At 63.6% G+C, this 57,671-nt stretch carries 42 protein-coding genes and 1 pseudogene (1 of these 43 running past the window's edge); 20 read left to right on the top strand and 23 right to left on the bottom strand.

Annotated features, from left to right (window positions below; all coding sequences use genetic code 11):
- The 13 genes from EC912_RS18450 to rapA all read left to right on the top strand — a co-directional run.
- Positions 1-1,303, top strand: partial view of a M14 family metallopeptidase gene (locus EC912_RS18450; RefSeq protein ID WP_132147266.1) — the 3' portion only. 464 nt of this gene lie to the left of the window's left edge; 1,303 of the gene's 1,767 nt are visible here — the last part of the coding sequence; its start codon lies beyond the left edge, outside the window; it ends in the stop codon at positions 1,301-1,303.
- 269 nt (positions 1,304-1,572) lie between these two features.
- Positions 1,573-3,711 carry a M13 family metallopeptidase gene (locus tag EC912_RS18445; RefSeq protein ID WP_132147263.1) on the top strand — a complete coding sequence of 713 codons (2,139 nt, stop codon included), beginning with the start codon at positions 1,573-1,575 and terminating at the stop codon, positions 3,709-3,711.
- Positions 3,712-3,990: 279 nt separating this feature from the next.
- Positions 3,991-6,273: a TonB-dependent receptor gene (locus EC912_RS18440; RefSeq protein ID WP_132147260.1), complete on the top strand. Its 2,283-nt coding sequence runs from the start codon at positions 3,991-3,993 to the stop codon at positions 6,271-6,273.
- 52 nt (positions 6,274-6,325) lie between these two features.
- Positions 6,326-7,012 (top strand): Fe2+-dependent dioxygenase, encoded by a 687-nt coding sequence (locus tag EC912_RS18435; RefSeq protein ID WP_132147257.1) that lies wholly within the window; start codon positions 6,326-6,328, stop codon positions 7,010-7,012.
- A complete protein-coding gene (locus tag EC912_RS18430; protein WP_132147254.1) occupies positions 7,012-7,719 on the top strand; it encodes a tetratricopeptide repeat protein in 708 nt (235 codons plus the stop codon). Before EC912_RS18435 ends, EC912_RS18430 begins: the two co-directional genes overlap by 1 nt.
- Positions 7,720-7,845: 126 nt before the next feature.
- A complete protein-coding gene (locus tag EC912_RS18425) occupies positions 7,846-8,511 on the top strand; it encodes a response regulator (RefSeq protein WP_132147342.1) in 666 nt (221 codons plus the stop codon).
- A gap of 269 nt (positions 8,512-8,780) precedes the next feature.
- Positions 8,781-10,142, top strand: a complete 1,362-nt coding sequence (locus EC912_RS18420) for a TolC family protein (RefSeq protein WP_132147251.1) — start codon at positions 8,781-8,783, stop codon at positions 10,140-10,142.
- A complete protein-coding gene (locus EC912_RS18415; RefSeq protein WP_132147248.1) occupies positions 10,139-11,191 on the top strand; it encodes an efflux RND transporter periplasmic adaptor subunit in 1,053 nt (350 codons plus the stop codon). Before EC912_RS18420 ends, EC912_RS18415 begins: the two co-directional genes overlap by 4 nt.
- Complete coding sequence (locus tag EC912_RS18410) at positions 11,188-14,241, top strand: efflux RND transporter permease subunit (protein ID WP_132147245.1); 3,054 nt, start codon at positions 11,188-11,190, stop codon at positions 14,239-14,241. Before EC912_RS18415 ends, EC912_RS18410 begins: the two co-directional genes overlap by 4 nt.
- Positions 14,242-14,824: 583 nt before the next feature.
- On the top strand, positions 14,825-16,813 hold the full coding sequence (locus EC912_RS18405; RefSeq protein ID WP_243649348.1) for an LTA synthase family protein: 1,989 nt from the start codon (positions 14,825-14,827) through the stop codon (positions 16,811-16,813).
- 6 nt (positions 16,814-16,819) lie between these two features.
- The gene (locus tag EC912_RS18400) at positions 16,820-17,419 is read left to right on the top strand and encodes an ABC transporter ATP-binding protein (protein ID WP_132147238.1); all 600 of its coding nucleotides are present in this window, start codon (positions 16,820-16,822) and stop codon (positions 17,417-17,419) included.
- Positions 17,416-18,213: an ABC transporter permease gene (locus EC912_RS18395; protein WP_132147235.1), complete on the top strand. Its 798-nt coding sequence runs from the start codon at positions 17,416-17,418 to the stop codon at positions 18,211-18,213. Before EC912_RS18400 ends, EC912_RS18395 begins: the two co-directional genes overlap by 4 nt.
- A gap of 71 nt (positions 18,214-18,284) precedes the next feature.
- Positions 18,285-21,125 carry an RNA polymerase-associated protein RapA gene (gene rapA / locus EC912_RS18390; protein ID WP_132147232.1) on the top strand — a complete coding sequence of 947 codons (2,841 nt, stop codon included), beginning with the start codon at positions 18,285-18,287 and terminating at the stop codon, positions 21,123-21,125.
- A gap of 539 nt (positions 21,126-21,664) precedes the next feature.
- Here rapA and EC912_RS18385 read toward each other — a convergent pair.
- The 4 genes from EC912_RS18385 to EC912_RS18370 all read right to left on the bottom strand — a co-directional run bounded on the left by EC912_RS18385 (position 21,665) and on the right by EC912_RS18370 (position 25,003).
- Entirely contained in the window at positions 21,665-22,315 is a 651-nt protein-coding gene (locus EC912_RS18385; RefSeq protein ID WP_132147229.1) for a rhomboid family intramembrane serine protease, read from the bottom strand.
- A gap of 71 nt (positions 22,316-22,386) precedes the next feature.
- Complete coding sequence (gene gloA, locus EC912_RS18380) at positions 22,387-22,917, bottom strand: lactoylglutathione lyase (RefSeq protein WP_132147226.1); 531 nt, start codon at positions 22,915-22,917, stop codon at positions 22,387-22,389.
- A 50-nt stretch (positions 22,918-22,967) separates the two neighbouring features.
- Positions 22,968-24,551 carry a hypothetical protein gene (locus EC912_RS18375; protein WP_132147223.1) on the bottom strand — a complete coding sequence of 528 codons (1,584 nt, stop codon included), beginning with the start codon at positions 24,549-24,551 and terminating at the stop codon, positions 22,968-22,970.
- On the bottom strand, positions 24,551-25,003 hold the full coding sequence (locus tag EC912_RS18370; protein WP_132147220.1) for a DUF3574 domain-containing protein: 453 nt from the start codon (positions 25,001-25,003) through the stop codon (positions 24,551-24,553). The genes EC912_RS18375 and EC912_RS18370 overlap by 1 nt, the downstream gene beginning before the upstream one ends.
- A gap of 300 nt (positions 25,004-25,303) precedes the next feature.
- Here EC912_RS18370 and EC912_RS18365 point away from each other — a divergent pair, with 300 nt between their 5' ends.
- Complete coding sequence (locus EC912_RS18365) at positions 25,304-27,760, top strand: TonB-dependent receptor plug domain-containing protein (RefSeq protein ID WP_428993113.1); 2,457 nt, start codon at positions 25,304-25,306, stop codon at positions 27,758-27,760.
- A gap of 140 nt (positions 27,761-27,900) precedes the next feature.
- On the opposite strand, the gene EC912_RS18360 is transcribed toward EC912_RS18365, so the two are convergent.
- Together EC912_RS18360 and EC912_RS18355 are read right to left on the bottom strand one after the other, a co-directional pair.
- Positions 27,901-29,010 carry an OmpA family protein gene (locus EC912_RS18360; RefSeq protein WP_132147217.1) on the bottom strand — a complete coding sequence of 370 codons (1,110 nt, stop codon included), beginning with the start codon at positions 29,008-29,010 and terminating at the stop codon, positions 27,901-27,903.
- A gap of 197 nt (positions 29,011-29,207) precedes the next feature.
- A complete protein-coding gene (locus EC912_RS18355) occupies positions 29,208-30,659 on the bottom strand; it encodes a bifunctional 2-methylcitrate dehydratase/aconitate hydratase (RefSeq protein ID WP_132147214.1) in 1,452 nt (483 codons plus the stop codon).
- Positions 30,660-30,942: 283 nt separating this feature from the next.
- Between EC912_RS18355 and EC912_RS18350 the strand changes: the two genes are divergently transcribed.
- Positions 30,943-31,626, top strand: coding sequence for a TerC family protein (locus EC912_RS18350; protein ID WP_132147211.1), 684 nt, complete (start codon positions 30,943-30,945; stop codon positions 31,624-31,626).
- 40 nt (positions 31,627-31,666) lie between these two features.
- On the opposite strand, the gene EC912_RS18345 is transcribed toward EC912_RS18350, so the two are convergent.
- From EC912_RS18345 to EC912_RS18320, 6 genes are all read right to left on the bottom strand, one after another.
- Positions 31,667-32,530 (bottom strand): hypothetical protein, encoded by an 864-nt coding sequence (locus tag EC912_RS18345; RefSeq protein ID WP_132147208.1) that lies wholly within the window; start codon positions 32,528-32,530, stop codon positions 31,667-31,669.
- A gap of 166 nt (positions 32,531-32,696) precedes the next feature.
- A complete protein-coding gene (locus tag EC912_RS18340) occupies positions 32,697-34,058 on the bottom strand; it encodes an acetate kinase (protein ID WP_132147205.1) in 1,362 nt (453 codons plus the stop codon).
- 3 nt (positions 34,059-34,061) lie between these two features.
- The gene (locus tag EC912_RS18335) at positions 34,062-34,745 is read right to left on the bottom strand and encodes a hypothetical protein (protein ID WP_132147202.1); all 684 of its coding nucleotides are present in this window, start codon (positions 34,743-34,745) and stop codon (positions 34,062-34,064) included.
- Positions 34,742-35,422: a C39 family peptidase gene (locus tag EC912_RS18330; protein ID WP_132147199.1), complete on the bottom strand. Its 681-nt coding sequence runs from the start codon at positions 35,420-35,422 to the stop codon at positions 34,742-34,744. The genes EC912_RS18335 and EC912_RS18330 overlap by 4 nt, the downstream gene beginning before the upstream one ends.
- Entirely contained in the window at positions 35,422-35,784 is a 363-nt protein-coding gene (locus EC912_RS18325; RefSeq protein ID WP_165973666.1) for a hypothetical protein, read from the bottom strand. Before EC912_RS18325 ends, EC912_RS18330 begins: the two co-directional genes overlap by 1 nt.
- A 68-nt stretch (positions 35,785-35,852) precedes the next feature.
- Positions 35,853-36,806, bottom strand: a complete 954-nt coding sequence (locus EC912_RS18320) for a hypothetical protein (protein ID WP_132147196.1) — start codon at positions 36,804-36,806, stop codon at positions 35,853-35,855.
- Between the two features lie 367 nt (positions 36,807-37,173).
- Between EC912_RS18320 and EC912_RS18315 the strand changes: the two genes are divergently transcribed.
- Positions 37,174-39,186, top strand: a complete 2,013-nt coding sequence (locus EC912_RS18315; RefSeq protein ID WP_132147193.1) for an NADPH-dependent 2,4-dienoyl-CoA reductase — start codon at positions 37,174-37,176, stop codon at positions 39,184-39,186.
- 240 nt (positions 39,187-39,426) lie between these two features.
- On the opposite strand, the gene prpC is transcribed toward EC912_RS18315, so the two are convergent.
- Entirely contained in the window at positions 39,427-40,575 is a 1,149-nt protein-coding gene (gene prpC, locus EC912_RS18310) for a bifunctional 2-methylcitrate synthase/citrate synthase (RefSeq protein WP_132147190.1), read from the bottom strand.
- Between the two features lie 44 nt (positions 40,576-40,619).
- Positions 40,620-41,507, bottom strand: coding sequence for a methylisocitrate lyase (prpB, locus tag EC912_RS18305; protein WP_132147187.1), 888 nt, complete (start codon positions 41,505-41,507; stop codon positions 40,620-40,622).
- A 135-nt stretch (positions 41,508-41,642) separates the two neighbouring features.
- Here prpB and EC912_RS18300 point away from each other — a divergent pair, with 135 nt between their 5' ends.
- Positions 41,643-42,926 carry a dicarboxylate/amino acid:cation symporter gene (locus EC912_RS18300; protein WP_243649347.1) on the top strand — a complete coding sequence of 428 codons (1,284 nt, stop codon included), beginning with the start codon at positions 41,643-41,645 and terminating at the stop codon, positions 42,924-42,926.
- A gap of 157 nt (positions 42,927-43,083) precedes the next feature.
- On the opposite strand, the gene prpE is transcribed toward EC912_RS18300, so the two are convergent.
- Entirely contained in the window at positions 43,084-44,988 is a 1,905-nt protein-coding gene (gene prpE, locus EC912_RS18295; protein WP_132147181.1) for a propionate--CoA ligase, read from the bottom strand.
- 182 nt (positions 44,989-45,170) lie between these two features.
- Here prpE and EC912_RS18290 point away from each other — a divergent pair, with 182 nt between their 5' ends.
- Complete coding sequence (locus EC912_RS18290) at positions 45,171-45,959, top strand: phosphatase PAP2 family protein (protein ID WP_132147178.1); 789 nt, start codon at positions 45,171-45,173, stop codon at positions 45,957-45,959.
- Here the strand turns inward: EC912_RS18290 and EC912_RS18285 are convergent.
- Positions 45,944-47,491, bottom strand: coding sequence for an oligopeptide:H+ symporter (locus EC912_RS18285; protein ID WP_132147333.1), 1,548 nt, complete (start codon positions 47,489-47,491; stop codon positions 45,944-45,946). The genes EC912_RS18290 and EC912_RS18285 overlap by 16 nt on opposite strands.
- A 108-nt stretch (positions 47,492-47,599) precedes the next feature.
- On the opposite strand from EC912_RS18285, the gene EC912_RS18280 reads away from it, so the two are divergent.
- The gene (locus EC912_RS18280; RefSeq protein ID WP_132147175.1) at positions 47,600-48,634 is read left to right on the top strand and encodes an oxidoreductase; all 1,035 of its coding nucleotides are present in this window, start codon (positions 47,600-47,602) and stop codon (positions 48,632-48,634) included.
- 4 nt (positions 48,635-48,638) lie between these two features.
- Here the strand turns inward: EC912_RS18280 and EC912_RS18275 are convergent, their stop codons facing one another.
- From EC912_RS18275 to EC912_RS18260, 4 genes and pseudogenes are all read right to left on the bottom strand, one after another.
- Positions 48,639-48,968 (bottom strand): hypothetical protein, encoded by a 330-nt coding sequence (locus tag EC912_RS18275; RefSeq protein WP_132147172.1) that lies wholly within the window; start codon positions 48,966-48,968, stop codon positions 48,639-48,641.
- Between the two features lie 201 nt (positions 48,969-49,169).
- The gene (locus tag EC912_RS18270) at positions 49,170-50,030 is read right to left on the bottom strand and encodes a sulfurtransferase (protein WP_132147169.1); all 861 of its coding nucleotides are present in this window, start codon (positions 50,028-50,030) and stop codon (positions 49,170-49,172) included.
- Positions 50,027-50,826, bottom strand: a pseudogene (locus EC912_RS18265) (CoA pyrophosphatase). Before EC912_RS18265 ends, EC912_RS18270 begins: the two are co-directional and overlap by 4 nt.
- Before the next feature lie 33 nt (positions 50,827-50,859).
- Positions 50,860-51,567: an FKBP-type peptidyl-prolyl cis-trans isomerase gene (locus EC912_RS18260; protein WP_428993112.1), complete on the bottom strand. Its 708-nt coding sequence runs from the start codon at positions 51,565-51,567 to the stop codon at positions 50,860-50,862.
- Between the two features lie 147 nt (positions 51,568-51,714).
- Here EC912_RS18260 and EC912_RS18255 point away from each other — a divergent pair, with 147 nt between their 5' ends.
- Entirely contained in the window at positions 51,715-52,497 is a 783-nt protein-coding gene (locus tag EC912_RS18255; protein WP_132147163.1) for an enoyl-CoA hydratase/isomerase family protein, read from the top strand.
- Between the two features lie 124 nt (positions 52,498-52,621).
- On the opposite strand, the gene EC912_RS18250 is transcribed toward EC912_RS18255, so the two are convergent.
- From EC912_RS18250 to EC912_RS18240, 3 genes are read right to left on the bottom strand one after another with little or no spacing between them, the layout of a single operon-like run.
- Positions 52,622-53,515, bottom strand: coding sequence for a DUF1684 domain-containing protein (locus EC912_RS18250; RefSeq protein ID WP_132147160.1), 894 nt, complete (start codon positions 53,513-53,515; stop codon positions 52,622-52,624).
- Positions 53,516-53,568: 53 nt separating this feature from the next.
- A complete protein-coding gene (gene mutL / locus EC912_RS18245) occupies positions 53,569-55,392 on the bottom strand; it encodes a DNA mismatch repair endonuclease MutL (RefSeq protein ID WP_132147157.1) in 1,824 nt (607 codons plus the stop codon).
- A gap of 57 nt (positions 55,393-55,449) precedes the next feature.
- Positions 55,450-57,174 (bottom strand): N-acetylmuramoyl-L-alanine amidase, encoded by a 1,725-nt coding sequence (locus tag EC912_RS18240; RefSeq protein WP_428993111.1) that lies wholly within the window; start codon positions 57,172-57,174, stop codon positions 55,450-55,452.
- Between the last annotated feature and the right edge of the window lie 497 nt (positions 57,175-57,671).

The raw sequence follows: 57,671 nt of genomic DNA, 5'->3' as shown, positions 1-57,671 counted from the left end.
GAATGGCCCGGAAAGCATGGGCTTCCGCGGGCAGTCGCAATACCTCAACCTCAATCGCGATTACGTCAAAGCCGACGCCCCCGAAATGCGCGCGTGGCTGAAGCTGTGGAACACGTGGACACCCGACCTGCTCGTCGATATCCACACCACCGACGGCGCCGACTACCAGTACGACCTCACCTGGTACGCGGAAGATGCGCACAAACTACCGCCATCGATCGCGGCATGGCAGAAAGCCGCGTATGACGGTTACGTCATGCCGCACTACGAAAAGCTCGGACACCTCGCCGCGATATACCTTGAATTCAAGGATGGCCGCGACATGACGAAAGGCATCCAGAATTTCGGCTCGGGCCCCCGCTTCTCGACCGGCTATGCAGCCATCCAGAACCGCGCGGGCCTGCTGATCGAAACCCATATGCTGAAACCGTACGACGTGCGCGTTCGCGCCACGTACGACGTGGTGCGAACCGTCCTCGACTATGTCAGCTCGCAACCGGCCGCCCTGCGCGATGCGTCGCGCGAAGCCGATGCCTGGATCGTGAAGCAGGCCCGATTGCCCGTAACGTATAAAGCGTCGCCCGAGTCCACGCCCTTCGTACTCAAGGGTGTGGCTTTCACGCAGGAACACAGCGATATCTCCGGCGACACCTGGGTTCGCTACGACCCGAAAGTCCGGAAGGATTATCCGGTCCAGAACTGGAATGCGCTCGAGCCGGATCAGTCGGTGAACGTGCCGGGTGCTTATGTCATTCCCGCGCAGTGGACCGACGCCATCGAACGCCTGGATGCGCACGGCGTTCGTTATACGCGCACGACCGCGCCGGCGAAGATCGAGGTCACGCGTTATCAGCTGGACGACCCCGTGTGGGCATCGAAATCGTTCGAGCGGCATCTGATGTTGCGCGACGTGAAGCAGCGCGAGGTCCATGACACCGTGACCGTTCCCGTCGGCAGCGTCGTCGTGCCGATGGACCAGCGCGCGGCCAACGTCGCGGTCAATCTGCTCGAACCGCAGGCGCCCGATTCGCTGCTGCGCTGGGGCTATTTCAACGCGGTGTTCGAGCCGAAGGAATATGGCGAACCGCGCGTGGTGGAAGCACTCGCACGCGACATGCTGGCGAAGGACCCGGGCCTGCGGCGCGAGTTCGACGAACGCGTGAAGAACGATCCCGCGTTCGCCGCAAGCGCTTCGGCACGGTTGATGTTCTTCTTCCAGCGTTCGCCGTGGTATTCGGCGCAGGGGGTTGGGGCGTATCCGGTACTGAAAGTGGCAGTCGGGGCGCTGAAAGACCTGCGCTAAACCTCGCTGACGACCAGGAACGCCGAACACTGCCTACTCACTGTTAAAGAATGCGGCCGTCCGCGATATCGCTCATTCCAGCGATATCGCCCTGGGGCCCTGCCTGCGCTGGGGCGACGGTGAGGAAGGGGGTGGATGGAGCAGCGCAACGATAGCCCGCCCCCACCCATGACTTTCGTCACCCCCACCCCTCCACGGCGCCAACACACGTTATCCTCGGGAAGTTACCGATCTCGCCTGCGGGCGATGCCACCAACAGAGGGACATCCATGACCAAGCAGTTTCTGAAGCCGCTCGCGTTTGCGGTCGGCCTTGCGCTCACCGCCAGCGCTTGCAGCAAGCATAGCGACGCGGACACCGCCGTCCCGGGCGGCAACCAGCCTGCCCCGAGCGCTACCGCTCCGGCTCCGGCCTCGACGACGGCCGCTGCCGCCAAGGCGCCCTCGTTCGATGTTGCCGATATCGACACCAACGTCGACGCCTGCGGCGACTTCAACGGCTTCGTCAACGCCAAGTGGGTTGCCGCCAATCCGATTCCCGAAGATCGCACCCGTTGGGGCGCCTTCGACAAGCTGGCCGAAAACAGCCTCAACACCCAGCACGACATCGTCGACGAGATGAACAAGGGCGCCGACGGCGCCAAGGCCGGCTCGATCGAACAGAAGATCGGCCTGCTGTATCGCTCGGGCATGGACGACGCCGCCATCGAAACCGCGGGCGCCGCGCCGCTGAAGCCCGAACTCGACAAGATCGCCGCGCTCAAGACCAGCGCCGACGTCGTCGATTTCCTTGACTCGAGCTTCGCCGACGGCAATGGCTATGTCTTCAGCTTCAGCTCCGGTGCCGACTACCAGAACGCGAAGATCCAGATCGGCTACGCGCAGCAGGACGGCCTCGGCCTCCCGACCAAGGATTACTACACGGACCCGAAGAACGCGGAAATCCGCAAGTCCTACGTCGAATACGTCGCCAAGACCCTGACCCTCGGCGGCGTACCCGAAGCCGATGCGAAGAAGCAGGCCGACGACGTCATGAAGTTCGAAACCACGCTGGCCGCGGCATCGCTCGCGCCGGTCGAGCTGCGTACGCCGGAAAACCAGTACCACTTCGTGACCGTGGCCCAGGCCGACAAGGTCATGCCGCACTTCAAGTGGGAAAAATTCTTCGAGACCCAGGGCGTCACGGTCGACAAGGGTTTCTCGCTCTCGCAGCCGAAGTTCTTCGCGCAGGTCGACAAGATGCTGGCCTCCACGCCGGTTTCGCAGTGGCAGGCCTACCTGCGCTTCCACGCGATCGACAGCTCGTCGCCGTACCTGTCCAAGACTTTCCAGGACAACAAGTTCGACTTCTACGGCAAGACCCTCGCCGGCCAGCCGCAGCAGAAGCCGCGCTGGAAGCGCGTGCTCGGTTCGGTCAACGGCAGCATGGGCGAAGCGCTCGGCCAGCTCTACGTGGCCAAGGTCTTCAAGCCGGAAGCCAAGCAGCGTGCGAACGAACTGGTCGACAACGTGCGCAACGCCCTCAAGGCGCGCATCGAAAACCTCGATTGGATGAGCCCCGAGACGAAGGAAAAGGCCGTCGCCAAGTGGAATACCTTCCTGCCCAAGATCGGCTATCCCGACAAGTGGCGCGACTGGTCCGGCCTCGACGTGAAGGGTGACAACTACTACGCCAACGTCCAGGCGGCGTCGAAGTTCAACTATCACTACGACATCGCCAAGATCGGCAAGCCGACCGACCGCCTCGACTGGGGCATGACACCGCAGACGGTCAACGCGTACTACAACCCGACCGACAACACGATCAACTTCCCGGCCGCCATCCTGCAGCCGCCGTTCTTCGATGCCAATGGCGACGACGCCATTAACTACGGCGGCATCGGTGCCGTCATCGGTCACGAAGCCAGCCACGGCTTCGACGACGAAGGCAGCAAGTTCGACGGCGAAGGCAATAACAAGGACTGGTGGACCAAGGACGATGCCAAGAAGTTCGAGGAGCGCACCGCGCGCCTCGTCAACCAGTTCAACGAATACGCGCCGATCAAGGACAAGCCGGACCTGCACGTCAACGGCAAGCTCACCCTGGGTGAGAACATCGCCGATCTGGGCGGCCTGAACGTTGCTTACGACGCCCTGCAGGAAGCGCTGAAGAAGAACCCGACCGAAGCGCAGGCAAAGATCGACGGTTACACGCAGGACCAGCGCTTCTTCCTGAACTGGGCACGCGTGTGGCGCGGCAGCGTCCGCGAAAAGCAGGCGATGCTGTACCTCAACACCGATCCGCACGCACCGGCCTCGCTGCGCGCCATCGGCGCCCCGTCGAACATGGAATCGTTCGCTACGGCGTTCCAGTGCAAGCCCGGCGCCAACATGGTCCGTGCTGGCGAGAAGCAGGTAAAGATCTGGTAATGCCTTTCCCGTAACGGGAATGAAAAACGCCACGCAAAAGCGTGGCGTTTTTTTTGGTCCGTCATCCACCCCACCTACAGGCCGGCTCCGAATCCATTGCACGGCCCTCTTACTCTCCGTAACAGATTGCGAATCATTCTCACTTACTGTAACTTTACCGTTATGCCCGGCCCTGCCGGGGCACCAGGGAACACCAGCGCAATAACCGCCCCCGGCCACCCACCGGGACGGTTCCGCGCGGCCTGAAAAACCTATTCGTAAATGCACAAGGAAAGCCCGATGTCTTCCAACGCGTTCGTCACGTCGACGGCGACCTCCCCCCGGCGCCTCGTCGCCAGCGCTCTCGGCCTCGTCCTCGCCACATCCGCCGCGCATGCCGCCGATGTCACGGTACCGCCGCCGAAGGGCGACAAAGACGCCAAGAGCGCGGAAACGCTGGAAAGCGTCAGGGTCCAGTCCACCGTCGTCAATTCGAGCTCGCCGAAGTTCACCGCCCCACTGCTGGATACCCCCCGCTCGGTCACCGTGATTCCGCAGGAAATCATCCAGCAGAGCGCATCGATGTCGCTCCAGGATGTGCTGCGCACCGTTCCCGGCATCACCTTTGGCGCGGGCGAAGGCGGCAATCCGAACGGCGACCGTCCGATCATTCGCGGCTTCGATTCCGAGAGTTCGATCTTCGTCGACGGCGTGCGCAGCTCCGGCTCGCAGCAGCGCGAAATCTTCGACATCGAGCAGGTCGAAGTCATCAAGGGACCCAGCTCCGCCTATACGGGTCGTGGCTCCGTGGGTGGCAGCATCAATCTGGTGTCGAAAGCGCCGAAGGCCGAAAACTTCGTCAGCGGCACGGTCGGCCTGGGCACGGACAGCTACAAACGCGGCACCGCCGACTGGAACCAGCTGATCGGTTCGGACTCCGCCTTCCGCCTGAACGTCATGGCCCACGACGCCGATGTGCCGGGGCGTAACGGTCCGGACCAGAGCCGCTGGGGCATCGCTCCCTCGATCACCTTCGGCCTGCACGCCGATACCAGCGTCACGCTGAGCTATTACCACCTGCAGTCCGACGACACGCCGGACAGCGGCATTCCGTACAACAACCCGAACAACGCACCCAACCGCAGCGGCAGCCCGATCCACGTGCCGCGCGGTACGTACTACGGCCTGCTCGATCGCGATTTCCAGAAGCAGAAAAACGATATCGGCCAGATACTGGTCAAGCACGACTTCGGCGATGGTTGGCAGCTGCGCAATACCACGGTGTATGCCCGCTCCACGAACGATTACATCTGGACGCAGCCCGACGACAGCCAGGGCAACTTCCTGGTCAACGGCGGTATCTGGCGCCGTAACAACAACCGCATCAGCGACACGACCAACGTGACGAACCAGACGGACCTCACGGGTACGTTCGAGACCGGCTCGGTCAAGCACACGCTCGCGGTAGGCGTGGAAATCAGCAACGAGAAGACCAACCGCACCAGCTACCTGGTCGATCCGGCAAAGAACGCCGCCGACACCCACAACAGCGGCTCGATCGTCAACGGCGCCTGCACCAGCAAGTACGGCATCGGTGCGCCCTCGAACTACTGGTGCGCTCCCGTCATCAATCCCAATCCGCACGATCCGTGGACCGGTGCGATCGTCGGCGGACAGAACCCCGCGCGCATCACGACGAATACGCGCTCCGCGTGGGCGTTCGACACGATGGAACTCAACGAAATGTGGTCGCTGAATCTCGGCACGCGTTTCGACAGCTTCGAAACGAAGTCGACCGCACTGACCACCACGACGAACGTCACCACGGTCGCCAAGAACGATTCGAACTTCTGGAACTACCAGGCTGGCGTCGTATTCAAGCCCGCCGCCAACGGCAGCATCTACGCGTCGTACGGCACGTCGTCGAATCCGCCCGGCGTGGATGCCGGCGACGGTGCCGATGGCATCGCCGTCACGAACAGCGCGTTGAAGCCGGAAAGCAGCCGCAACCTCGAAGTCGGTACGAAGTGGGACGTTCTCGAGCAGCGCGTGTCGCTGACCGGTGCCATCTTCCGCACCGAAAAGACGAATGCGCGCGTCGCCACCGGCGGCCGCGGCAGCACGCAGATCAACGCGGGCAAGCAGCGCGTCGACGGTATCGAAATCGGTGCAAGCGGCAATATCACCGAACAATGGAATGTCTTCGCCGGCTACACCTATCTCAACAGCAAGCTGATCCAGCCGGCACCGGCCGATATCGCCAGCAAGGGCAACCAGTTCCCGAATACGCCCAAGAACAGCTTCACGCTGTGGACCAGCTACGCCATCACGCCGCGGCTCACCGTCGGCGGCGGCGCGTATGCCATGGACAAGGTCTATGGCAACACCGCGAACACCAAATGGGTTCCCGGCTATACGCGTTTCGACCTGATGGCCTCGTACGTCGTCAATCGCAACGTAACGCTGCAGCTGAACGTCCAGAACCTCACGAACAAGTACTATTTCGACAAGGCCTACGCCGCGCACTACGCGAACGTAGCACCGGGTCGGGTTGGCATCCTCAGCGCCAACTTCAAGTTCTGATGCACAACGTACCTCCCCGCGCTGTCGGGGAGGTACTTACAGGCCAGCTCGCATGCTTCTGCACATCCCCGAAGTCCTGACCGCAGTCGAAGTCGCGACGGTACGCCGGCGACTTTCCGAAGCGCACTGGGCGGATGGCCGCATCACGGCGGGCTATCAGTCCGCCACCGCCAAGGACAACGCCCAGCTTCCCGAGAACGATCCGCTCGCCATCGAGCTCGGCGACGCGGTGCTCCAGGCACTTTCGGCCAATACGACGTTCTTCGCTGCGGCGTTGCCGAAACGCATCTACCCTCCCCTGTTCAATCGCTACGATGGCGGCCAGTCGTTCGGCTTCCACGTGGACAACGCCGTTCGCTACGATCGCCGGACATCTCCGCCGGAAGCCGTGCGCACGGATCTTTCGGCCACGTTATTCCTGGCCGATCCGGATACTTACGACGGTGGCGAACTCGTCATCGAAGACACTTTCGGCACGCATTCGGTAAAACTGCCGGCCGGTCACCTGGTGCTTTATCCCGGCAGCAGCCTGCACAAGGTTTTGCCCGTCACGCGCGGAGAGCGCGTAGCCTCGTTCTTCTGGATACAGAGCCTGGTGCGCGACGACGGCCATCGACGCCTGCTGTTCGATCTAGACGTGTCGATCCAGACCCTTACGGCGTCGGGCGCCGATGCATCCGCCCTGCTTCAGCTGACCGGCGTGTATCACAACCTTCTGCGTCAATGGGCCGAGACCTGATGCCCTTCGATCCGTCCGAACTGGCCAGCCGCTTCGACGAATCGCCGGAAGCCGCTTTCGCTTACGTCGCGGAACTGGCACGCGCAGGCGACGCTGCGGCGCAGACCATCGCTGGCCAGATGTATCTCGACGGCAACGGCTGCGAAAAAGCGCCCTCCGAGGCGCTGTACTGGTTTCAGCAGGCCGCCCATCGGCACTCGCCGATGGCGATGAACATGCTCGGTCGCTGTTACGAGAACGGTTGGGGTAACGCGGTCGACTACGATCTGGCGGCGGTCTGGTTCCGCCGCGCCGCCGACACCGGCCTGGACTGGGCGGTTTACAACTACGCGCACCTGCTGGCGAATGGTCGCGGCGTGACGAAGGACCGTGCCGCGGCGTTCGTATGGTTCAGCCGTGCCGTTGATATGGGCCATGCGCGGTCCATGAACTTCCTTGCCCAGTACTACGAAAACGGCTGGGAAACGCCGCACGATCCCGACAAGGCCATGGCGCTCTTCCGGCGCTCGGCCGAAGCGGGCGACTATCGCGGCGAATGCAGCTGGGCCTCGGTGCTTGCCACGCAAGGTCGCGTCGACGAGGCGGAAACCTTCCTGCGTAGCGCGATCCCCAAAGCGCCGTCCTATTTCCTGGACGCACTCGCCGATGCGCTGGCCCGGTCCCCGTATCCCCAACTGCGATCGCTTCTGACCAGCCCTCGTCCTTAAGGCGCCCCTAAGCCTCGTACCGAACAATACTTGCGCAACGTGCGCGTATTGGCGTTGCCCGAACGATGCCACGCGGTGGCTTACCTTCCATGGTGCGACGTGGGCAAAGAGGTCGAGGAGCTGACCGTGCATATCATCGTCATCGAAGACGATGCTCAGCTGGGTGCGGCGATAAAACGTGCCCTCGAGCAGCTTTCGTACGCGGTCACCTGGCTGCGTACCGGACCCGAGGGCCTCGAAGCCCTGAAGGGCGAAACCGCCGATCTGGTATTGCTGGATTTCGGACTGCCCGGAAAAGACGGCCTGGAGGTCCTGATCGAAGCACGTCGACTCCGCGTCACGACGCCCATCATTGTCATGACCGCGCGGGAGTCCGTCGAGGCACGCATTCGCGGTCTCGATGCCGGTGCGGACGACTATCTCGTCAAACCGTTTCATCTGGATGAGCTGGCGGCAAGAATACGTTCCCTCACCCGCCGCGCGCACGGCCTTGCCGACAATTGCCTGGAGGCGGGCGCGCTCGAACTCAATCTGAGTACGTTCGAGGTCAGTTACCGTCAAGAGCGGGTGGAGCTGACGCGTCGCGAATTTTCGCTGCTCCAGATTCTGATGGAACGGACCGGCAGGATCGTCCGCAGGGAAACGCTGGAACGGTCGCTCTACGGCATCGACAACACGCTCAGTCCCAATGCGCTCGAGGTCCTCGTGCACGCGCTCAGGCGAAAGCTCAGCCATGAAGCGATCCAGACGGTGCGCGGCTTCGGCTACATGGTTCCCCGCGATCCACGATAAACACAACGTCCACCCGACCGCCTTTGCCCTCCTGCCGGCCGCCGCGTGGGTGGCGCCGGCCCCCTTCCCGATGATGAAGAAAGTTTCATTGAGGGCGACGCCGCAAGCACGTCGCAGGTCTTGTGCAGGAGCGCGCTTGAGCGCGATCCCTGCGGAGATGTGAGACTGAGGGCATTGCGCACGGCGCTGCCAAATCCGCATCGATCCAAAGAGAGTCCTAAGCAAACGCCATTAAGGTCGGTAACCTCTGCCACTGCAAGGAGGGGCGCGTGGCGCCTCCTGTGTCTCCGAACCGTCACATACATGCTTGCAGAATTTCCCTGACGCTTGCCGCGTGCATCGCGAGCCTGGGCGGCTGCGCCACATACAAACCCCTGCCGCTGCCGACCACGGCGACACTGCCGTCCGACCCGGCCGCGTTGCACGGCGCTGCGCAAACGTCCGAACCTCTTACGATCGCGGACGTGGAACGCCTCGTTCTGCTGAATAGCCCCGAGCTCGTCTCCGCACGTTCGCAACGCGGCATCGCTCAGGCGCAGATGCTTCAGGACGGATTGCTACCCAATCCATCCGTCAATGCGGGTATCGGTTATCTCCTCTCCGGCGTCGGCGACTCGACGGCATGGACGGCGGGAATCAGCCAGGACATCAAATCGCTCATTACATTGGCACCGCGCCGCGAAGCCGCCCGAGCGAACGCCGCGAAGGTCGACGCCAGTCTGCTCTGGCAGGAATGGCAGACGGTCGCGAAAGCGCGACTGCTCGTCGTCGACATCGTCGAAGGCGAACGGCTTCTCGATGTGCAGACCACCACTCTCACGCTCCTCGATAAACGCAGTGCGCGCGTACGCCAGGCCGTTACCGATGGGAACGCGGAGCTCGCTGCGGCGACACCCGCACTCGCCGCCGCAGCGGATGCGCGCGTGGCGCACGACGAACTCGATCGCAAGCTGAAGGCACAAAGACGCGATCTGAATACCTTGCTCGGTATCAGTTCGAAAACCGTCCTTCCGCTCGCGCCTCTCCCCTCCATGACCACGCTCGATGCCGGCAAGGTACGCGCCGACCTGTCGACCCTGGCGCAACGGCGTCCGGATCTCGTGGCGCTCAGGCTGGGATATACCGCGCAGGAAGCGACATTGCGCGCGGCCGTCCTCGCGCAGTTCCCCGTGCTGTCCATCGGTTACAGCGCTTCGCAGGACAATAGCCGCGTACGCAACGGCGGCCCGACGGTGACATTCGATCTGCCTGTATTCGATCGCAACCAGCATGTCATCGCGGTCGAGTCGGCGACGCGCCAGCAGTTGCACGACGAGTACACCGCCAGGCTGGCGACGTCCACCGACGAGGTCGATGCGCTGCTCGATGCGCAACAGACCTTTTCCGGTCAACTCGCCGCAGGTGTCGCCGCGTTGCCCGAGGCGGACCGGACGGACGAACGCGCCAGACAGGCTTTCGACGCAGGGCTTATGGATATGCGTGCTTATGTAGACCTTGCGGTGGCTTCGCTCGCGCGTCGCACCGCTGTCATTACGCTCGAACAGGCGATGCTCGAACAGCGCGTCGCGCTCGACACCCTGATCGGTACCGGCATGCCGGCGACCTTGCCACGGGATGTAACCCAACCATGAATGCGTTTCTCAAGTCAGCGGCATGCTGCGTAGCCGTCGGCGCCCTTGGCGCATGCAGCGCCGGTAACGCCGACTCCGGCGCCACGGCGGAGCCAAGTGCGCTCGTGCAGGTTAAGCCAGCGGTACAAGGCGATTTGCCCGATGTCGTGACCGCGTATGGCGTCGCGACGGCGGCGGCGGACGCCGTCATTACCCTGAACGTGCAGGCGCAGGGCTCGCTTACCCGTATCGATGCGATACCCGGTCAGGCGGTCAAACGGGGACAGCGTCTGCTCGTCTTCACCCTCGCCGCGCCATCGATGGCGACGTTGCGGCAGGCGCGAACCGCGCTCGACGTCGCGAACGCACAGCGACAGCATACCGCCCAGTTGTTCGCGCAGCAGCTGGCAACGAAGGATCAGCTCGCGCAAGCCGTCAAGGCCGCCGACGACGCGCGTTCCGCACTCGATGCACTGCCGGCCGCCTCGGCGCCGGACGGAACGATAAACATCGTTGCGCCTTTCGATGGCGTGGTGACGGCCTTCGGTGCGACGGCGGGCGATACCGTGCAGCCGGGCGCGGCACTCGTATCGCTGGGTCGAAGCGATCGTCTCAGCGTCATCGCGGGTATCGAAGCGAATGCCATGAATCGGGTGAAGGCAGGGAACACGGTCACGATGTCGCCGCTGGACGACGGGAAAGACGTGTCCGGGGCGGTGCGTCGCGTTGCCTCGTCGCTCGACCCGAAGACGCATCAGGCCGCAGCGGAAATCGTGCCGGAAGGACAGCCTGTCGCCGGCATGACGTATCGCGCGGCCATCACGGTCGGGCTGTGGCACGGCTGGTTGCTGCCACGTGAGGCGGTCATCGGCGAGGGAGCCGATACGCATATTTTCCAGACCGACAAAGGTAAAGCGGTGAGCGTGCCCGTTACGGTGCTGGGCGAGCATGACGATATGACGGCCGTATCGGGCCCGGTCCAGCCGGATCGACCGGTCGTCACGGTCGGTGCGGCGCAGCTGGAAAACGACATGCAGGTTCGTTCCGGTAACGCCCCGGCGGCCCGATGAATAGCCCGTCCTTCTTCGAACGCCACGCGCGCACGCTCGTTCTGTTCGCGATCGCACTCGCGACCGCGGGCCTTTTCAGCGCGACGTCCCTGCCGGTCGGCCTGTTCCCGCAGGTATCTTTCCCTCGCATCGTGGTGGACCTGGATGCGGGCGATCGTCCCGCGGACCAGACGGCGCTACTGGTTACGCGTCCGGTGGAAGAAGCGATCCGGACCGTACCCGGCGTGATCGCCCTTCGCTCCGAAAGCACGCGCGGCTCGTCGCAGGTCTCGATCGATTTCGGTTGGGGACGCGACATGACTGCCGCGACGCTGCTGGTCGACTCCGCCATCGCGCGAGCGCTGACGACGCTTCCCGCCGGAACGACCTATAACGTACGGCGCATGGATCCGACGGTCTTCCCCATCGTCTCCTATGCACTGCATTCCGATCGCCTCTCGCCCGTGGAACTCAGGGACTTTGCCGCGTACCGGGTCGTGCCGTTACTGGCGTCGGTACCCGGACTGGCACGCGTAGACGTGCAAGGCGGCGAAACGGCGGAAGTCCAGGTGGAAGTCGACCCTCGGCGGCTTGCCGCGCACGGCGTGACGCTCGACGACGTAGTCGCCGCCATATCGGGCGCGAACACGCTGCAGGCAGTAGGACACGTACAGGACAAGAGCAAGCTCTATCTGGTCGTGACCGACCATTCCCTCCATGGCGTCGATACGCTGCGCAAGACCATCGTCAGGAACGACGGTGGCGGCTGGGCGAAGCTCGACGATGTCGCCAGCGTGCACGACGGCTATGTGCCGCAGTGGGTCAAGGTCGCCGAAGACGGACGACCCGCGGTCCTGTTCAACGTCTACGAGCAACCGGACGGCAATGCGGTCGATGTCGCCGCGCAGGTACGCCAGCGCCTTGCGGGCCTGGCGTTGCCGCCAGGCGTGACGCTGAAGAACTGGTACGACCAGAGCGAACTGGTCCTCGAATCGGCAGCCAGCGTGCGCGACGCCGTCATCATCGGACTGTTGCTGGCCGGCGTGGTGCTCTGGCTGTTCCTGCGCAGCATGCGGGTCATGCTGGTGGCACTGGTGGTCGTTCCCGCCACACTCGCCATCACCGTCCTCCTGCTCCGCGCGATGGGCATGAGCTTCAACATCATGACGCTCGGCGGTATCGCGGCGGCGGTCGGACTCGTGATCGACGATGTCATCGTGATGATCGAACACATCGCGAGACGCGCCGGTGCGACACGCGAAGGTAGCAACGAGGTCGTCGGTGCATCCGGCATTTTTCCGGCCGCGCGCGAATTCTTTGCCCCGCTGTCGGGCTCCAGCATGGCGACGCTTATCGTGTTCGTCCCGCTCGGTTTTCTCGATGGCGTGACGGGTGCTTTCTCCAAGGCGCTTTCCATCACCATGGCATGCGCACTCATCGTGTCGTGGCTGATGACCGCGCTTCTCGTCCCCGTGCTGGCGAGACGTTTCATCGACTTCACCAAATGGCAGGACCCGGGCGAACGCGAGGGCGGCCGACTGAAGCAAGTCCATGGGTGGCTTTACGACGGCCTGTCGAAACGGCCGTACCTTCTCGCCCTGTTTATGCTGCCTTTGCTCGGCGCTGGGTATTTGGCCTATCAAAAGGTGCCTACGGGTTTCATGCCTGAAGTCGACGAAAGCGGCTTCGTGATGGACTACTACACCGCACCCGGTACGTCGCTACCGGAATCGGCACGGCAGATTTCGGAAGTCGAATCGATCCTTCGGAAAACTCCCGAGGTAGACACGTTCTCGCGCCGCCTGGGCACCGGCCTCGGCGGCGATCTCGGCCAGTCCTATCACGGCGACTTCTTCGTGAAGCTCAAGGCGGACCATAAGCGCCCCACCGCCGATGTCATGAACGATGTGCGCGATCGCATCGAAAGCGATGTCCCCGGCGTGCAGATCGAACTCGCACAGCTGATGGAAGACCTGATCGGCGACCTGACGGCCGTGCCTCAGCCGATCGAAGTAAAACTCTACGGCGTCGACCCCACCGTTCTGGACAGTCAGGCCGAACGCGTCGCGCAGGCTTTGTCGTCCATACCCAATGTCGTCGAGATAAAGAGCGGCGTCCGTCTGGCCGGCGATGCACTCGATGTGCGTATCGATACGGAAAAGACCGCGCTGGAAGGCGTTACCGCCGCCGCGGTCAGTCAGGCCGTCGACGCCGCACTCAACGGCGTGATCGCAACCACCTTGCCGCAGATAACGAAAAGCGTCGGCGTGCGCGTATCCATGCCCGGCGCAAGGCAATGGCGCGTACCGCAGCTGGAAGAACTCCCGATACGTGCTCCCGATGGCCACCTGTTTCCTCTGAGCCGCGTGGCAACCGTCGTGCCCGTGGCGGGCCAGCCGCAGATCACACGCGAAGACCTTCAGCCCATGGTGGCCGTCACGGCGCGCATCGACAGCGGCGGTATCGGCGCCGCCGTGGCGAAGGTGCAGGCGGCGCTCGCCAAACCCGGCTTGCTCGATGCCGGCGTCCGCTACGAACTGGGTGGGCTGTACCAACAGCAGCAAGTGGCTTTCGCGGGCCTGAGCAAAGTATTCGCCGCCGCGCTTGTGGCGGAGTTCATTCTGCTGATGGTGCTTTACGGACGGGTACGTCTGTCGCTGATAGCGATCGGTGGGTCGCTCTTTTCGGCGACGGGCGTTTTCATCGCCCTGTGGCTTTCGGGTGTCGACCTGAACATCACCGCCATGATGGGCCTGACGATGATCGTCGGTATCGGGACGGAGATGGCGATCTTCTCGATCTCCGAATACGTCTCCCTGTGCCGCACGATGCCGGAACACGAGGCATTGCGCGCGGCAAGCCAGGATCGTCTGCGCCCGATCACGATGACCACGCTGGCCGCCATCCTTACCCTGCTTCCGTTGGCGCTGGCGATAGGCCGTGGCTCGGGCATCCAGCAACCGCTGGCTATCGCGATTGTCGCCGGTCTGCTGGTGCAGTATCCGACGGTGCTGCTGGTGATGCCGGTCGTGATCGGCTTGACGAATCGCAAGTCTCGGAAGGCTACGTAAGACAAGCCTCACGCGACAGCACCATGTGTCGCCATAGCGGGCACCGAAAGGTGTCCGCTTTTCGAAATCCATGACAGCGGCGCTGCTGGCAATGACCATAAGCAACGCCTCCCTCCCCGCGCATTCCGGCTTCGATGCAATGTCGATTTCACAGCACGGGGTCACCGACCCTATCCCTCGCCGTGCCCACGCACAGGGCGAAGGTGGGCTGGCGGATCTGGCCTCGAAGGGAAAATGGCAGGAAGCCCGTTCACGCAGCCCTGCCGGTCCACCCGCGCCGTGCCGCGGCCGCCCGACGTGGGGCCGGCGAGGAGGCAGGTGGCCCTTGCGACATCCCCTCGAATCACAGCACTCTTATAAGGCGAAACCAAATATAAGGCCCCCCTAAGCGACACAAAGCACCCTTCCAAAGAATCCGTCCAAGGGTGATGTCGTGACAAACCTCAAGTCCTCACTAGCACCGGCGGCACGCCGATTCAGCCCCGTCATATCGGCGGCCATCTTCTTCCTGGTCATCTCCTTCGCGACCCGCTGCCTCCTCCTGTGGAAAGGCGGCTCGAATATCCCGCACGACGCTGGGAGCATGCTCTTTGCATTCGGTATCGGATTTTTCTACGACGTAGTCACGTTTATTTACGTTGCGTGGCCACTCGTATTGTTCCTGTGGCTGACGCCAACAAACGACGGCTCGCCGGGCCTTCGTCGCTGGGGCATCTACGCACTCTGCCTTACGCTCATTTTCGTCGCGATACTCATCGCCCTGCGCATCGCATTCATCGCGTCCTTCGGCCAGATCTGGCCGTTGCTGATTCTCTACTTGCTCCTGCTCCCTCTTGGCGGCATCCCCTTCTCTTCCCGCGTCGGCCAGTTCCTTCTGCTCGCCCTGTTCGCGATATCGATCTTCGGACTGCTATTCGTCGGCACGTCGGAGCTGATTTTCTGGGACGAATTCCAGACGCGGTTCAACTTCATCGCGGTCGACTATCTGGTCTATACGTCCGAGGTCATCGGAAACATACGGGAGTCGTATCCGATCGGCCGATGGATTGCCGAACTGGCGGTCGTCTCCGCTATCGTCGTGTACGTCTTCCACCGTTTTCGCGGTGCGGCCGAGAACCAGTCCCGCGCCCGCGAGCGCACGATGGTCGCGATCGTCTGGTTCGCGCTGACCTGCCTCGTCACCGTGGCCGTGTCGTCGGGCGATAAGGAACGGTCTCCGAATCCTGCGCTCAACGCGCTGGCCGGCAACGGCATCTACGAATTCTTCGCCGCATTCCGTGCGAACAAACTTGACTATGCGTCGTTTTATCGCACGCTGCCGCGCGATCGCGCGACGGCTGTTGTGCGCGGCATGCTCGATACGCCGGACGCGCGATTCATTCATAACGAGGGCACGGATTTCACCCGCGAGATCCGCGCCCCAGGTCCCGAGCGCCGGTTGAATATCGTACTCATCAGCGTGGAGAGCCTTTCCGCGAGTTATATGGCGCACTTCGGAAACCAGCAGAACCTCACGCCACGTCTCGATGCACTTGCCGATCAGTCGGCTCTGTTTACCCAGCTGTATGCCAATGGCACGCGCACGGTCCGGGGACTCGAAGCATTGTCGCTGTCCACGCCGCCGACACCGGGCGACTCGATCGTTCGCCAGGCGGGTAACGAAAACCTTTTCTCCCTGGGTAGTGTGCTCAACGCACACGGATACCGCTCGGCGTTCGTCTATGGCGGCTATGGCTACTTCGACAACATGTCCTATTTCTTCTCGCATAACGGCTACGACGTCGTGGACCGCGGCTCCTATCCCAAGGACGCGACGATCCACGCGGAGAACGTCTGGGGCATCGCCGACGAAGATCTGTACACGATGACGATGCGACGCATGGATGCGAACTATGCCGAGGGCAAACCGTTTTTCCTGCACGTCATGACGACGTCGAACCATCGCCCGTATACGTTCCCGACCGGTCGCGTGAATGGCGGACAGGGCAAGCGCGATGCGGCGGTGATGTATACCGACTGGGCCATCGGCGACTTCATCGATCGTGTAAAGGACAAACCGTACTTCGCCAATACGCTGTTCGTCATCACGGCCGATCACTGCGCGAGCAGTGCCGGCAAGACGGCGATCCCGCTCGACGGCTATCACATCCCGCTGATTATCTACGCACCCGCGCTCGTCAAGCCGGTACGTATCGACAAACTGATGGCGCAGATCGATATCCCACCGACGCTACTGGGAATGCTCCATATGAGCTACCGGAGCCGGTTCTTCGGTTACGACATTCTGAATGTGCCCGCGGACAAGGAGCGGGCGTTCCCTGCCACTTATCAGCAACTCGGATATCTTCACGACAACCGCCTTACCATTCTGTCGCCGGGGAAGCGCCTGTCGCAGAACGCCGTCGGGACGTCGAACGACACGGCCGATGCCACGGCCCGGAACGACCGGTCCGTCGAAGAAGCGATCGCGTCGTATCAGGTTGCCGCTTCGATGTTCGAGTCGGGCAATATGCGCTGGAGGCCCGACGATGCAACACCCATCGGGCCCGCCCCTGCCAGCAGCTCACCCTAGGACCTCATGACGCTCAGCATCGAAGGACTACGCAATGCCCTGGTGGGTCCCTTCGACCTTCGGGTCGAGGCCGGTCGATGCACCGCTATCGTCGGTGCATCCGGTTCGGGCAAGAGTCTGTTCCTTCGGATGGTGGCGGACCTGGACGTCAACGAGGGCGCGGTTTCGCTGGCGGGCGATGATCGCGCTGCTATCTCCGCGCCCGCATGGCGTCGCCGGGTAGGCCTGGTTCCCGCGCAGCCGGGCTGGTGGGGCGAGTCGGTCGCGGAGCATTTCGATGCGGACCTGCGAACGCGCGCCGCGGAGCTGGCCGATGCATTGCGCTTGCCTGCGGATATCTTCGCGCGGCAGATATTTCAGCTTTCGACCGGCGAACGGCAGCGACTCGGCCTGATCCGCGCCATGCTGGCCGACCCGGACGTGCTTCTGCTCGACGAACCGACCGGCTCGCTCGATCCGGAAGCGACACTGGCGGTGGAAGCACTGTTACGGGAAAGGCTCGAAGCTGGCGTCGTTGCGATCGTGGTTACCCACGATACCGCTCAGGCGGCGCGGCTCGCCCACACGGTTCTGCGTATGGAAGCGGGGAGGCTCGCGCCGCTATGAATCCGATCTCGCTGCATCCGCTCGATCTTGCCATCGCGGCCTCGCTCGTTGTCGTGGACATTCTGCTATCGGTATTCCTGCGTCTCGGGCTTCATCGCCAGTTGCTGATTTCCGCCGGCCGGATGGTGCTTCAGCTGACCGCGGTCGGCTATGTGTTGCGCTATGTTTTTGCGCTCGATTCCCCCGCCGCCACGGGCGCCATCGTGCTCGTGATGATCCTCGTCGCCGCCTATGAAGTCGCGGCACGGCCTTCGCGGAAACTGCGTGGCGGGAATTTCCTCGTCAGCATTCCGACGGTCGCAGGCGCCACCGTACTCACGAGCGTCTTCGCGCTGGTCACGGCGATCCGGCCAGCGCCCTGGTTCGATCCGCATTACGCGATTCCCCTGGTGGGAATCATCCTGGGCAGCGTCCTGAACGCCGGAAGCATTTCCCTCGGCGGAATTCTCGATGGCGTCACCGGGGCGCAGGCATCCATCGAGGCACGTCTGATGCTTGGGGAAAGGTGGCGCGTCGCCATCGGCCCGCTCGTTCGCCAGTCCATCCGGCGCGGCATGGTGCCTGTCCTCAATCAGATGATCGCGGCGGGCATCATTACGTTGCCCGGCATCATGACGGGACAGATTCTCGCGGGACTGGACCCCGTGGAGGCCGTGAAGTACCAGGTGTTGCTGATGTTCCTGCTTTCCGGCGGAAGCTGTCTTGCGGCCATCGGCACCGCGTATGGCGCGGCGTCGTTGCTGACGGATGGGCGCGAACGGCTTCGTCTCGATCGCCTGACTGGGCCGAAGTGAGTCTAAAAGGTAGGCATAGCGCTTCCATGGGCGGATAATTCACGACCCCTGCTGCCTGACTTCCCTACCTGATGTTCCAACCCGGACAACGCTGGATCTCCTCTGCCGAACCCGAACTCGGTCTCGGCACCGTATTGCGCGTCGAAGGACGTGGTGTACAGGTACTTTTCGCCAAGGCGGGCGTCCTTCGCCCCTATGCCACCGAAAGCGCGCCGCTGGTGCGTGCCGAGTTCCGCGCCGGCCAGCGTGTTGCCGGCAAGGGCATCGCTTTTCTGGTCGAGCGGGTCGAAGAACGCGAAGGTCTGCTGGTGTATCGCGGCGAAGGCCGCGAACTGGAAGAAGGCCAGCTCGACGACGAGCAAAGCGTTTCGCAAGCCGACGATCGCCTTGTCGGCGGCCGAACCGACCCCACGGACCGGTTCGACCTGCGTCTGGAAGCGTTGCAACGCCACGCCGAAGCCCGTCGCTCGCCCGCCTGGGGCCTTGAGTCCGCACGCATCGGTCTGGTTCCGCATCAGTTGCGCGTCGCGGGTATTGCGGCCGCGCGCCGCCCGCCGCGCGTGCTGCTGGCGGACGAGGTCGGTCTCGGCAAGACGATCGAGGCAGGCATGATCCTGTCCCGCCAGCTCGCCACCGGGCGTGCCGGTCGCGTGCTGCTGCTATTGCCCGAAACGCTGGTTTACCAGTGGTTCGTCGAATTACTACGTCGCTTCAACCTGAGTTTCTCGATCTTCGACGAAGAGCGCTGCGAGGCCATCGAACAGTCGTCCGACGGCCGCAACCCATTCGAGGACGAACAGCTCGTCATCGCCGATTTCGCTTTCCTGGAGCAATCGCCCAGGCGTGCGCGCCAGCTTGTCGACGCCGGCTGGGATCTCCTGGTCGTCGACGAGGCGCACCATCTGGAATGGACGCCCGAAGGCGCCAGTCCGCGCTATACGCTGGTCGAGGAACTGGCCGCGACGACGCCCGGCGTCGTGCTGCTGACCGCTACTCCCGAACAGTTGGGTCGCGCGGGTCATTTCGCGCGTCTGCGTCTGCTCGATCCGCAGCGTTACAGCGATCTGGACACGTATCTGGCCGAGGCCGATGCATTCGGGACGTTGTCCGATGTCGCGAATGTGCTTACCGAAGGCGGCACGCTGGACGCCGCGCAACGCGAGGCACTGACGAAGCGCTTCGCGGGCGACCGCGAACTGACCGCTCTGCTTGCCCGCGCCGACGACGCAAAAATCGCGCGCGAGCTGCTTGCCGCGCTGATCGACCGTCACGGCACGGGCCGGGCCATGTTCCGAAATCGCCGTGCCGGCATCGGCGGTTTTCCGCGGCGCTTGCCTGACCTGATCCTGCTCGATCACGAAACGCTCGACCCGGGCCGTCGCGATGCGCTGCTCGCCGAATTCCGGGCCGACTGCCAGCAGCCGCCGGCGCCTGTCGAACCCGATTACGCCGACGATCCCCGTTTGCAGGCGCTTATCGATCTGCTCGATAAGTATCCGGCCGACAAGTTCCTGTTGATCTGCCGCACGCAGGCCAAGGTGCTCGCCATCGAGGAAGCCCTGCGCACACGCAGCGGCGTCGGCGTCGCGCGCTTCCACGAAGGTCTTGGTATCGTGCAGCGCGATCGCAACGCTGCGTTCTTCGCGCAAACCGATGGCGCCCGACTCCTGCTGTGCTCGGAGATCGGATCGGAAGGCCGTAACTTCCAGTTCGCGCATCGTCTGGTGCTGTGGGACATTCCGCTCGATCCCGATCTGCTGGAACAGCGCATCGGCCGACTGGACCGCATCGGCCAGCGCCACGATATCGTCATCCACATTCCCGTCGTAGAGGAAAGCGCGCAGCACGTGCTTGCGCGCTGGTACGACGAGGGCCTGGACGCGTTCCGTCACAGCCCGGCCGACGGTCGCGAACTGCTTCGTCGCTTTGGTCCGCTGCTTTCGAATCTCGCGGACGAACACGCACGCGGCGACGACGACCGCGATCAGGAACTCGACGCGCTGGTCGCGGAAACGCGGGCGGCGCACGAGGAGCTTTCCGCACTGATCCACGCCGGTCGCGATCACCTGCTGGAACTGGCCGCCACGCGCGATCCGCATGCGGACGATCTCAGCCGCGCGTTCGCTATCGACGATGTGGATCCGGGTCGCGATGCGTTCCTGCAGCGCCTGTTCGAGAACTACGGCGTGCACGCCGAGGAACTCGCGCCCGATGTCGTGCTGCTCGATCCGCAGTACCTGTCCACGGATGGTCTGCAAGGTTTTGGCGATGGTCCCATCGCTGTGACGTTCTCACGCGAGACCGCGCTTTCCCGCGAGGAATTGCCGCTGCTGCGCATGGATCATCCGATGGTGAATTCCGCCGTCGATCTGCTGGTCTCTGGCGAGCAGGGCAATGCGGCGTTCATGGTCGACGATGTGCTGCCTGTTCGTACGGCGCTGTTGCAGGCGGTTTTCGTGCTCGAATGCGTCGCGGAGCGCACCCTCGATGCGGAACGTTTCATTCCGCCGACACCGCTGGTTGTCTGCGTGGATACCCGTCTTACCGAGCGCGCGAACTTCGTGCCCAGCGAAGTCGCGATGCGCAAGGCGCCGGATCGGAATATCGAAGTCGTCCGCTACCGGAAGTTCCTGTCCAAGCTGGTGCCGCCGATGCTCGAACGCGCGGCGGACCTGGCCGACGCACGCGGCGATGTACTGAAGTACGAGGCGATCGAGCGGGCTCAGCAGGAGCTGGATGCGGAATATGCGCGTCTGGTGGCGCTGCGCGCGGTGAATCCGTCGATCTCCGAAACGGAAATCTCCCGCGTGGCCGCCGAACGCACGGCACTGCTCGCGGCGTTGCCGGAAGCACGCATGCGTCTGGACGCGGTGCGCTTCGTCGTCAGCCCGGATTTCCTGGCACTACGCTAAGTACGCCGGATCGCTTTTTGTAGGAGTGCGGTTTGAGCGCTCCCTCGCTTATGTGGTGACGTAAAGCGTCGCAACGTGGGCGGTGAGGCAGAGGAAGCCGGGACCACCCAGGTCGCGGCCACGTCGGGCGGTCGCTTCGCGACCCGGGTGGCCGGGCGGGGCTTCGTGAGCGGGCTTCCTGCCCGCACACGAAGGAAGGGGCGTCCTGCCCCTTCCCCCTGCGGGGCCTTTTCCGCCCGGCCACCCTCGCCCTCCTACCGGCCGCGACCTGGGTGGTCCCGGCTTCCTTCCGGCTGGTGGGGAAATCCCGGGGGCATGAGCCGTATGCGCGCGTGATGCCGACGATCGCCTCGCGACGCCCTCTTCCTCACCGTCACCCCGGCGTACGCCGGGGTCCGCAGCGACCACGTTGGGCAAGATCCAGCGCTGAGGTTTTCGCTTGAAAGCGGTCATCACCCTCGCGACAACCGACTATCTCGCCTCGGATTCCGGCGTGCGCCGGAATGACGGTGAGGGGTCGGGATTTTTCCTGCGTTGGCTCAATAACGACGCGGCAATTGATCGCGCCAGATACGCATCAACACGATGCCACCCAGCAACCCACCAAGATGCGCGAAGTGCGCCACGCCGGCCATGGTTCCGGTGACGCCGAACGCCAGCTCGGCAACGCCATAGCCGGTCACGAACAGCCACGCGGGAATGCCGATGGGAATCGGAATGAGCATGAGCTTTTCGCGAGGGAATCGCATCGCGAAGGCGCCGAGCAAACCGAAGATGGCTCCGGATGCGCCTACCGTCGGAAACATGCGATCCGGCTCGAAGAAGTAGACCACGGCCAGTTGCGCCACACCGGCGGCAATCAGGCACGTGAAGTAGTAGATCGCGAAACGGCGCGCGCCTAGTTCGCGCTCGACCATGCTGCCGAACATGTACAGACCGAACATGTTGAATACGATGTGTGCCATGCCGCCATGCATGAAGGCGTATGTCACGATCTGCCAAAGACGGAATCCCGCCGAGACGACCGAGCCGTCGTCCAGACGTAACGCGATGTCCGGCCCGAGCGGCCACAACGCGAACAGGCGCGTGAGCGCTGCGGTGGTGTCGTCTTTCAGCAGTAATTGCAGCCCGAAGATCAGAATGTTCGCAATCAGAAGATTGCGGGTAACCGGTGCGAGCGTCTGGTGCATGGGTTTCTCTTTGCTGTCGGAAGCGCATCGGTCGGGCGATGCGCTCCATGGATCATCACACAGCTTGAGTATCAGCCGTCGATGCGGCCGGGCTGGAGGATTTCGATCCAGTAGCCGTCCGGATCGCGAATAAATGCGATGTGCTTCATGCGCCCGTCTTCCAGGCGCTTCTGGAACGGCACGCCCAGGGAGTCGAAGCGTGCGCAGGCGGCTTTTACGTCGGGGACGGAAACGCACAGATGACCGAAACCGCGCGGCTCGCTGTTGCCGTTGTGGTACGCGAAGTTCGCGTCGTTCTCGGTGCCGTGGTTGTGGGTGAGTTCCAGCACGCCCGGCTGGGCCAGCGCCCAGGCCAGGCGTTCGGTGTCGTCGTCGGGGATGACCGAGCGGTCCCCGCGCAGGACGAGGTAGACGATGGTGAACGCGGCCTCGGCGAAATCCTGGCGGTGAACCGGCACGAAGCCGAGTACGCGCGTGTAGAAGTCGAGCGAAACCGCCAGGTCTTTCACACGGATCATCGTGTGATTGAAGACATAGCCCTGGGTCACGGCCACGGGCTCGGCGGTGACGCCGGGGAGTTTCGTAAGGTCGGCGAGCGACATCGGCAACGTTCCTTAAGGAGTCAATGGAACGATGTGGCGCCCTGCTCCGCTCAATTCAACCGCGACTCCCTCTGCAGGGACAGCAGGGCCAGTACCGCCGCCAGCGCCGCGTACGCGGCGGTGAACTGCCAGACCATGGCGCGCGCGCCGTCGGCAAGCTGCCACGGGAGGTAGACGCTGCCGGTGGGGTCGACCGAATGGATCACGCCGAACAGGGTCAGCACGGCGCCGAGCAGCACGATGCCTGCGGCTTTTCGTATCTGTCCGTCGATCATCGCGACGACGAAACTCGCCCAGACCATCGAGGTGATGATGAAGCCGTTGCCCAGGATGGTGACCACGGCCAGGGCGGAAATGCCGTGGTCGTTCGCGCCGTAGAGCGCCGCATAGTGGGCCGGATCGACAATCGACGGGTCGCCGAGTTTGATCGCCAGCATGCGCGAAATGGCCGGAAAGAAGCTGAAGACCACGGCCGCCGCGTAGCGGAGCGGCGTGGCTTCGAAGGCCTGGGTGGTGATGCCGATGGCGACGAAGACCAGGATCGGCGCGAGTACCGCGATCGGCAGCAGCTCGACCAGGTTCGAGAGATAGCCGAATACGCCACCGAGTCCGATGACGAGTCCGGTCAGCAAGGTGTAGCCGCTGCGCGCGCCCATCGCTTTGTAGGACGGCTGGCCGATGTAGGGCGTGGTTTGCGCGACGCCGCCGCAAACGCCGGCTACCAGCGTCGCCAGTGCCTCGACGAGCAGGATGTCGCGGGTCGGGTAGTCGTCGCCGGCCGCGCGGGCGCTCTCGGTGACGTTGATGCCACCGACGACCATCAGCAGGCCGAAGGGCAGGATCAGCGGGAGATAGGCCACGGTATAGGGAAGGCCGGTTACGAAGCCCAGCGACGGCCATGGCAGGCCGATGCGCCATTGCCACGCCGCGGGCGCGTGATAACCGGTGCCGAGCAGGCCCATGGGACCCAGTCCGTAATAGAGCGCTACGCCGACGAGGAACGCGGCGAGTACGCCGGGCACGCCGAACGGCAGGCGCCGGCGGGCGACCAGCGCGTAGAGCACGATGCCCAGCCCGGCGAAACCGACGACGGGCACGCGCATGATTTCAATCAGCGGCAGGAAACCCATCAGCACGAGCGCGATGCCGGCGATGGAACCGAGCAGGCCCGCGCGCGGCACGGATCGCTGCACCCATGCGCCGGCGAACGACAGTACGAATTTCAGGATGCCCATGACGACCAGCGAGGCCATGCCGAGCTGCCAGGTGGCTTCGGCGGCGTGGTCGGCGTCCATGCCGCCCTGGCGAAAGGCGAGGAAGGCCGGGCCGAGTACGAGCAGCGCCATGCCGATGCTGGTGGGCGCGTCGAGTCCCAGCGGCATGGCCGTGACGTCGTCGCGTCCCGTGCGCCGGGCCAGTCGCCGCGCCATCCACGTATAGGCGAGATTGCCGAGCAGCACGCCAAGCGCGGTACCCGGAAACATCCGCCGGTAGACGATATCGGCGGGGAATCCGAAGATGCCGATCAGCGCGGTCGCCAGGAAGGCCAGGATCGACAGGTTGTCGACGACGAGGCCGAGAAAGCCATTGAGGTCGCCGCCGCCGAAGCGACGGCGTGTCTGCACAGCGGCCATCAGAACGACACGTCCGCGGGCTGGGTGACCCGCAGGACCGACTGGTCGCCGGTGTCTCGCTTCCACGCCGCGCGAATCGCCTCGACGTCCGCACGCTGACGCGGACCGTCCGGATACAGGAGCAGCAGCTCTTTCGAACGCAGGCGTTCGGTGCCGGACTGGCCCTTGCCTCGCCATTGTCCGTAGACGTCGCGGACACTCAGACCGTCGGGAAAGCGTGGCGTCACTTCCTTGTCCAGGAAGGCCCGCCACTGCGCTTCGCTGACGCCGGCTCCGCCGTCGGCGAGCCCCAGGCCGAAGTACAGGCTGGTGGACACCCATCCCGCGGTGCGATCGGGATGCGCGGCATCGCCGGTAAGCGTTGCCGTGCCTTCGCTCGCGTGCGGCGCCGTGGCACAGCCCGCCGTTGCGAGAAGCGCCAGCGACAGGACGATTCCAGCCCATGATTTCATGCTTTCTACCCCTACGCGAATATCGTGAGGCGTACGGACGTCCATACGCCTATCGGTCCAGATGTATTGACACAGCCTACACTGCAATGCAACAAATGGGCAAAGCGCATCTACCACTCATGGCCCACCGCACCCTTTGAACATTCGCATACATCGCATTGCCCCTGCCAGCCGCGTTTGCGTGGCGATGGGCCGATGTATGCCCGCGCGTCGGGCCTGACGACGCGCTTCCCGCTTTATCCGACCGCGCCCAGGGGCGCGGCGTAGCGTCGCGCACGCTTTTACCAGGGGTTTTACATGATGTCGCAATACCGTAAGCACGCACTTCCGATGGCGATCGCCATCGCCCTGTCCGTTTTCGATGCATCTGTTTCCGAGGCAACGGCCCAGGACGCGCAGCCCGCGTCCGCGTCGACGCTGGACCAGATCGTGGTGACCGGTACCCGCTCGAAGGATCGCACGGTACTCGACTCGCCCGTGCCCATCGATGTGCTGACGCCCGAAGACCTGCGCGCCGCCGGCGCCGTGAATGGCGAGCTGGGCCAGGCACTGGCCGCGCTGCTGCCGTCGTTCAATTTTCCTCGGCAGTCCAATTCCGGCGGGTCGGATCATGTGCGCGCGGCGCAGTTGCGCGGCATGAGCCCCGACCAGGTGCTGGTGCTGGTCAATGGCAAACGCTTCCATACCTCCGCCCTCGTCAACGCCGATACCAAGATCGGCCGGGGCACGACGCCGGTGGACTTCAATGCGATACCGATCAGCTCGATCAAGCGCATCGAAGTGCTGCGCGACGGCGCCGGTGCGCAATACGGTTCGGACGCTATCGCCGGTGTCGTGAACATCATCCTCGACGATGCGCCCGAGGGCGGCGAAGTGACCGCGAGCTACGGCGCATTCCATACCGATTTCAAACCGACGGGCCGCACGATTACCGACGGTCAGAGCGGATTCGCCAGCGCCAAGTTCGGTGCGCGCCTGGGCGGCGACGGCGGCTTCGTTCGCGCGGGTATCGAAAGCAACCAGCACGAACCCACCAATCGCGCGGGCTTCGACCAGATCCCCTCGTGGGAGAATCAATCTCCCGCCAATCTGGCACTGCAGGGCAAGCGCAACTACGCCGCGGGCGATCCGCAAAGCGAGAACTACAGCGGCTGGGTAAACGCCGAACTGCCGCTGGCCGATAACGTCAGGGCTTACGCATTCGGCATCTATACGCAACGCCGGACCATCGGCGACAACTATTTCCGTTATCCGGACAGCGATGCCAACGTGCCGGCGATCTATCCGGACGGCTATCGTCCCGAATCGCAGGGCTACAACCGCGACGTGAACCTCACGGCAGGTGCACGCGGACGGATCGGCGAATGGGATTACGACGGCAGCCTGACCTGGGGCGGGAACAGCTTCGCCTACGATCTGCGCAACTCGGTCAACGTGTCGCTGGGGCCGGATAGTCCGACGAGTTTTCGCATCGGCAAGTACGAAGGCACGCAAAGCACCGCCAATCTCGACCTGAGCCGCTCGGTCGAATGGGGAACGACGCTTTATACCGTGGCCACCGGTGCGGAATACCGTCGCGAGACATTCCGCACCTATGCGGGCGACCCGGCGTCCTATGAAGTGGGTCCTGTTGCCGGCGCCCCCATCGGCGCGCAGGCGGGCGGTGGCCTGACACCGCAGGACACGGCCAATCTCAGCCGCCATGTCGGTGCCGCGTACCTGGATATTTCCGCGGATCTGACCGAACGTCTATTCGCGGACGCCGCCGCGCGCTACGAGCATTACAACGATTTCGGCAGCGCATGGACCGGCAAGCTCAGCGGTCGCTATGCCTTTACGCCGAACTACGCGCTGCGTGGCGCCATCTCCAACAATATTCGCGCCCCGTCCCTGAGCCAGGTGGGTTTCGAGTCGACGTCCACCGGCTACGGTGCGAATGGCGAACTGGTGCAGGGTCGCGTGCTTTCGGTGAATAACCCTATTGCTCGCGGCCTTGGCGCGACACCGCTGCAACCCGAGAAGTCGCGCAATATCAGTCTTGGTTTTACAGCGCGCCTGGGCGAACACTTCGATGCGTCGCTGGACGTGTATCGCATCGATGTGGACCATCGGGTGACGCTTTCGGAGACCATCGCGACCGACGGCCTGGAGTCGTACATCCTCGCGAATTACGGTGTGCCCGGCGTGCAGAGCGTCGCGTTCTTCACCAATGCCGTGGATACGCGCACGCGCGGCGCGGAACTGGTCGCCAACTACCGGCATCCCGCCTATGGCGGCAACCTCACGCTGACCGGCACGTACAGTTATAACCGGACCTCGATACGCAAGGTGCGTGACACGCCACCCCAGCTCGCCGCGTTGGGCGCCGACGCCGTGCTGTTCGGACTGGAGGAACGCAATACGCTGACCGACGCGGCCCCGCGTCAACGTGGCGCGCTTACCGCGAAATGGGATGCGCCGCGCTGGTCCCTGCTTGGCCGGTTGACCCGCCAGGGCGCGACGACCCGCGTCTTCGACTTCGGCGGCGGCTTCGTACCGACCCAGACCTATGCTGCCCGCTGGCAACTGGATGCCGAAGTCGAGTGGCATGCGACCGAACGCCTTTCGCTGGCCATTGGTGGCCAGAACATCACGGATCAATACCCCACCCGCTCCATCGCCGACATCGCATACGCGGGAAATTTCCCGTATGACGTGATCTCGCCGATCGGGGTCAACGGGGCGTATTGGTATGGGCGGGTTCGCTATACGTTCTGATCGGCCAAACGCCATACCCCTTTCTGTGGGAGCGCGCCTGCGCGCTCCCACAGAAAGCGGCAAGCCCAGGTCCGCACAGTGGACGAGGCATAAAAAAAGCCCGGCTTTCGCCGGGCTTTTTCGTTACTACCGATGAAACCTTACTGCTGAACCTGCAGCTCGGTGCGACGGTTGCGAGCGCGGCCTTCGGCCGTGTCGTTCGTGTCGATCGGGTTGTTCTTACCGTGGCCAACCGGGCCTTCCAGACGGTCGGCACCAATGCCGTGGGCCGTCAGGTAGTCGTACACGATCTTCGAGCGACGCTCGGAGAGACCCTGGTTGTACGCGTCCTTACCAACGCTATCCGTGTAACCGGCAACCATGACCTTGACCTGCGGGTAACGCTGCAGGGTGTCGACAGCCTGGTCGAGGACGCCCAGCGATTCGCTGGTCGGCTCCTGCAGGCTCGGACCGATGTTCTTCTCGCCCTTCTTCGGACGATCGAACTTGAAGTTGACGCCACGGAGGTCGATGACGACCTTCTGCGGGCAACCGTCCGGACCGACGATCGTGCCAGCCGGCGTGTTCGGGCACTTGTCGTCGCAATCGTTCACACCGTCGCCATCGCTGTCGAGGGTGGAGCAATCCGGAGCGGCCGGAGCAACGGCAACGGGCGCAGCCGGAGCGGCCGGAGGAGCACCGAAGCGGGAAACGATCGAGAAGCCGAGGAACCAGTCGCCGTAGCCGTTGTTCTTGGAGACGGTCTTGTCGTCCCAATCGTAACGGTAGCCGGCTTCGACGCGGACGTCGGAGCTGTCGGTGATGGTCTTGGACACGCCGACGCCGAGCTCGGCGGCCGGGGACCAGCCGTTATCCGACGGGTTGTGGTGGTAGCTGCCCATCACACCGGCCAGCAGGTACGGGCGCCATGCGTCCCACGCACCGGCGTAGAAACGGGCGGCAACGCCGTAGCTGTTGTTCGACCAATGGCCAACGCCATCGTTGTCGCGCTTGGTGCGGTCGGCAAAGATGTCGATCGACGCGTTGTTCGAAATGAACTTACCGAAACCCAGGCCGTAGTAAACCTGACGGCTGTTGGTGTTGCGGTCCGTGTCGTTGTAGTAACCGCCAACGGTCGGTGCGATGTACCAGCGGCCGTCGTAGCTCGACGACGTGCTGCTAGCCGTGTCACCGGCAGTGTCCTGCGCGTGAACGGCACCCACGCCGCCCAGGGCCAAGCCGATCAGCAAAAACAAGCCCTTACGTTTCATCGGTGTCTCCTCATTATTGGTATTCGCGTCCGCGCTCCACCCCATACGGAAATCGCGCGTAGAACTCTTATTCGAATCCGGGGACTTCTGCCGTCCCTCGCTTTGATACCCCTTCAACGGGCGGCGGCAGTTTAGCAAAAATCAAACAATTGAACACGTGCTAAAAACCGCCGTTCATATTCGAGTCACAGGGATTATCAGGCCGTGAAGAGTGTCATGAAATCGTGAATGGCCATCGCGTCGAGGGTTTCAGGCGAATTGGTGACCGCAAGAACCTTCTCGACCCGCTCCGAAGGCCACTCCGCACGTAGCGCGGCTTCGAATTTCTTCAACAGGACGGGGATGCCTTCGGCACGACGCTTGCGATGTCCGATCGGGAAATCAATCGAAACTTTCTCGGTTTTGCTGCCGTCCTTGAAAAACACCTGGACCGAATTGCCGATATAGCGTTTTTCGGGGTCGAAGTAATCCTTTGTGAACTGAGGATTCTCCTGAACCGTCATTTTGTCTCGCAGCGCGTCGATACGCGGATCGGCCGCCACGGCGTCGTTGTAGTCGTCGGCGGTGAGGCGGCCGAAGATCAGCGGAACGGCGACCATGTACTGGATGCAGTGGTCGCGATCGGCGTAATTGGCCAGCGGGCCTGTCTTGTCGATGATGCGGACGCCCGCTTCCTGGGTTTCGATGACGATCTTCTCGATCTCGTCGATACGGCCGGCAACCTGGCCGTGCAGCTGCATGGCGCATTCCACCGCCGTCTGGGCATGGAATTCGGCCGGGAAGCTGATCTTGAAGAGCACGTTCTCCATCACGTAGCTGCCGAAGGGACGCTCGAACTCGAACGCGTTGCCCTTGAAGGCCACGTCGTAATAGCCCCAGGTCTTGGCCGAAAGCGCCGACGGGTAGCCCACCACGTTCCGGTAAACGGCGTTGATGGCGTGGGTGACCGCGCGGCGGCAGGCGTCGCCGGCCGCCCAGCTCTTCCGCGGACCGGTGTTCGGGGCGTGGCGATAGGTGCGCAGGGCGCCGTTGTCGATCCAGCTGTGCGACACGGCCGTGGTGATCTCCTCCTTGCCGCCGCCGAGCATGGCCGTGGTCACGGCCGAGGAAGCGAGGCGGACGAGGATCACGTGGTCCTGGCCGACGCGGTTGAAGCTGTTCTTCAGCGCGTAGCAACCCTGGATTTCGTGGGCCTTGATGGCATAGGTCAGCACGTCGCGGACGGTCAGCGCCTTGCCGCCTTCCTTCACGGCCTTGCGGCTGAGGTAATCGGCCACGGCCAGGATCGAGCCGAGGTTGTCCGACGGATGGCCCCATTCGGCGGCCAGCCAGGTGTCGTTGAAATCGAGATAGCGGATCTGGGTGCCGATCGCGAAGGCGGCCTGTACCGGATCGAGCTCGTGCGAGGTGAACGGCACGCGCGCGCCGCCCGGCATCGTCGCGCCCGGAACCAAGGGTCCCAGGTGCTTCACGCAGTCGGGGAACTTCATCGCGAGGGCCGAACACGCCAGCGAATCGAGCAGCATATAGCGCGCGGTGTCATACGCTTCCGTCGACTCGATCTTGTAATCGGCGACGTAGTTGGCGATGTCGACCATCGGCTGGTCCGGATCCGGACGCGTGGCGGAACGGATGTCGTGTGCACTCATGGGGCTTTCTCGCGACGGGGAAAACCGCCATTTTAGCGTGTCGGCGCCATTCCGTCCTTGTGCACTGCGATGCGAACCGTGACAATGCGGCCTACTACAGCCCAAAGGGGAGTAGTTCCGGACGGCAATCCTCCGCCGTCCGTGCGCCGATCGTCATCACGGACGCCACATGCGTCCCGGTCGCCGCGCCGGTCCATCCCGGGAACGAGACTTTTGTGGCGACGACGGGGCGTGCGCTGCCCGTTGTCGCTGCATTTGTCCAGCGCATACGGGATACCGCACCATGGATTTTCTTACCGCCGAGTTCTTCTCGGGCCTTGCCGCGATCGTGCTTCTGGACCTGGTCCTGGCCGGCGACAATGCCATCGTCATCGCGCTTGCCGCGCGCAGACTGCCGCCTGCCCTGCAAAGGAAAGCCATTTTCTGGGGCACCTTCGGCGCTATCGCTTTGCGCATACTGCTTACCTTCGCCGTGATCTGGCTGTTGAAGCTGCCCGGACTGATGCTGGTCGGCGGCCTGCTGCTCCTGCCCATTGCGTGGAAGCTGTTGCGCAGCGACGAGCACGATCCGGACATCACGCCCGCCGCGGGCTTCTGGGCGGCGATCCGCACCATCGTCATCGCCGATGCCCTGATGGGCCTGGACAACGTACTTGCCATCGCCGGCGCGGCCAAAGGCCATATGGGGCTGGTGGTGCTGGGGCTGGCGATCAGCGTGCCGCTTGTCGTGTGGGGATCGACGCTGATCCTTAAACTGATCGAGCGCTTCCCCGTCGTCGTGTATATCGGCGCAGCCGCGATCGCATGGACCGCGGCCCGGATGATCGCGCACGACCACCTGATCGATCAGTGGTTCGACGCCCGCGTCTGGGCGCCATGGACACTGGATGCGCTGCTGGTCATCGGCATCTGCGGAGGCGGTTGGCTGATGTCGCGCCGCAAGGCCCCGGCAAACGAAGCCACCTGACGTAGCGCCTGCAGGAGCCCGCAAGCGGGCTCCTGCAAAATCAGAAGCGCACGCGCACGTACGCCGCCGGGCCGTTGAGTTTCATATCAAGGTCCAGGTCGTAGTTCTTCTTGTCCTGATGCAGCTTGACCTGCGTGTACGCGTACTCGGCGCCGAAGCCCACGTTCTTCCACGGGAACCACTCGACACCCAGCGCCGCATCCCAGATGTGGCCGTTGAGTTTGCCGCCACTCTTCTTCACACCCGATGCGTTGACGTACATGCGCCACTGATCGTTGAACGCATGGCGCCAGCCCAACTGCAGGTTCGGAGCCCATGCACTCGCGCTGGCGCTGGCACTGGCCGTCCCCGACTGGTTGAACTGATCGCCGACGTTGACGCTGGCCGTACCGCTGACTTTACCGCTGACCCTGTAGTAAGCCGCACCCAGCCCCACACCGAAGACATCGTTGCCGGTACCGAACCACCACTTGTACGCCGCGCTACCGAAGTTGAACTTGACGTTGGCCTTCACGCTTGCGCTGGCGTCGAATGGTTGGCCGAGGAACGTAATGTCCTCGTTGATCGATCTGCCGTGACTGCGATCGATCCGGTAGTAATCGAAGCTGAAGCCCTGATGCTCGCCGATCAGAAAGTCCAGACGCGCACGTGGCACCGTCTTGTGCTTATCGAACCCGAGGTCTTTCTCGAGATTGACGTCGCCCTTCGTCGTGCGATCGGGCGTTGCCGCTCCGAGGGTCGTATCGTTATTGGCGTAGTAACCGCCCAACCAGATACTGACGTTATCGAGTGCCGGCGACTGCGACTTCTTATCCTGTGCATGTGCGGCCGTAGCAATCATGGCCAGCGACAGAATCGTGAGGCTGGCCGTGGCCTTGCCCAGATGACGGATACGGCTTCGCATACTGCATTTCTCCCTGCATTCATGATGTTTTTGAAGAATTCTCCCTCCAAGGGCCTGGATACTAACGAGGCATCATGTGTTTGCTTCGTGCACGCAAAGAACCCATCGCGTGAAGACGCGACAGGTTCGTGCATCGCTTCGTTCGACGAGTAACGTCGAAGAATGTCTAGTAACTCATAGGCAAACGCACCGTCACGGTGGTGTCCGGCGTATCGCGCGTCACGCCGACACCAAGCGTCACGTTCAATGTCCGCTTGTCGCTGAATCGATACGAGCCACCGATGAGAAGCGAGCCCAGTACCGTGCGCGCGGATGCCGACAACGCCTGGCCATTCTGGGTCGTGCGACCGACGAAACTCTGGTCGTAACCGATGCTGATCGACGCCTTTTCGTTCAACGCCAGGCCCATGCCGACACTGACATCGGCGATGTCGCCCGCTTTCACATTCCCGAGGAATTGCTTGCCGGCAAGCAATACGGTGCGACTGACGTTGTTGCGCGTGAAGTTATGCAGATAGCTCAGATTGCCGAAGAACACGACCGGGTCCGACGGATACAGCCATGTCACGCCCGCCTGTGCGGAATAAAACCCCGTGCCGGTCGGCAGCTCCAGCGGCAAGCCCGTACCCGTCGCATTCTGCACGCAGCGGGTAACGCAGTCGGTGGTGACTTCGAAGGGGTCTTTGCCCGTGCGCGACTTCACGCGGAACCAGCCGACGTAGTACGGCGAATCGGGACCGCCCTTATTGATCTGGTAGCGCGCCGTCGCTTCGATATCGCCCAGACCTTTTCCGCTGGACGAGAACAGATTGTCCTGCGCGGCACCGGTGAATATTTCGCGACTGATCGTATCCGTATGGCTGTCCACGTACGGCACGCGTACTTCGAGCTCCAGGCGATTCGTCAGACCATAACGGAATGCCATCGCGCCGGTCTGCGTCGTGGTTTTCACCTGGCGCACATCGATCAGGCCGATCAGGATCGCGGGAATAACGGTGTAGCCGACAAGCGCGACACGATCGCTCGACGAATAGCCGAACTGATACGAAGGCTCGATGATCACCTTGCCCTTGGGCGTGAGCACGCCGGGCTGATCGAAGATCGGTGCGACCTCCGGCGGCCTGTCGGCCTGCTCCGGGGGTTTGCCGACAGGACGGGTCGATTGCGCAACCGTTGTCGTCGCGTCCTGCGGCGCGGACGGCGCCGCTCCGCCCTGCTGTCCGGATGCGGCAAGCGAGCCGCCGCGACTTGCGTCCAGCGAGTCGAGTCCGACCGCCTTGCGCAGATCGCTGAACTCCGCTTCCTGTCGCGCCAGCGCGCGCTTCATTTCCTCCAGTTCGGCGGATTGTTCCGCCACGCGGCTACGCATGGCGTCGAGCTTCTGCGACTGCGCCGCGACGCGGTCGCGCAAAGCCGGGTCGACCGGTGCGTCCGTAGCCCAGGCTGCTCCGATACACATCGGAAGACAGGCCAGAGCAAACGTACCGAGCGCTATCGTTGCGTGCGGATACCTGCCGGTCCGGTGCATACGTCAGTTTCCCCTGAAGCGAACGATTGCGTCCTGCAGACTGCTCTGGAATTGCATGCCGCTGAGCAACTGCACGCTGTTGACCGACGCGTCGATCGTGGTTGTGGCCTGGATGGCCTGGTTGTCGAGCGTGTTCTGCACGACGAAAGCGGGTACGTTGAGCGACTGCGCGGTCAGCGCAGGGAGTGTCGTCGTCGGAATCGTCAGACTCGCGGGCGTCGGCGCTGCGGCAGCCGAATGACTCGCAGGCGCGACACTCGCCGCGGTCTGCGCAGCCGATGCCACCGCAGAGGCTGCTTGCGTCACCGCCGTGGTCGCGGCGGCGGCCGACTGCGCCGCGGACGCGTTATTCGCGGCCGGCGTAAGCGCGGCATTGACGCTGTTACCGCTGCCGTTGGCGATCACGATCGGACCGAAAGCCTGCGAAAGCGCCTTTGCCTCATCCGTGGTTATCTTCGATATGTCGGGAATGCTTACGCTATTCCTGACCTGGGTCATGCCGTTGACGATGACCGTGCGTTCGAGTCCGAACGAGACTTTGAGTCCGTCGCCAAGATCGAAACCACCGCGTTCGCTTTCGAGGCGTGCGTCCGAAACGGGAGTCCAGTCGTCCGCATGCGCATGCGGTGCAAGCGCGTATGCGCCACAGCCGGCGACAAAGAGAAGTGAGGTGCGCTGAAGATTCATATGTCACCAGGTCCGCGCTTGGGCATGACGATCGGAGCCAGTCCGTTGCGTTCGATGCCATCGCTGAGTGGCGCGGCCGGCGCGACCGCCCAGTCCCGGGGACTGTTGAAGATCGCGCGCTCGCGCTCGTTATGAATGACGAAGACGAGGCGGCTCTTCCACATAGCTTCGAACCGTCCGCGCGACATCGAATGCGTACCGGTAGCGGGGTCGCCGACCAGCACGCGCCCGCCTTTCATGCCCTTCACCACGACGAAGTGGTGATAGCCGCGTTCGTCGATCAGTACGATCGCGGGAAGACCCTGCTCGCCCAGTTTGTCCAGCGGCAGCTCGAAGCCATCGGCCTCGAAGCCGCGCGACGCGAGGAAGCGCTTGATATCGAGCAGCGAAAAGCCTTCTTTGGCGATCTTGGCGCGGTCTCCATGCGCGTACATGACATCGAATGCCGACTGTTCGTCGACGGGATCGCCGTACTGATAAGTGAGAAGGGTCGCGACGGCTGCCGAACCGCAACTGAAGTCGTACTTCTGCCGGATCGTATTCCTGAAGCGCGCCTCCTTCAGGCTGGTCACGCGCAGGTGGTACGACGTGCCCTGGCTGCTCTGCACTTCCACATTCGCGGTCTGCGCAGCCGGCGCGGCGACGAAAAGTGCAAGCAGGAGCAGGCCGGATCGCATTACGGTATGAGCCGTACGTTGACGATGGTCGCGTTCTGGATAAGTACGTTGTTACCGGTGTTCTGGATCACGGTCGGCAAGCCGGCCGCACCCTGGAAGGAATTCGAATCGATGGCGTTCATGCCCGTGGAGACATGACTGGTCTGCGTATTGCTGACCGTGCCATCGATGGTCATGCCGTTGGTGGTGGTATCCGTTCCGCCGGACATCTCGCCGAGCGCACTGCTCGATACGGGTGGCCCCAGGCCCGGCGCATCGTCGGCGGAAGGCGGCGGCGTGGCCTGTGCGACTCCACATGCAAGCACCATCAGACCGACAGCGACCGTCGCGGCGCGATGCCGCGAAACGAAGAACGTGAACATGGCTTTCTCCCGGCGGATGGACGAAGGCCTGCGGAACGATGATTCGTTCCGCAGGCTTCGCTGCTACATCAGTGACCGACGTTCAGATTTGCCTGCACGTTCACGCTTTGCTGCACGAGAGAAGCAGCGCCGCTGTTCTGTGCGATTACGAGTACACCCGCCGCCGCGGAGCCGGCACCTTCCATGTGGTTGGACATGTCAAAACTGCCCGCGTTGACGGAGTTCGAACCACCCGCACCGCCCGCGCCGCCGGATGCACCGCTACCGTTGCCGCCCGTTCCGGCACCGCCGCTGCCACCGGATGCACCCGATCCTGCCGAAGCAGTCGAGGAACCGCTGGAACCGCCCGCACCCATGCCAGCGCCGCCGGCAGCGGACGCCGCGCCCGATGTGCTCGCGCCGCCGGTGCTGGCGCTTGCGCCGCCCGTGGCCGAACCGGTATTGCCGTTGCGGCCGCGTACGCGTGCCAGACCGCCGTCGCCATAGCCATCGCCGCCAGCCGCCGCGCTACCGGCACCCGCATCGCCGCCGGAACCGTTGCCGGAGCCGCCCGCGCCGGAGCGCGAATGAGCGTTGCCGCCATTGCCGCCGCTACCGCCGTTACCGGCGTAGCCGTCGCCGCCATAGCCATCGCCGCCATATCCGCCGTGGCCACCGGCGGCGCTACCCGTATTGGTGGCGATATTGCCGTTGCCCATGGTCGTGATGCCGCTCACGGTGCCGCTGAGGTTGCTTTCGGCAATCGCGTTGCTGGTGTTGAACGAATTGGAAAGGGAGGCGCTTGCGGTACCGCCATTATTGGCCGAAGCACTGCCCTGGCCGTTGGCATAAGCGTCGCCGCTGTTGCCACGCATGTTGCCGTTGTTCTGGTTGGAGTAATTATCGGCCGATGAGCTTTGTGTAACTGTCGAATGACGCGATGCCGTTGGGCCGGCACCTCCGGTAATCGTATCGTCGGCCATCGCCGGGAGGGCGAAACCGATGCCGATGCAAATCGCGGTAGCGAGCAGAGTCTTGCGCATAACAATCTCCTGGGAAGCGACGCGGAACCCCTGTTTTCTCGGGAAAGTGAACGTCCTGCCAACGCTCGTTAAGCACAGAATTGGAGCAATAACCGTGCCTCTGCGACGGCGGGAGGCAAAACGTCAGCCAGAGGCGGCCTGTAGCGCGATTCGGGGCGATTTACGGATAGGCCAGCGAATACGAAGCGTTTCACCGCTGCTACACCTTGCCCTCACCAGCCCGTCGCGACACCCCCGGAAGCGCCGCCGCACAACGGTTTGAGTGAAATCGCCGTCGCCTGTCTCATCCGCGTTACACGCTGCACCCCTTGCCTGCGACGAGGCTTGCGCGCATTCTTCGAACGATCGTTTGAACCCGGATACCAACGTGCCCTATTCCCACCTGCTCGCCCCGCTCGACCTGGGCTTCACGACCCTGCGCAACCGCGTGCTGATGGGCTCGATGCATACCGGGCTGGAAGACAAGGCGAAGGATTACGACAAGCTCGCCGCTTTCTTCGCCGAGCGAGCGCGGGGCGGGGTCGGGCTCATCGTCACGGGCGGTATGGCTCCGAACATCGAGGGCTGGCTGAAACCGTTCTCCGGAACGATGTCGATGCCCTGGCACGTGGCACGGCACCGCAAGGTGACGCAGGCCGTGCACGACGAGGGCGGAAAGATCTGCATGCAGATCCTGCATGCGGGCCGCTATGCCTACCAGCCGCTATCGGTGGCGCCGTCGAAGATCAAATCGCCCATCAGTCCATTCACGCCACGCGCGCTTTCCACGCGGGGCGTCGAACGCAGCATCGACGCCTTCGTGCGCAGCGCGAAGCTCGCACGCGACGCCGGCTACGACGGCGTCGAAGTGATGGGTTCGGAAGGCTATCTGATCAACCAGTTCCTTACTGGCCGCACCAACCGGCGTACCGATCGCTGGGGTGGCAGCACCGAAAACCGCATGCGCTTTCCCATCGAAATCGTACGCCGCATGCGCGAGGCCGTCGGCAAGGACTTCATCATCATTTATCGCCTGTCGATGCTCGACCTCGTCGACAACGGCCAGCCATGGGACGACATCGTCACGCTGGCCCGTGCCATCGAAGCGGCCGGCGCCACCATTATCAATACCGGCATCGGCTGGCACGAAGCGCGCGTTCCGACCATCGTCACCAGCGTGCCTCGCGGTGCGTTCACGTGGGTCACGCGACGTCTCAAAGGCGAGGTCGGTATCCCGCTGGTCACGACCAACCGTATCAATATGCCCGACGTGGCCGAGCGCATCCTCGCCGCCGGCGATGCGGACATGGTGTCGATGGCCCGTCCCCTGCTCGCCGATCCGGAATGGGTCAACAAGGCCAGCGCGAATCGCAGCCAGACGATCAACACCTGCATCGCCTGCAACCAGGCCTGCCTGGATCATGTCTTCGCCAGCCGTCGCGCGTCGTGTCTCGTGAATCCCCGCGCGTGCCATGAAACCGAACTGGTGATCCGTCCGGCCACCGAGCGCAAGCGCTACGCCGTGATTGGCGCGGGTCCGGCTGGACTGGCCTGCGCGACGACACTGGCCGAGCGCGGCCATGCCGTCACGCTGATCGACCGCGCGGCGCAGATCGGTGGTCAGTTCAACATGGCCAAGCGCATTCCGGGCAAGGAAGAATTCCACGAGACGCTACGCTACTTCGGCGAGCGCCTGAAGGACACCGGCGTTACCGTGAAGCTCGGCACCCACGCGGTGCCTGACGAACTGAAGGACTTCGATGGCGTCGTGCTTGCCAGCGGCGTGCTACCACGCGGACTGGACGTACCCGGGCACGACCATCCGAAAGTGCTCAGCTATCTCGACGTCCTTCTGCACGACCGTGCGGTCGGCAAGCGCGTCGCCATCATCGGCGCTGGCGGCATCGGCTTCGACACCGCCGAATTCCTGACCGAACACGCGCCCTCTCCCACTACCGATATAGCCCGTTGGACGAAGGAATGGGGTGTCGACATGACCATGGCGACGCCGGGCGGCCTGATGCCTGCGCAGCCTGAAGCCCCCGCGCGCGAAGTATGGCTGCTCCAGCGCAGCGAAGGGCGGCCCGGGGCGCGACTGAACAAGACATCCGGCTGGGTGCATCGCGCCACGCTGAAGAACAAGAAGGTGCGGATGCTTGGCGGCGTCACCTATGAACGCATCGACGACGATGGTCTGCATGTAACCGTCGATGGGCAGGCGCAGGTTCTGGACGTCGACAACGTCATCGTCTGCGCGGGGCAGGAGCCTAATCGCGAACTGCAATCGGCGCTGGAAGCGCTGGGTATTCCCGTGCACCTGATCGGCGGCGCGGACGTGGCGGCGGAGCTGGATGCCAAGCGGGCGATCGATACGGCGACGCGGTTGGCGGCGAGGCTCTGACCCTCACCATGCTCCTCGGTAAAAGGTTCGGCAGCACGAATACTGTGGGAGCGCGCCTGCGCGCGAAAGCCAACAGGGCGAGGAAGCTGGATACTCACATCCGCAAGCCCAATCTACTGGCTGCGAATACCGCGTACGGCATCGTCGCTCCATAGGCTTTCGCGCGCAGGCGCGCTCCCACAGAAAGCTGAAGAAAAAACCTCAGAGCCGCGCGAGCACGATAGCCGCGCGGCTCTTCAATCAACGCTTCTCGATCGGCACGTACGCCTGATCTTCCGGCCCCGTGTAGTTCGCGCTCGGGCGGATGATCTTGCCGTCCTGGCGCTGCTCGATGACGTGGGCGCTCCAGCCCGACGTGCGCGCGATGACGAACAGCGGTGTGAACATCGCCGTCGGCACGCCCATCATGTGGTACGCCGATGCCGAGTACCAGTCGAGGTTCGGGAACATCTTCTTCAGGTCCCACATCAGCTTCTCGATGCGCTCGGACACTTCGAACAGGCGCGGATTGCCACCTTCCGTGCAGAGCTTGCGCGAGATTTCCTTGATGATCTCGTTGCGCGGATCGGAAACCGTATAGACCGGATGGCCGAAGCCGATGATGATTTCCTTACGCTCGACGCGAGCGCGGATATCGGCGTCCGCTTCGTTCGCATCGCGATAGCGCGCGATGATTTCCATCGCCACTTCGTTCGCGCCGCCATGTTTCGGACCGCGCAGGGCACCGACGGCGCCGGTGATGGCCGAATAAATATCCGAACCGGTACCGGCGATGACGCGCGCGGCGAACGTGCTGGCGTTGAATTCATGCTCCGCGTACAGCACCAGCGAACGATCGAGAGCGTGGGCGTGCAGCTCGCTGGGCTTGCGGCCGTGCAGCACATGCAGGAAATGCCCGGCGATCGACTCGTCGTCCGTTTCGGTTTCGACGCGCTTGCCGTTGTGGCTGAAGTGATACCAGTACAGCAGCATCGAACCAAAGCTCGCCATCAGGCGATCGGCGATGTCGCGCGCGCCGGTAATGTTGTGATCGTCCTTTTCGGGAAGCACGGTGCCGAGCACCGAGGCACCCGTACGCATGACGTCCATCGGATGCGTGGCGGCGGGCAGGAGTTCGAGCGCGCTCTTCACCGGTGCGGGCAAGCCGCGCAGGCGCTTCAGCTTGGCGCGGTACGCATTCAGTTCGACCCAGTTCGGCAGCACGCCGTGCACGAGCAGGTAAGCGACTTCCTCGAAGCAGCCCTTGGCCGCGAGATCGTGGATGTCGTAACCGCGGTAATGCAGATCGTTGCCGCTGCGGCCCACCGTGCAAAGCGCGGTATTGCCCGCCGCGACGCCGGAAAGGGCGACGGACTTCTTCGCCTTGGGCAGCGTGGTTGTATCGCTCATCTTGGGAATCTCCTTGACGCGTGATCTTTACTTGCGGGAAGCGTTCAGGCCTTCTTCGAGAACAACTCGTCGAGGCGACGCTCGTATTCGTGGTAACCGATGCGGTCATACAGTTCCTCGCGCGTCTGCATCGTATCGATGACGTTGCGCTGGTGACCGTCGCGACGGATGGCCGTGTAGACGTTCTCCGCGGCCTTGTTCATGGCGCGAAAAGCCGATAGCGGATAAAGCACAATGCCGACGCCGGCACTGGCCAGTTCGTCGACGCTGAACAGCGGCGTCTGGCCGAATTCGGTGATGTTGGCGAGTACGGGGACCTTCACCGCATCGACGAAGCGACGATAGGTTTCCAGGTCGTATGCCGCTTCGGCGAAGATCCCGTCCGCACCCGCTTCGACGCACGCGATGGCGCGTTCGATGGCGGCGTCGACACCCTGCGCCGCGATGGCATCGGTACGCGCGATAAGGAAAAAGTCCGCGTCGGTCTTCGCATCGGCCGCGGCCTTGACCCGATCGGCCATTTCTTCCGTCGTGACGATTTCCTTGCCCGGACGATGACCGCAGCGCTTCGCGCCGACCTGGTCCTCGATGTGGCACGCGGCCGCGCCGAACTTGATCAGACTCTTCACCGTGCGCGCGATGTTGAACGCGCTGGGACCGAAACCGGTATCGATGTCGACCATCAGCGGCAGGTCGCAGACATCGGTGATGCGGCGCACGTCGGTAAGCACGTCGTCGAGCGTATTGATGCCCAGGTCGGGAAGGCCGAGCGAACCGGCCGCCACGCCACCGCCGGAGAGATAAATAGCCCGATAGCCCGCACGCTTCGCGAGCAGCGCATGGTTCGCATTGATCGCGCCGATGACCTGAAGCGGATGTTCCGCCGCAAGCGCCGCCCGGAACCGCGCACCCGGAGATGCAAGCTGTGCCATGAAAGACTCCGCGTAAAAGCGGGCATTTTAGCGCAGTAGCCAACCATCCCACTCGCTGCGCCGCGTCATGCGGCAACCACACGTGACGGATGCGTGAACGCCCACTACAGTCGAACCATGAAGAATAACAATCACTTGGCTACGAAAATTCTCATTGGCCTGGCCGTCGGCATTGTGGCCGCCGTCGCTACCCTGATCGCCGGAGCATGGTGGCCAGACGTACTCACGGTGATGCGCCGCGTGTCCACGGCGGTATTCGACCCGGTCGGACAGGTGTTCCTGCGCATGCTGTTCTTCGTGGTGATCCCGCTGGTGTTCACCTCGCTGGCGTCGGGCGTGGCGCAGCTCGGCCGCCTGGATCGCCTTGGACCGCTGGCCGGCCGGACCTTCCTGCTCTTCTTCCTCAATATGGCGATCGCGACGGCCATCGGCCTGGTCGCGATGAATACGATCCAGCCGGGCCATCATCTCGACCCGGAAGCAAAAGCCCAGCTGATGACCGAGTTCGGCGGCAATGCCGACAAGGCCATCGCGCGCGAACAGGCTCAGCCAACGCCCGGGCTCGGCATGCTGGTCGACATGTTCATGCCGAAAAACCTGTTCGGCGCCTTCGTCGGCTTCAGCCGCGATTCGCTGGGCGAGGTGCTTCCGCTGATCCTGTTCGCCATTCTGGTCGGCGCCGCGGGAACGCAGCTCGGCGAAGAACGTCGCGCGAAACTGCTTGGCGGCCTGGACATGGTGACCGAGATCATGACCCGGATCGTCGGGTTCGCCTTGCGGATCGCGCCGTACGCCGTTCCCGCGATGATCTACAGCGTCATCGTGAAGGTGGGCATCGACGTACTCATCGCGCTTGCGGTCTTCGTCGCGGTCGTGGGCGTCTGCCTGATGCTGCACCTGTTCGGCACGATGTCGCTGTGGCTGCGATTCCTCGCGCGCCGCAATCCGCTGACCTTCTTCCGGCAGATCCGGCCCGTGCTGATCACGGCCTTCTCCACCAGTTCCAGCAGCGCCTCGCTGCCCGCTTCGCTGCAATCGGCCAACGAAGAGCTGAAGCTTTCGCCAAGCACTTCCGGGTTCGTCCTGCCGCTTGGCGCCACGATGAACATGAGCGGCACCGCGCTGTACGAAGGCTGCGTCGTCCTCTTCGTCGCGCAGGCCTTCGGCGTCGATCTCTCGCTTACCCAGCAATGCATGCTGATGTTTCTTTCCGTACTCAGCGCCGTCGCTGTCGCGGGTATTCCGGGAGGATCGCTGCCGTTGATCGCCGGGCTGCTGGTTACTTTCGGCGTGCCGCCGGGCGGTATCGCGATCATTTTCGGTGCCGATCGCATCCTCGACATGTTGCGTACCACGACGAACGTGGGCAGCGATATGGTGACGGCGACGGTGGTGGATGCGCAGGTGCGGAGGGGCTGACCTTCCGCGATATCGCGAAAACCTGCCGCACCGCTGCGGATTCCGGCGTGCGCCGGAATGACGAAGGGGGCGGGATCAACATCGCGGGTTTCATTTACCTCTTCGTCATTCCGGCGCACGCCGGAATCCGCAGCGACCACGTATGACTGGCGACAGCCTACGACGCTGAAGCCCCACAATGTGGTCCACGCGCAATCACCGCGCGAATCTCTTCCAGCGCATTCGGATCGTCCAGCGTCGACAGATCGCCGGGATCGGTGTTTTGCATCAAAGCCTGCAACGAACGCCGCAGCAATTTCCCCGAGCGCGTCTTCGGCAAGGCATTCACGACATACACGCAACCCGGCCGCGCAACGCCACCCAGCAATTCGACGACGCGCCGCTGCATCGCCAGCGCCACGTCGCGTGGATCGTCCGTCACGCCCTGCTTCAGTGTCGCGAAAACAGCCGGCACCTGGCCCTTGAGCTCGTCGTGGATACCGACCACCGCGACTTCCGCCACGGCGCCCAGCGTAGCGACGGATTCCTCGATCTCGCGCGTGCCCAGCCGATGGCCAGCCACGTTGATGACATCGTCGGTACGACCAAGAATGAAGGTGTAACCATCGGTATCGCGCACGGCCCAATCCAGCGAGCTGTAAAGAAGCTCCCTGAAGTGCCCGAAGTAACTGCGCACGTATCGCTCGTCGTCTCGCCAGATCGTCGTCAGGCAACCCGGCGGCAACGGCGGCTCGATCACCAGCACGCCTTTCTCGTTGGGCGCCACATCGGCACCCGACTGCTCGTCGATGATGCGCATGCGGTAACCCAGATTGGGAAACCCCGGCGAACCGAACTTCACCGGTTTCAGTTCGAGCCCCGGCAGCAGCGTAATGGCCGGCCAGCCGGTTTCCGTCTGCCAGTAATTGTCGATGACCGACTTGCCGATGCCGCTGCTGATCCAGGTTGCCGTCGGCTCGTCCAGCGGCTCGCCGGCGAGGAACAGCCAGCGCAGAGCCGACAGGTCGTATTTCTTCAGCCACGATGGGTCCTGCTTTTTCAGCACGCGGATACCCGTCGGCGACGAGAACATCGTGCGCACGCCGTAGCGCTCGCACAATCGCCACCAGATGCCGGGGTCGGGACCCGTAGGCAATCCTTCGTAAAGTAGCGACGTAGCGCCACCGATCAACGGTCCGTAGACGTTGTACGAATGACCCACCGCCCAGCCCACGTCCGAGGTCGAGAACATCACCTGCCCCGGCGCGACATCGAAAATCGTCGTCATCGACAACGCCAGCGCGACCGCATAACCACCGACATCGCGCTGGACACCCTTCGGCTTTCCGGTCGTGCCCGACGTGTAAAGCAGATAACTGGGCTCGTTCGATTCGAGCCACTCCACCGGCACACTCGCATCTTCATGCGCCACGCGACGTTCGGCATAGTCGACGTCACGCCCAGGGACCAGCGTCATATCCGGATCGAGGTCGCGGCGAACGATCAGCACGTGCGGCGGCGGCGACTTCGCCTCGCGCAAGGCCAGATCGACCAGCGGCTTGTACGGGATGATCTTGCCGCCACGCATGCCGGCATCCGCGCAGATCAGCAGCTTCGGCTCCGCATCGTCGATGCGCAGGGCCAGATTGTGCGCGGCGAATCCGCCGAAGACGACCGAATGGATCGCGCCGATACGGGCGCAGGCAAGCATCGCGAACACCGCCTCCGCCATGTTCGGCATATAGATAACGACGCGATCGCCCTTCACGACATCCAGTTCGCCAAGCACCGCGGCGAACGTGTTCACTTCGCGATAGAGCTCGGTGTAAGTAATCTCGCGGGTGATGTTGGTCTCGGTAGAGATCGCGACCAACGCGAGCTGATCGGGACGCGTCGCAAGATGCCGGTCGACGGCGTTGTAACAGAGATTCGTCGTTCCGCCGACGAACCAGCGCCGGAACGGCGGATGCGACTGATCCAGGATGCGCTCGGGCGGCGTATGCCAGTGGATAAGCGCCGCCTGCTCTCTCCAGAACGCCTCCGGCTCGTCGATGGAGCGCCGGTAGGTTTCGTCGTAGCCCATGCTCACGCCTCCTCTGCGTCTTTACCGAAGCCTACACAGGCGAGGAGCAATACGCCTGTCGACCAAGGTCGAAGGTTGTTGCGATGGTGCTGCTACAGAGAACCTGGCTGGAGCACCCATAGTCGATGTCCCCCGCCACCTCGTGGCAACATGCCGGATCGTGCCAGACAACCAGGACCCGCATGCAGACCGACGCCGAATGGATCAGTACCCACGCTTTGTCCCTATGGGCGCTGCTGCTGGCGATCGCGCTGCTCGGCGCGGACCTGCTGTGGCGCCGCGCGGTCAAGCGCCGCGAGGGCATCGACCCGTCGGCACGCGCGATCCTGCGACCGGTAACGGCCATCGCCGTCGTCATGGCCGCGGTCCTCGTCTCCACCGCGATAGCGCTGGCGGTACGGCGCGAGGCGGGGCTGACCGTATTCGACGCCTTCCTCGCCGGCGACCTCCGCGACAACATGCCGCCGGGCGTACTTCGTATCGTCGCCATGCTGACCCACGTAGGCGACCCGATCGTGGTAGCCGTGGAATCCGCGCTGGTCTTCGTCTTCCTGCTTATTCGCCGCTACTGGTATCTGGCCACGGCGTGGATCGTCGCGCTGGTCGGTACGGGCCTCATCAACCAGCTATTGAAGAATATCTTCCAGCGCGAGAGGCCCTTGCACGACCACGGTTTCGTCGTCGAACACAGTTTCAGCTTTCCCAGCGGCCATGCCTCCGGCTCGATGGTGTTCTTCGGCATGCTCGCTTACGTACTGTTGGTGCTGACGCCACCTCGCCTGCACCGCGTCGTGGTCGTCATCGCGACCGCCTTCATTACCGTCATCGGTATCAGTCGCATCCTGCTGCAAGTGCACTACTTCAGCGACGTGCTGGCCGGCTATGCCACCGGACTGGCGTGGCTGACGCTATGCGTCGGCAGCGCGGAATACCTGCGCATTCGCCGCATGACGCCTCACCCGGTCCGGTAATAGTCCGCTTCGCGATAGCTCCGCGCATAAAGCCCGAAAACCAATGCTGCCAGCGCCGCGAAAGCCGCGAAGAAAAACATCTGGAACGCCGTGCTTCCGATACCCGTGCTCGCGATATAACCGAGTACGGACTCGTTCCTTACTCCGGCATTGGCCAGCAGTACCCAGAGGTTGCCCACCGTCACGCTGAGCGTCCAGAAGCTCATCAACGTACCCTTCATCGACGCGGGCGCCTGGCTGTATGCGAACTCCAGTCCCGTTGCCGACACCAGCACCTCGCCGAACGTCAGCAGTACATAAGGCAATAGCTGCCAGACGATCGATACGGGATCGCCGCCGTCGATCGCCAGCTGGATCGCTCCCACCGCCACCCACGCCAGCGAGGCGAAAGCGATACCCGCCGTCATGCGACGTAGCGCCGTCGGTTCATAACCGAAACGACGCAGCAGCGGAAACAGCACGAGGTTATTGAACGGGATCAGCAGCAGTACCAGCGCCGGATTGATCGCCTGCATCTGTGCGGGATGCAACCAGCCCGGCGCATCCATCTCGCCCGCCTGCACGATCCACGTCGATGCCTTCTGGTCGAACAGCGACCAGAACGGCGTAACGAGCGCGAACACCAGCAGCACGCGCAACACGACGCGCACGCCTTCGATGGCTTCGTCAGGATGCGAGCCGCGTGCCCGCTCCAGCTGAAGGCGCGCCCCACCGCCAACGCCAGCGAGAATCGCGACAAACGCCAGACATAGCGCGGGAACCAGCCCCAGTACCGGAACCAGTGCGAACGAAAGCACGGCAAGCGCGACACCGGCCGCCGCAATCGCCAACCCTGGCCTGCCCTTGCCGTCGGCCCGCGCGAACAACGCCGTTCGCACGACGTTGGCGAAGCCGTCCGGATCGTTGCGTACAGGCGGCAGCATCACGTACTGCTTGCGGCCCAGCCAGAAAACGACCGTCGCCACGAACATCAGCAGCCCCGGAATGCCGAACGCCACCGCCGCCCCGTAGTGACGCAGGAACAAGGGCATCAACAACGACGCGAAGAACGAGCCGACGTTGATGATCCAGTAGAACGCGTCGAACACGATCTTCGCCAGATGACGATTGCTGGCGTCGAACTGGTCGCCAACGAACGACGCCACGCAGGGCTTGATGCCACCCGACCCCAGCGCGATCAGCGCCAGTCCCGTATAGAAACCCGGCACACTGTGCTCGAACAACGCCAGGCAGGCGTGGCCGACGCAATAGATCAGACTGAGCCAGAGAACGGTCCGGTACTTGCCGAGCCAGCGATCGGCCAGCCAACCGCCCAGCAGCGGAAAAAAGTACACGCCGATCACGAAGGTGTGAAAGATGTCCTTTGCCGCGCCAGGACGGTCGGCTTCCGGCAGGTACATAAGCAGCGACGTGATCAGGAACGGGGTCAGGATGTTGCGCATCCCGTAGAAGCTGAAGCGTTCGCAGCCTTCGTTGCCGATGATGTAGGAAATCTGCCGGGGCATGCGCCCGGCGGGCGCGGTGGCGTCCATCGCGTTCAAGAGTTCTTCGCTCCTCGTACTTCGATCGGGTCGATCGTAAACGATTCCGTCAGACCGGACGCGCTACGCTACGTCTCTCGCGATATCCATGGAGCCATCATGACCCCCATCGCCACTGGCCTCATCGGCTATGGAACGGCCGGCGCCGTCTTCCACGCGCCCCTCATCGCTGCCGCCATCGGGCTGCGCCTCGCGGGCATCGCGAGCAGCCGTACCGATCAGATCGCCGCGGAATTTCCCGAGTCGCGCATCTTCGCGAGACCTCAGGACCTCATCGCCGATCCCGACATCGGACTGGTAGTCATCGCCACGCCGAACGACACGCATGCCTCGCTGGCCCGCGAAGCGCTGGAGGCCGGAAAGCACGTCGTGGTCGACAAACCTTTCACTCTCGATGCCGCCGAAGCCGACGCGCTGATCGCGCTGGCGGAACGCAAGGGGTGCACCTTGTCGGTGTTCCAGAACCGTCGCTGGGACAACGATTTCCTGACCGTGCGGCGATTGGTCGAAGACGGCCGGTTGGGCGAAGTCGTTTACTACGAAGCGCACTTCGACCGCTTTCGTCCCGAGATCAAACACGGCTGGCGCGAGACTCCCGCCGCAGGCTCCGGATTGCTCTACGACCTTGGCGCGCATCTCATCGACCAGGCATTGCAACTGTTCGGCCTGCCCGACGATGTCACCGCGGATGTGCAGCGCCAGCGAGCCGCCGCGCAGACCGACGACTACTTCCATATCGTGCTGCGTTACGGCCATCGACGCGCGGTGCTGCACGCATCCACACTGGTCCGCGAACCCGGTCCCCGCTTTCTGGTGCACGGCGACGGTGGCAGCTTCAGCAAATACGGCATCGACGGCCAGGAAGCGGCATTGCGCGAAGGACGCCGCCCCGGTGGCGACCAATGGGGCCTCGACGACCCGGCGCAGTTCGGCCAGTTCACCGACATCGACGGCACCCGCCAGACCATCGACACCCTGCCCGGCCGCTACACGGCGTTCTACGACGGCGTGGCAAAAGCGTTGCACGAAGGCATTCCGCCACCGGTGCTGGCGCGCGAGGCACGCGATGTGATCCGGGTGATCGAAGCGGCGCAGGCAAGCTCACACGAAGGCAGGACGATGCGGCTCGTGTAGCTTGTCAGGGCATGGTGTAACTGCCCTTGTCCAACACGACTCCCGCTTTGTCGAGATCGACACTCCATGCCTCCTCATAGAACGCGAGTTTGTTTTCGAACCATAGCCGTTCGACACATGGCGACTGGCACTGACGATTGTCGTACTTGGTAAAGGGATGATCGTCGGTCTCGCGAACGAAACGGGCGCCGAACAACCGGATAACCGTATCTTTGGAATCGCCGACCTGCAGACGCTCGTAAGCGCGGTTTCCGGTAATCGATGTGTAGGTGCACGAGCTTACGTAGACAACCGGCAGCATCAAGAGCACCCAGCCGATTCTATGGACTCGCATCACGAACCCATTCCCGAGCGCTGCAAACTGCCTCAAACGTGATCACCCTGGATCCTTGCGACGGTGAAGTTATAACGCAGTTCCCGCAACCCTCACCGTCGCTCCTGCGCAGGCAGGAGCCCAGTGCGATGCGGTGAGTTTTAGCGAACACGCTCCGATCATGCTTTCCAGACGGTATCGCGAGCCCCACCGCCTGAACGGTCAGGCATCCCCCGTCGCCACACCCCGCGCCCGATCGCTGACCCACCCGCTCCACGAAGGCGCGAACAACCGCGACCCCGTCAGTCCGGCGTATTCCATCGCCAGCAGGTTATGGCAGGCGGTGACGCCCGACCCGCACATGTGCACGACTTCGTCGGGCGCATGCGGACCGATGATCTGCCCGAACACCTCGCGCAATTCCCCGGGCGAACGGAAGCGCCCGCTGGTTTCGAGATTTTCGGAGAACGGCCGGTTGCGCGCGCCGGGTACGTGACCGGCGACGGGATCGAGCGGCTCGACGTCGCCGCGAAAACGTGGCGCGGCACGGGCGTCGAGCAGCAGCATGCGGCCCGATGCAACGCCTTCGGTGAGTTCGTCGACCGGCACGGTTTGCGCGGGATCGAAAACGACATGGACCGCGGTCGACGAATGCGCCGGGACGTCGTTCGATACGGGAAGGCCTTCCGCCAGCCACGCGGGATAACCGCCATCCAGCACGGCGACGTTATCGATACCGGCCAGTCGTGCCAGCCACCAGAAGCGTGCGGCGGCCAGCGCGCCGCCGGATGCATCGTAAGCGACGACCTGAAGGTCCGGACGCCAGCCCGCGCGGGAAAGCAGCGCGGCGAAAACTTCCGGCTCGGGCAGAGGATGGCGACCGCGCCCCGCCGGTGGCGTCGCCAGATCGGCAAGATCGGTGTCGAGATCGGCGCGCACGGCTCCCGCGATGTGTCCCTCGGCGAAATCGCGCGCCGCCTTGCCCGGATCGACAAGATCGAAACGGCAATCGACAAACAGGACGGCGCTGGGCGGCAGCGCCGCAGCGGCTTTCGGATCGATGACGGTGCGCACGACATTCATGGATGACCCATCCTTCGAACGAGATTCTGGACGATGGCGGCGGTAGCGCCCCAGATACGGTAGCCCGTGTGCAGGAACTCGACCATGTCGCGCCGATGCCCACGGTACTCCATGGTGTAACGGCGCATGTTCGCCGGATCGAGGAAGAACGCCAGCGGCACTTCGAACACTTCCGCCACTTCGCCCGGATCGGGCTTCAGTTTCGCGGCGGCGTCCACGCGCGCCACGACAGGCGTGACGCAGAAGCCGCTGATCGTTTCGAACGACTCCAGGAATCCAAGCGGCGTGACGGCGTCGGCTTCGAGACCGATTTCCTCGTGGCTTTCGCGCAATGCCGTAGCGATGACGTCCTTATCGGAAGGTTCGACGCGACCGCCGGGAAAAGCCACCTGCCCCGCATGCTGCTGCAAGGTATCCGTGCGGACCGTCAGGAGTACGTTCTGCTGGCGATCGTCGCGAATGCCGATCAGTACGGCGGCCGCGCGACGCGGCGTATTGCCGAGGAAGGTCGCGATATCGTCGTGGTTCCAGCCGCGAGCCCCGGGCGGTGCATCCAGCGGCAACAGCGCGCCGCGTAGCGCGGTTTCGACCGCATCCATCACGCGCCCTCCCGGTGGGGTAGCACCTCGTCCATGATGCGCAGCCGTTCGGCCTGGTCCATGCCGCCCCAGCGCGCGATTTCGTCGCCGGTGCGCAGACAGCCCATGCACAGGCCACGCGCATCCAGCCGGCAGACGCCGGTGCAGGGGGTAAGCGGAAGTTCGCTGGATAGGTTCGGGAGCATACGACCGGCCATTCTACAGCGCCGGGCCACCATGCATCCCGGGGATCACTGCTTGATGTCGAGCAGCTCGATCTCGAAGACCAGGGCTTCGTTGGGACCGATACGCGGCAATTCGCCGCGTTCGCCGTAGGCAAGCTGGGGCGGAATGATGACCTTCCACTTGTCGCCCACGCGCATGCGCGGAATCACGTCCTGCCAGCCCCGGATAACGCGGTTCACCGTGAAGGTCACCGGGCGTCCGTGGGCATAGGAACTGTCGAATTCGGTCCCGTCGATCAGCGCGCCACGATAATTCACGGTGACCGTACTGGTGACCTCGGGCTGCTGACGCCCCGTGCCATGGGCCAGGATCGAGTACTGAATGCCCGACGGCAGCGCGATCACGCCGGGACGGCCCCGGTTTTTCTGGAGGAAGTCGGTGCTGCGGCGCGCATTCGCGTCGGCCACCCGGCGGAACTCCGAGACGGCGTCCTGCCGGACCTTCGCATCGAAGCCCAGCAGTTGATCCTGCATCTGGTCGACGGGCACGCCTGGCGGGCGCTTCGCGTAGCCGTCCTGCAGCGCTTTCACCAGTACGGCGATGTCGACGTCCGGCTGGGGGCTGCTCGCGAATTGCGTACCTATCTGGTAACCGATGGCGTACGACAGCTTGGTCTTGTCGATAACCGCCGCGTGCGGAGCGCTGGGGCCAGCAGGTGCCTGAGCGAAGGCAACGCCCGCGACCAGTGCACTTGCCAGTAACAGGAAACGCATGGGTGACATCCCATTCTCCGTGGACACGACAGAGCGACACCGCAGGATAGTCGATCGTGACCCGCCGCGCCCTGCAGCTAAGAGGCCGCCGACGGCAAAAGGTTCCCCTGATACCATCCAGCGTTTTGACCCATCCGGAGCAGCACCATGGCTTTCCGCACCCTGACGCTCGCCAACCGCGCGGCGGTTCGCACCATCACCATCAACCGCCCCGAGAAGCTCAACGCCCTCAATCGCGAGACGATCTCCGAGCTGACACTGGCCTTCCGCCAGGCCGCGCAGGACGATGCGGTGCGCGTGGTGGTGCTGGCCGGCGCGGGCGAAAAGGCCTTCGTCGCCGGTGCGGATATCTCGGAAATGACCGCATGGACGCCGGTACAGGCCCAGGGCGCGTCACGCGCCGGACAGGACCTGATGCTTACCGTCGAGCGGTTGGGCAAGCCGGTGATCGCGAAGATCCAGGGCTATGCGCTCGGTGGCGGCATGGAACTGGCCATGGCGTGTCATTTGCGCATCGCCAGCGAAAAAGCCCGTTTCGGCCAGCCGGAAATCGGCCTGGGCCTGATTCCCGGTTTCGGCGGCACCCAGCGCCTGACCCGCCTGGCCGGTCGCGGCGTGGCGCTGGAACTGTGCCTGCTCGGGCAGCAGATCGACGCGGCACGCGCCGAGCGGCTGGGTATCGCCACGCGTGTCGTGGCCGCCGAGGAACTCGACGCGACCGTGGACGCCATGGCCGACCAGTTGGCCGCTTCCGCTCCGCTGGCGCTGAAGGGCATTCTGGATGCCGTGCTGGATGGCGCCGAATGCGCAATCGATCAGGGATTGGCGTATGAGACGCAGGGGTTTGCGATTGCGTTCTCGACCGAGGATATGCGTGAGGGGACCGGGGCGTTTCTTGAGCGGCGCAAGGCGACGTTCAAGGGAGCATAAGGCGTCATCGCTCCGTAGTTTTCGCGCGCAGGCGCGCTCCCACAGAAAGCAGGAGCGCGCTATTGATCTCTGTGGGAGCGCGCCTGCGCGCGAAAACTACGGAGCGGCGACGCGGGAACCGCCATCAATGATGCCCACCCCGATACTTCTGCTCGCCAGCCGTCACCCGCACATCCAGTCGATTCTCGGGCGGCGCCAATGGGCAGGTCGCATACGGCGTGAACGCACACGGCGGATTGGTCGCCTTGTTGAAATCCAGCACCAGCTTGCCGTCCACCGCCAACGGCGTGGTCAGGAAACGCGCCGCGCCATAGGTTTCCTTGCCACTGGTGCGATCGGCGATAACGAAGAACAAAGACGTCGCATCTTCCTGGATCGGATAGAGCTCGAAAGTGTGGCCGTCACGAACGAACACCGCCTTGCCCGGCACCTTTTCCTTGTCGATGGTACCCAGCACCGAACCGATCTCGATCTCGTGCGGCGGATCGAACGGTACCCAGTCGGCCACCACGCGCCATGACGGATCGATAGCGAAATAGTCGAGACCGACGAACCCGGAACGCGTTTCGGCAGCGGTGTCTTTCACGCGCAACGCCTTACGTCCATCGCGCTCGATGACGAAGAAACTCGCCGTGCCGAACGCCACCAGCGTCGGTGCGCCGGTCGCATGCGCATCGTCGACCAGCGTGGCCTTCGCTACCGTCTTTCCGTCGACGGTAGCGGCCACGCCATCGGCGAACGCGATATTCGTGGAGCCGTCCGCACCCAGCGTAACGACACCCAGATGCTCCGGACCCGCCTTGAGCACGATGTCGTTATCGGACGCACTACCCACACGATTGACGCCAGGATTCAGCCATTCCAGCCCGATCAGCGTCAACCAGCCGGTGGGGCTCTTCAGGGTTTCCAGACGCTGCGCGCGAGCCTGCTCGATCGAATGAACATAGCTGGCGTCGGTACCTGCCGCACCGGTGGCGGCAACGGCGAGAACGGAAGCGAATGCGATGTTGCGGATCATATAAAAATCCCGATTAAGCCGTATGGACGGCTATGCGTTATCTAAAAGCGTGGTTATCTGCCGCGAAGGAAAAGGCGATCGAGTTCGCCAAGCGCCAACTGCACCCAGGTCGGCCGGCCATGATTGCACTGACCGGAACGTTCGGTCGCCTCCATTTCGCGCAACAACGCGTTCATCTCGGGCAGGCCGAGGCGGCGCCCCGCTCGTACCGAACCATGACAGGCCATGGTCGACAGCAGTTCGTTTTCCAGCTCCTGCAATCGCCGCGAACTGCCGTGCTGGGCCAGCTCGCTGAGTACGTCGCGCGTGAGTTGCGCGACGTCCGCGCCTTCCAGCAGGGCGGGAATGCGACGAACGACCACGCCCGACGGACCGCTACGCGAAAGCTCCAGACCCCATTCGGCGAGTGCGTCCGCGTACTCCTCGGCTGCGGCGGCTTCTTTCGCGCTGACCGCGATGCTCAGGGGAACCAGCAGCATCTGCGAACGAAGATTGGCGGTGGCCCGCCCGTTCTTCAGTTTTTCGTAGGTAATGCGTTCGTGCGCGGCGTGCATGTCCACAAGCACGAGTCCATGTTCGTTTTCCGCGAGTACATAGATGTTTTTCAGCTGAGCGATGGCATATCCCAGCGGCGGTACGTCGCTGCCCTGCTCCGGCTCGTTGCCGGCGGGCGGCGTCCACGCGACAGGGCACGCCGATGCATCGCCCAACAAGGTAGCGTAGCCGGCAAGCGGTTCATCGCGCACACCCAGACTGAGACGCGACTGACTGCTCGGCAACGGCCATGCCGCCGACGCGTTCTGCACGGGACGCATCGGGTAACCGCCCACCGCGGGAATCGCCTGCGAAGGTTCGGCCATCGGCACGCCCGCGCCCGCACGCGTCTGCGCAAGGGCTTCGTGCAGCGTACGGAAAAGGAAATCGTGGACCAGCCGCTGCTCGCGGAAACGCACTTCGTTCTTGGCGGGATGGACGTTGACGTCGACGCCGGTCGGATCGAGTTCCAGGAACAGGACGAACACGGGGTGCCGACCATGGAACAGCACATCGGCATACGCCTGACGCACGGCGTGCGCAACGACGCGATCGCGAACCATGCGGCCGTTCACGTAGAAATATTGTTGGTCCGCCTGCGAACGAGACGCGGTCGGCAGACCGACCCAGCCGGACAGCCGCAGTCCCGCCGCCGAGTGATCGATGCGCAGACTCTGCGCGGGAAAGTCCGGACCCAGCACTTCAGCGACACGCCCCAAAGCCGCCTCTTCGTCGCGCGCGGGTTTCAGCAGACGCACCGGACGGCCGTTATGGCTAAGCCGGATATCGACGCCTGCGCGCGCCAACGCAAGGGACTTCAGCAGGTCGTCGATATGCGCGAACTCGGTACGCTCGGCGCGTAGGAATTTCCGGCGTGCGGGCACGTTGTAAAAGAGGTCGCGCACTTCGATGGTCGTGCCCGGCGGATGCTGGGCCGGGCGGGCTTCCTGCAGCTTGCCGCCATCGACCTCGATGCGGAAAGCGGCATCCTGCCCTTCATGACGCGATGTCAGCGAAAAGCGCGCCACGGACGATACGGACGCCAGCGCTTCGCCACGAAAACCCATGCTGGCCACGCGCTCAAGATCGTCGAAGCTGCCGATCTTGCTGGTGGCATGCGAGGCGACGGCGAGAACCAGTTCGTCCCGCGCGATACCGCAGCCGTCGTCGCGCACACGGATCAGACGCGAACCGCCCTGCTCGATGTCGACTTCGATACGCCGGGCGCCGGCGTCGATACTGTTTTCCACCAGCTCCTTGACCACCGACGCGGGACGCTCGATGACTTCGCCGGCTGCGATCTGGTTGATCAGTTCGGGCGGAAGAGGACGGATGGACGGCATATTCTCGGGCCTTCAGACGCAAGGCCCAAGAATAGCGGAAAGGCTCCCGGCCGCGAATCAGCCGGAGGGAATCGCCAGAACCGCACCGATACGAACGTTGTTATCGCTCATATTGTTCGCGGTCTTCAGGGCGTTGATGGAAACGCCGTATTGCTGGGCGATACCGGTCAGCGTCTCACCGCGGTTGACCCGGTGCAGATCGCGGACGTTTTCGTCGGCGCGGGCTGTTTTGGGCGGTGCGGGCGGCGGGTCGACCTTGGCCACCACCGTAATCTCGTTCGACGGCGCCCGTTTATTGCCCGCCGCATCCGGTTTCGTGGCCGAAACTTCAGGAGCCGGCGGTTTGCGGGGCGGCGTCTCGCGCGACGGCGATCGGGCAGTCGCCACCACCTGTCGCGGCGGCGGGGTCTTCGCAACCGTCTTCGCCGTATCCGCCGCGTCGTCATCGTTGGAAGCCACGACCGGCGCGGCCGGTGCGCTTACCGGCGCCGAAGCCACCGACGTGCCGTTGCGACGGGCCGCCTGTGCCGCGAACCAGGTACCGGGCGGCGGCATGGCTTCGAAATAGTTACGCACGCCACCCAGTACCGCGGAGGCGAGCTGGCGGCGATGCGAGTCGTCGCGCAGACGGCGCTCTTCGTTGGGATTGGTGATGAACGCGGTTTCGACCAGGATCGACGGGACGTCGGGCGAACGCAGCACGACGAAGTTGGCGCGCTCGACATAGCCGCGATGCGTCGGACCCAGTCCGCCCAGTGCCTTGAGTACGTTGCCGGCGATCGATTCGCTGGCCTGCATGGCATAGCCCTGCTGAAGATCCAGCAGCACAGCCGCCAGCGTATCGTCCTTGTCGTCCAGCGAGACGCCACCGACCAGATCGGCGCGGTTTTCGCGGTCGGCCAGCCAGCGCGCGGCCTCGCTCGTCTTGCCGCGCGGGGAAAGCACCCACACGGACGAGCCCTTGGCGTCGCTGTTCTTGAACGCGTCCGCATGAATCGAGACGAACATGTCGGCGTTGTGCTCGCGGGCGATCTGATAGCGCCGTTTGAGCGGAATGAAGTAGTCGCCGTTGCGCGTCAGTACGGCCTGCATGCCGGGCTGACGATTGATCTGGTCCGTCAGCTCACGCGCGACCTGCAAGGTCACGTCCTTCTCGCGCAGACCTGTAGGACCTCTCGCACCCGGATCTTCGCCGCCGTGTCCCGCATCGATGGCCACGACGACCTTGCGGTCGCCGCCCGGCAGCATCGGCGGCGCGGCGGATTGCCCACGACGCGAGCGCGAGGACTTCGTCGACGGAACGGAGACCGTCGCGGTCGCCTGCGCCGATGCCGGGGCGGCGCCGTCGTCCGAAGCGACTTCGTCGCCGGGATCGCTGCCATTGCCGGGATAAAGATCGAGCACGAGGCGATAGCCGTAATCGCCGGCCGGTTTCAGAAGGAAGCTCTTTGGCTTGGCTTTCGGATCGACGGTGGCGACGACGCGGGCGCGACCGCCCTGACGTTCCGTACGCATGGACTTGAAGAGTCCCTGCCCGCCCGGTACTGCGAAATCGCCGTCGACGGCGCTCTTGTCCAGGTCGAGAACCACGCTGCCGGGCGTATCGCCCTGCGAGAGTTTGTAGACCACCGGACCGGACAGATCGAAGACGACACGCGTGTATTCGGGGCCCGCCCAGACGCGGGCAGCCTTCATGTCCGCCGCATCGGCAAGCGACGCGGTCGTCGTCGCGACGGTTGTCGCGAGCACGAGAAGGCCATGTTTAAAAGAGATTCCCCTCATAGGTCATGGATTGAACTGCAATCGCCTGCTGAATGCAAGATACTTTCCCTTGTTAATCCATAACCTGCGGAGACTTCGTCAAGATTCGTACAGGTTCGGTCAGCAAACGGGGCTTCGACCGCCCCCCTCGGCTTTCCGCCCCGATTTTTATGTAGGAGCCCGCTTGCGGGCGAAAGCCCACGAAGCGGCGATGCCATGCGTGACATCCGCAGTCCGTAGATCGGGCTGGCGGCGGGGAGCCTCCGTCGTCCTCGCTCCGTCGGCTATCGCGCGCAGGCGCGCTCCCACAGAGAGCAGTGTGCGCGCGGTTGATCTCTGGGGGGAGCGCGCCTGCGCGCGATAGCCGACGAAGCGCGACTTACGGCCGCGCCGGCAGCGTCTGCACGGGCGTCGATCCCCCAACACGCGGCACCGCCGCCGGCAACAGCGGCCGCAGCGATTCGAACTTGCGCTGGTACTCGTCCGTCACCTGCTTGGCTTCCTCCCCGTTGCTCACC

This window comes from Luteibacter rhizovicinus (assembly GCF_004342265.1).
Taxonomy (GTDB): Bacteria; Pseudomonadota; Gammaproteobacteria; order Xanthomonadales; family Rhodanobacteraceae; genus Luteibacter; species Luteibacter rhizovicinus_B.
This window is presented reverse-complemented; position numbering and strand designations above follow the sequence as displayed.

Bases quoted from the DNA above. Each gene is read 5' to 3' on its own strand.
- EC912_RS18445 (WP_132147263.1), top strand. From the start codon at position 1,573: ATGACCAAGCAGTTTCTGAAGCCGCTCGCGTTTGCGGTCGGCCTTGCG.
- EC912_RS18440 (WP_132147260.1), top strand. From the start codon at position 3,991: ATGTCTTCCAACGCGTTCGTCACGTCGACGGCGACCTCCCCCCGGCGC.
- EC912_RS18435 (WP_132147257.1), top strand. From the start codon at position 6,326: ATGCTTCTGCACATCCCCGAAGTCCTGACCGCAGTCGAAGTCGCGACG.
- EC912_RS18430 (WP_132147254.1), top strand. From the start codon at position 7,012: ATGCCCTTCGATCCGTCCGAACTGGCCAGCCGCTTCGACGAATCGCCG.
- EC912_RS18415 (WP_132147248.1), top strand. From the start codon at position 10,139: ATGAATGCGTTTCTCAAGTCAGCGGCATGCTGCGTAGCCGTCGGCGCC.
- EC912_RS18410 (WP_132147245.1), top strand. From the start codon at position 11,188: ATGAATAGCCCGTCCTTCTTCGAACGCCACGCGCGCACGCTCGTTCTG.
- EC912_RS18405 (WP_243649348.1), top strand. From the start codon at position 14,825: ATGCTCTTTGCATTCGGTATCGGATTTTTCTACGACGTAGTCACGTTT.
- EC912_RS18400 (WP_132147238.1), top strand. From the start codon at position 16,820: ATGACGCTCAGCATCGAAGGACTACGCAATGCCCTGGTGGGTCCCTTC.
- EC912_RS18395 (WP_132147235.1), top strand. From the start codon at position 17,416: ATGAATCCGATCTCGCTGCATCCGCTCGATCTTGCCATCGCGGCCTCG.
- rapA (WP_132147232.1), top strand. From the start codon at position 18,285: ATGTTCCAACCCGGACAACGCTGGATCTCCTCTGCCGAACCCGAACTC.
- EC912_RS18385 (WP_132147229.1), bottom strand. From the start codon at position 22,315: ATGCACCAGACGCTCGCACCGGTTACCCGCAATCTTCTGATTGCGAAC.
- gloA (WP_132147226.1), bottom strand. From the start codon at position 22,917: ATGTCGCTCGCCGACCTTACGAAACTCCCCGGCGTCACCGCCGAGCCC.
- EC912_RS18375 (WP_132147223.1), bottom strand. From the start codon at position 24,551: ATGGCCGCTGTGCAGACACGCCGTCGCTTCGGCGGCGGCGACCTCAAT.
- EC912_RS18370 (WP_132147220.1), bottom strand. From the start codon at position 25,003: ATGAAATCATGGGCTGGAATCGTCCTGTCGCTGGCGCTTCTCGCAACG.
- EC912_RS18365 (WP_428993113.1), top strand. From the start codon at position 25,304: ATGTCGCAATACCGTAAGCACGCACTTCCGATGGCGATCGCCATCGCC.
- EC912_RS18360 (WP_132147217.1), bottom strand. From the start codon at position 29,010: ATGAAACGTAAGGGCTTGTTTTTGCTGATCGGCTTGGCCCTGGGCGGC.
- EC912_RS18355 (WP_132147214.1), bottom strand. From the start codon at position 30,659: ATGAGTGCACACGACATCCGTTCCGCCACGCGTCCGGATCCGGACCAG.
- EC912_RS18350 (WP_132147211.1), top strand. From the start codon at position 30,943: ATGGATTTTCTTACCGCCGAGTTCTTCTCGGGCCTTGCCGCGATCGTG.
- EC912_RS18345 (WP_132147208.1), bottom strand. From the start codon at position 32,530: ATGCGAAGCCGTATCCGTCATCTGGGCAAGGCCACGGCCAGCCTCACG.
- EC912_RS18340 (WP_132147205.1), bottom strand. From the start codon at position 34,058: ATGCACCGGACCGGCAGGTATCCGCACGCAACGATAGCGCTCGGTACG.
- EC912_RS18335 (WP_132147202.1), bottom strand. From the start codon at position 34,745: ATGAATCTTCAGCGCACCTCACTTCTCTTTGTCGCCGGCTGTGGCGCA.
- EC912_RS18330 (WP_132147199.1), bottom strand. From the start codon at position 35,422: ATGCGATCCGGCCTGCTCCTGCTTGCACTTTTCGTCGCCGCGCCGGCT.
- EC912_RS18325 (WP_165973666.1), bottom strand. From the start codon at position 35,784: ATGTTCACGTTCTTCGTTTCGCGGCATCGCGCCGCGACGGTCGCTGTC.
- EC912_RS18320 (WP_132147196.1), bottom strand. From the start codon at position 36,806: ATGCGCAAGACTCTGCTCGCTACCGCGATTTGCATCGGCATCGGTTTC.
- prpC (WP_132147190.1), bottom strand. From the start codon at position 40,575: ATGAGCGATACAACCACGCTGCCCAAGGCGAAGAAGTCCGTCGCCCTT.
- prpB (WP_132147187.1), bottom strand. From the start codon at position 41,507: ATGGCACAGCTTGCATCTCCGGGTGCGCGGTTCCGGGCGGCGCTTGCG.
- prpE (WP_132147181.1), bottom strand. From the start codon at position 44,988: ATGGGCTACGACGAAACCTACCGGCGCTCCATCGACGAGCCGGAGGCG.
- EC912_RS18290 (WP_132147178.1), top strand. From the start codon at position 45,171: ATGCAGACCGACGCCGAATGGATCAGTACCCACGCTTTGTCCCTATGG.
- EC912_RS18285 (WP_132147333.1), bottom strand. From the start codon at position 47,491: ATGGACGCCACCGCGCCCGCCGGGCGCATGCCCCGGCAGATTTCCTAC.
- EC912_RS18280 (WP_132147175.1), top strand. From the start codon at position 47,600: ATGACCCCCATCGCCACTGGCCTCATCGGCTATGGAACGGCCGGCGCC.
- EC912_RS18275 (WP_132147172.1), bottom strand. From the start codon at position 48,968: ATGCGAGTCCATAGAATCGGCTGGGTGCTCTTGATGCTGCCGGTTGTC.
- EC912_RS18270 (WP_132147169.1), bottom strand. From the start codon at position 50,030: ATGAATGTCGTGCGCACCGTCATCGATCCGAAAGCCGCTGCGGCGCTG.
- EC912_RS18260 (WP_428993112.1), bottom strand. From the start codon at position 51,567: ATGCGTTTCCTGTTACTGGCAAGTGCACTGGTCGCGGGCGTTGCCTTC.
- EC912_RS18255 (WP_132147163.1), top strand. From the start codon at position 51,715: ATGGCTTTCCGCACCCTGACGCTCGCCAACCGCGCGGCGGTTCGCACC.
- EC912_RS18250 (WP_132147160.1), bottom strand. From the start codon at position 53,515: ATGATCCGCAACATCGCATTCGCTTCCGTTCTCGCCGTTGCCGCCACC.
- mutL (WP_132147157.1), bottom strand. From the start codon at position 55,392: ATGCCGTCCATCCGTCCTCTTCCGCCCGAACTGATCAACCAGATCGCA.
- EC912_RS18240 (WP_428993111.1), bottom strand. From the start codon at position 57,174: ATGAGGGGAATCTCTTTTAAACATGGCCTTCTCGTGCTCGCGACAACC.